Origin of the sequence: Mycolicibacterium elephantis DSM 44368, assembly GCF_004014805.1 — a bacterium.
GTDB lineage: Bacteria > Actinomycetota > Actinomycetes > Mycobacteriales > Mycobacteriaceae > Mycobacterium > Mycobacterium elephantis.
The window spans coordinates 1-55,991 of the sequence record NZ_ATDN01000024.1; the positions used below are offsets into that span (position 1 = coordinate 1).

General features: G+C 67.4%; 58 protein-coding genes (1 of these 58 running past the window's edge). 27 read left to right on the top strand and 31 right to left on the bottom strand.

Going from position 1 to position 55,991, the window contains the following annotated elements; genetic code table 11:
• Positions 1-58: 58 nt before the first annotated feature.
• The 4 genes from MELE44368_RS17165 to MELE44368_RS17180 form a co-directional block, all read right to left on the bottom strand.
• Positions 59-1,225, bottom strand: a complete 1,167-nt coding sequence (locus tag MELE44368_RS17165; protein ID WP_128109598.1) for a thiolase C-terminal domain-containing protein — start codon at positions 1,223-1,225, stop codon at positions 59-61.
• 67 nt (positions 1,226-1,292) lie between these two features.
• Positions 1,293-2,474 (bottom strand): OB-fold domain-containing protein, encoded by a 1,182-nt coding sequence (locus MELE44368_RS17170; RefSeq protein ID WP_128109599.1) that lies wholly within the window; start codon positions 2,472-2,474, stop codon positions 1,293-1,295.
• 26 nt (positions 2,475-2,500) lie between these two features.
• A complete protein-coding gene (locus tag MELE44368_RS17175; RefSeq protein WP_128109600.1) occupies positions 2,501-3,709 on the bottom strand; it encodes a CaiB/BaiF CoA transferase family protein in 1,209 nt (402 codons plus the stop codon).
• A 52-nt stretch (positions 3,710-3,761) separates the two neighbouring features.
• The gene (locus MELE44368_RS17180; RefSeq protein ID WP_128109601.1) at positions 3,762-5,261 is read right to left on the bottom strand and encodes an aldehyde dehydrogenase family protein; all 1,500 of its coding nucleotides are present in this window, start codon (positions 5,259-5,261) and stop codon (positions 3,762-3,764) included.
• Between the two features lie 264 nt (positions 5,262-5,525).
• On the opposite strand from MELE44368_RS17180, the gene MELE44368_RS17185 reads away from it, so the two are divergent.
• The 5 genes from MELE44368_RS17185 (at position 5,526) to MELE44368_RS17205 (ending at position 9,225) form a co-directional block, all read left to right on the top strand.
• Positions 5,526-6,224, top strand: coding sequence for an SDR family NAD(P)-dependent oxidoreductase (locus MELE44368_RS17185; protein ID WP_128109602.1), 699 nt, complete (start codon positions 5,526-5,528; stop codon positions 6,222-6,224).
• A gap of 27 nt (positions 6,225-6,251) precedes the next feature.
• Positions 6,252-7,112 carry a mycofactocin-coupled SDR family oxidoreductase gene (locus tag MELE44368_RS17190; protein ID WP_128109603.1) on the top strand — a complete coding sequence of 287 codons (861 nt, stop codon included), beginning with the start codon at positions 6,252-6,254 and terminating at the stop codon, positions 7,110-7,112.
• A gap of 17 nt (positions 7,113-7,129) precedes the next feature.
• Positions 7,130-7,324, top strand: coding sequence for a ferredoxin (locus MELE44368_RS17195; protein WP_128109604.1), 195 nt, complete (start codon positions 7,130-7,132; stop codon positions 7,322-7,324).
• Positions 7,325-7,349: 25 nt separating this feature from the next.
• Positions 7,350-8,714 carry a cytochrome P450 gene (locus MELE44368_RS17200; RefSeq protein ID WP_128109605.1) on the top strand — a complete coding sequence of 455 codons (1,365 nt, stop codon included), beginning with the start codon at positions 7,350-7,352 and terminating at the stop codon, positions 8,712-8,714.
• Between the two features lie 73 nt (positions 8,715-8,787).
• The gene (locus MELE44368_RS17205; protein WP_128109606.1) at positions 8,788-9,225 is read left to right on the top strand and encodes a hypothetical protein; all 438 of its coding nucleotides are present in this window, start codon (positions 8,788-8,790) and stop codon (positions 9,223-9,225) included.
• A 47-nt stretch (positions 9,226-9,272) separates the two neighbouring features.
• On the opposite strand, the gene MELE44368_RS17210 is transcribed toward MELE44368_RS17205, so the two are convergent.
• The 11 genes from MELE44368_RS17210 to MELE44368_RS17260 form a co-directional block, all read right to left on the bottom strand.
• Positions 9,273-10,637 (bottom strand): amidase family protein, encoded by a 1,365-nt coding sequence (locus MELE44368_RS17210; RefSeq protein WP_128109607.1) that lies wholly within the window; start codon positions 10,635-10,637, stop codon positions 9,273-9,275.
• Positions 10,634-11,848 (bottom strand): DUF1214 domain-containing protein, encoded by a 1,215-nt coding sequence (locus MELE44368_RS17215; protein WP_128109608.1) that lies wholly within the window; start codon positions 11,846-11,848, stop codon positions 10,634-10,636. Before MELE44368_RS17215 ends, MELE44368_RS17210 begins: the two co-directional genes overlap by 4 nt.
• Positions 11,849-11,856: 8 nt before the next feature.
• Positions 11,857-12,621 carry a sugar phosphate isomerase/epimerase family protein gene (locus MELE44368_RS17220; RefSeq protein WP_128109609.1) on the bottom strand — a complete coding sequence of 255 codons (765 nt, stop codon included), beginning with the start codon at positions 12,619-12,621 and terminating at the stop codon, positions 11,857-11,859.
• Positions 12,622-12,623: 2 nt separating this feature from the next.
• Complete coding sequence (locus MELE44368_RS17225; RefSeq protein WP_128109610.1) at positions 12,624-13,793, bottom strand: sulfotransferase family protein; 1,170 nt, start codon at positions 13,791-13,793, stop codon at positions 12,624-12,626.
• Positions 13,790-14,917 carry an LLM class flavin-dependent oxidoreductase gene (locus MELE44368_RS17230; protein ID WP_128109611.1) on the bottom strand — a complete coding sequence of 376 codons (1,128 nt, stop codon included), beginning with the start codon at positions 14,915-14,917 and terminating at the stop codon, positions 13,790-13,792. The genes MELE44368_RS17225 and MELE44368_RS17230 overlap by 4 nt, the downstream gene beginning before the upstream one ends.
• A gap of 82 nt (positions 14,918-14,999) precedes the next feature.
• On the bottom strand, positions 15,000-15,776 hold the full coding sequence (locus MELE44368_RS17235) for an SDR family NAD(P)-dependent oxidoreductase (protein ID WP_128109612.1): 777 nt from the start codon (positions 15,774-15,776) through the stop codon (positions 15,000-15,002).
• 15 nt (positions 15,777-15,791) lie between these two features.
• Positions 15,792-17,090, bottom strand: a complete 1,299-nt coding sequence (locus MELE44368_RS17240; protein ID WP_128109613.1) for an acyl-CoA dehydrogenase family protein — start codon at positions 17,088-17,090, stop codon at positions 15,792-15,794.
• A 22-nt stretch (positions 17,091-17,112) separates the two neighbouring features.
• A complete protein-coding gene (locus MELE44368_RS17245; RefSeq protein ID WP_128109614.1) occupies positions 17,113-17,892 on the bottom strand; it encodes an enoyl-CoA hydratase/isomerase family protein in 780 nt (259 codons plus the stop codon).
• A gap of 1 nt (position 17,893) precedes the next feature.
• A complete protein-coding gene (locus MELE44368_RS17250) occupies positions 17,894-19,120 on the bottom strand; it encodes an acetyl-CoA C-acetyltransferase (protein ID WP_128109615.1) in 1,227 nt (408 codons plus the stop codon).
• 1 nt (position 19,121) lies between these two features.
• Positions 19,122-20,297, bottom strand: coding sequence for an acyl-CoA dehydrogenase family protein (locus MELE44368_RS17255; RefSeq protein WP_046750091.1), 1,176 nt, complete (start codon positions 20,295-20,297; stop codon positions 19,122-19,124).
• Entirely contained in the window at positions 20,281-21,279 is a 999-nt protein-coding gene (locus tag MELE44368_RS17260; protein WP_128109616.1) for an acyl-CoA dehydrogenase family protein, read from the bottom strand. Before MELE44368_RS17260 ends, MELE44368_RS17255 begins: the two co-directional genes overlap by 17 nt.
• A gap of 274 nt (positions 21,280-21,553) precedes the next feature.
• On the opposite strand from MELE44368_RS17260, the gene MELE44368_RS17265 reads away from it, so the two are divergent.
• Genes MELE44368_RS17265 through MELE44368_RS17280 form a run of 4 tightly spaced genes read left to right on the top strand, consistent with a single transcriptional unit; the run spans position 21,554 to position 25,117 of the window.
• The gene (locus MELE44368_RS17265; RefSeq protein ID WP_128109617.1) at positions 21,554-22,645 is read left to right on the top strand and encodes an amidohydrolase family protein; all 1,092 of its coding nucleotides are present in this window, start codon (positions 21,554-21,556) and stop codon (positions 22,643-22,645) included.
• A gap of 27 nt (positions 22,646-22,672) precedes the next feature.
• Complete coding sequence (locus MELE44368_RS17270) at positions 22,673-23,815, top strand: amidohydrolase family protein (RefSeq protein ID WP_128109618.1); 1,143 nt, start codon at positions 22,673-22,675, stop codon at positions 23,813-23,815.
• Position 23,816: 1 nt separating this feature from the next.
• Positions 23,817-24,209, top strand: coding sequence for a Rieske (2Fe-2S) protein (locus tag MELE44368_RS17275; protein WP_046750095.1), 393 nt, complete (start codon positions 23,817-23,819; stop codon positions 24,207-24,209).
• Positions 24,206-25,117: an alpha/beta fold hydrolase gene (locus MELE44368_RS17280; protein WP_128109619.1), complete on the top strand. Its 912-nt coding sequence runs from the start codon at positions 24,206-24,208 to the stop codon at positions 25,115-25,117. The genes MELE44368_RS17275 and MELE44368_RS17280 overlap by 4 nt, the downstream gene beginning before the upstream one ends.
• Positions 25,118-25,216: 99 nt before the next feature.
• Here MELE44368_RS17280 and MELE44368_RS17285 read toward each other — a convergent pair whose 3' ends face one another.
• On the bottom strand, positions 25,217-25,690 hold the full coding sequence (locus MELE44368_RS17285; protein ID WP_128109620.1) for a hypothetical protein: 474 nt from the start codon (positions 25,688-25,690) through the stop codon (positions 25,217-25,219).
• 36 nt (positions 25,691-25,726) lie between these two features.
• Here MELE44368_RS17285 and MELE44368_RS17290 point away from each other — a divergent pair, with 36 nt between their 5' ends.
• From MELE44368_RS17290 to MELE44368_RS17330, 9 genes are all read left to right on the top strand, one after another.
• Positions 25,727-27,028: an NADH-ubiquinone oxidoreductase-F iron-sulfur binding region domain-containing protein gene (locus MELE44368_RS17290; RefSeq protein ID WP_128109621.1), complete on the top strand. Its 1,302-nt coding sequence runs from the start codon at positions 25,727-25,729 to the stop codon at positions 27,026-27,028.
• The gene (locus tag MELE44368_RS17295; RefSeq protein ID WP_128109622.1) at positions 27,025-27,336 is read left to right on the top strand and encodes a ferredoxin; all 312 of its coding nucleotides are present in this window, start codon (positions 27,025-27,027) and stop codon (positions 27,334-27,336) included. The genes MELE44368_RS17290 and MELE44368_RS17295 overlap by 4 nt, the downstream gene beginning before the upstream one ends.
• Positions 27,333-28,988 carry a thiolase C-terminal domain-containing protein gene (locus MELE44368_RS17300; RefSeq protein ID WP_128109623.1) on the top strand — a complete coding sequence of 552 codons (1,656 nt, stop codon included), beginning with the start codon at positions 27,333-27,335 and terminating at the stop codon, positions 28,986-28,988. The genes MELE44368_RS17295 and MELE44368_RS17300 overlap by 4 nt, the downstream gene beginning before the upstream one ends.
• A 41-nt stretch (positions 28,989-29,029) precedes the next feature.
• Positions 29,030-29,851, top strand: a complete 822-nt coding sequence (locus tag MELE44368_RS17305) for an alpha/beta hydrolase (RefSeq protein WP_128109660.1) — start codon at positions 29,030-29,032, stop codon at positions 29,849-29,851.
• Complete coding sequence (locus MELE44368_RS17310) at positions 29,851-30,669, top strand: NAD(P)-dependent oxidoreductase (RefSeq protein WP_128109624.1); 819 nt, start codon at positions 29,851-29,853, stop codon at positions 30,667-30,669. The genes MELE44368_RS17305 and MELE44368_RS17310 overlap by 1 nt, the downstream gene beginning before the upstream one ends.
• Before the next feature lie 36 nt (positions 30,670-30,705).
• The gene (locus MELE44368_RS17315; RefSeq protein WP_264032521.1) at positions 30,706-31,524 is read left to right on the top strand and encodes an NAD(P)-dependent oxidoreductase; all 819 of its coding nucleotides are present in this window, start codon (positions 30,706-30,708) and stop codon (positions 31,522-31,524) included.
• A gap of 113 nt (positions 31,525-31,637) precedes the next feature.
• Positions 31,638-32,840, top strand: coding sequence for a cytochrome P450 (locus MELE44368_RS17320; protein ID WP_128109626.1), 1,203 nt, complete (start codon positions 31,638-31,640; stop codon positions 32,838-32,840).
• Positions 32,837-33,037 (top strand): ferredoxin, encoded by a 201-nt coding sequence (locus MELE44368_RS17325; RefSeq protein WP_128109627.1) that lies wholly within the window; start codon positions 32,837-32,839, stop codon positions 33,035-33,037. The genes MELE44368_RS17320 and MELE44368_RS17325 overlap by 4 nt, the downstream gene beginning before the upstream one ends.
• Before the next feature lie 11 nt (positions 33,038-33,048).
• Positions 33,049-33,816 carry an alpha/beta fold hydrolase gene (locus MELE44368_RS17330; RefSeq protein ID WP_128109628.1) on the top strand — a complete coding sequence of 256 codons (768 nt, stop codon included), beginning with the start codon at positions 33,049-33,051 and terminating at the stop codon, positions 33,814-33,816.
• Between the two features lie 73 nt (positions 33,817-33,889).
• On the opposite strand, the gene MELE44368_RS17335 is transcribed toward MELE44368_RS17330, so the two are convergent.
• From MELE44368_RS17335 to MELE44368_RS17385, 10 genes are all read right to left on the bottom strand, one after another.
• Positions 33,890-34,177, bottom strand: coding sequence for a DUF1330 domain-containing protein (locus MELE44368_RS17335; protein WP_046750105.1), 288 nt, complete (start codon positions 34,175-34,177; stop codon positions 33,890-33,892).
• 16 nt (positions 34,178-34,193) lie between these two features.
• Entirely contained in the window at positions 34,194-34,385 is a 192-nt protein-coding gene (locus tag MELE44368_RS17340; protein ID WP_128109629.1) for a ferredoxin, read from the bottom strand.
• The gene (locus MELE44368_RS17345; RefSeq protein ID WP_128109630.1) at positions 34,382-35,680 is read right to left on the bottom strand and encodes a cytochrome P450; all 1,299 of its coding nucleotides are present in this window, start codon (positions 35,678-35,680) and stop codon (positions 34,382-34,384) included. The genes MELE44368_RS17340 and MELE44368_RS17345 overlap by 4 nt, the downstream gene beginning before the upstream one ends.
• Positions 35,681-35,809: 129 nt before the next feature.
• Entirely contained in the window at positions 35,810-36,655 is an 846-nt protein-coding gene (locus MELE44368_RS17350) for a TauD/TfdA dioxygenase family protein (RefSeq protein ID WP_128109631.1), read from the bottom strand.
• Between the two features lie 14 nt (positions 36,656-36,669).
• Positions 36,670-37,005: a hypothetical protein gene (locus MELE44368_RS17355; RefSeq protein WP_128109632.1), complete on the bottom strand. Its 336-nt coding sequence runs from the start codon at positions 37,003-37,005 to the stop codon at positions 36,670-36,672.
• A gap of 4 nt (positions 37,006-37,009) precedes the next feature.
• Positions 37,010-38,281 carry an aromatic ring-hydroxylating oxygenase subunit alpha gene (locus MELE44368_RS17360; protein ID WP_128109633.1) on the bottom strand — a complete coding sequence of 424 codons (1,272 nt, stop codon included), beginning with the start codon at positions 38,279-38,281 and terminating at the stop codon, positions 37,010-37,012.
• Between the two features lie 14 nt (positions 38,282-38,295).
• A complete protein-coding gene (locus MELE44368_RS17365; protein ID WP_128109634.1) occupies positions 38,296-39,039 on the bottom strand; it encodes an SDR family NAD(P)-dependent oxidoreductase in 744 nt (247 codons plus the stop codon).
• A gap of 189 nt (positions 39,040-39,228) precedes the next feature.
• Positions 39,229-39,648, bottom strand: coding sequence for a Zn-ribbon domain-containing OB-fold protein (locus tag MELE44368_RS17375; RefSeq protein ID WP_128109635.1), 420 nt, complete (start codon positions 39,646-39,648; stop codon positions 39,229-39,231).
• 5 nt (positions 39,649-39,653) lie between these two features.
• Positions 39,654-40,862 carry a thiolase family protein gene (locus MELE44368_RS17380; RefSeq protein WP_128109636.1) on the bottom strand — a complete coding sequence of 403 codons (1,209 nt, stop codon included), beginning with the start codon at positions 40,860-40,862 and terminating at the stop codon, positions 39,654-39,656.
• A 28-nt stretch (positions 40,863-40,890) separates the two neighbouring features.
• The gene (locus tag MELE44368_RS17385; protein WP_128109637.1) at positions 40,891-43,113 is read right to left on the bottom strand and encodes an acyl-CoA dehydrogenase family protein; all 2,223 of its coding nucleotides are present in this window, start codon (positions 43,111-43,113) and stop codon (positions 40,891-40,893) included.
• A 270-nt stretch (positions 43,114-43,383) separates the two neighbouring features.
• On the opposite strand from MELE44368_RS17385, the gene MELE44368_RS17390 reads away from it, so the two are divergent.
• Complete coding sequence (locus MELE44368_RS17390) at positions 43,384-43,956, top strand: TetR/AcrR family transcriptional regulator (RefSeq protein WP_128109638.1); 573 nt, start codon at positions 43,384-43,386, stop codon at positions 43,954-43,956.
• 7 nt (positions 43,957-43,963) lie between these two features.
• Here the strand turns inward: MELE44368_RS17390 and MELE44368_RS17395 are convergent, their stop codons facing one another.
• The 5 genes from MELE44368_RS17395 to MELE44368_RS17415 form a co-directional block, all read right to left on the bottom strand.
• Entirely contained in the window at positions 43,964-44,416 is a 453-nt protein-coding gene (locus tag MELE44368_RS17395; RefSeq protein ID WP_128109661.1) for a MarR family winged helix-turn-helix transcriptional regulator, read from the bottom strand.
• Between the two features lie 22 nt (positions 44,417-44,438).
• Positions 44,439-45,692 carry a metal-dependent hydrolase family protein gene (locus MELE44368_RS17400; RefSeq protein WP_128109639.1) on the bottom strand — a complete coding sequence of 418 codons (1,254 nt, stop codon included), beginning with the start codon at positions 45,690-45,692 and terminating at the stop codon, positions 44,439-44,441.
• On the bottom strand, positions 45,689-46,018 hold the full coding sequence (locus MELE44368_RS17405; protein ID WP_128109640.1) for a hypothetical protein: 330 nt from the start codon (positions 46,016-46,018) through the stop codon (positions 45,689-45,691). Before MELE44368_RS17405 ends, MELE44368_RS17400 begins: the two co-directional genes overlap by 4 nt.
• Before the next feature lie 5 nt (positions 46,019-46,023).
• Positions 46,024-47,289 carry an aromatic ring-hydroxylating oxygenase subunit alpha gene (locus MELE44368_RS17410; RefSeq protein WP_128109641.1) on the bottom strand — a complete coding sequence of 422 codons (1,266 nt, stop codon included), beginning with the start codon at positions 47,287-47,289 and terminating at the stop codon, positions 46,024-46,026.
• 178 nt (positions 47,290-47,467) lie between these two features.
• The gene (locus MELE44368_RS17415) at positions 47,468-48,070 is read right to left on the bottom strand and encodes a TetR/AcrR family transcriptional regulator (protein ID WP_128109642.1); all 603 of its coding nucleotides are present in this window, start codon (positions 48,068-48,070) and stop codon (positions 47,468-47,470) included.
• 103 nt (positions 48,071-48,173) lie between these two features.
• Between MELE44368_RS17415 and MELE44368_RS17420 the strand changes: the two genes are divergently transcribed.
• From MELE44368_RS17420 to MELE44368_RS17455, 8 genes are all read left to right on the top strand, one after another.
• Positions 48,174-49,340: a spirocyclase AveC family protein gene (locus MELE44368_RS17420; protein ID WP_128109643.1), complete on the top strand. Its 1,167-nt coding sequence runs from the start codon at positions 48,174-48,176 to the stop codon at positions 49,338-49,340.
• 76 nt (positions 49,341-49,416) lie between these two features.
• Positions 49,417-50,163, top strand: coding sequence for a CbbQ/NirQ/NorQ/GpvN family protein (locus MELE44368_RS17425; protein WP_128109662.1), 747 nt, complete (start codon positions 49,417-49,419; stop codon positions 50,161-50,163).
• A complete protein-coding gene (locus MELE44368_RS17430; protein WP_128109644.1) occupies positions 50,160-51,878 on the top strand; it encodes a nitric oxide reductase activation protein NorD in 1,719 nt (572 codons plus the stop codon). Before MELE44368_RS17425 ends, MELE44368_RS17430 begins: the two co-directional genes overlap by 4 nt.
• Positions 51,879-51,941: 63 nt before the next feature.
• Positions 51,942-52,874: an NAD-dependent epimerase/dehydratase family protein gene (locus MELE44368_RS17435; RefSeq protein ID WP_128109663.1), complete on the top strand. Its 933-nt coding sequence runs from the start codon at positions 51,942-51,944 to the stop codon at positions 52,872-52,874.
• A complete protein-coding gene (locus tag MELE44368_RS17440) occupies positions 52,871-53,617 on the top strand; it encodes a hypothetical protein (protein ID WP_128109645.1) in 747 nt (248 codons plus the stop codon). Before MELE44368_RS17435 ends, MELE44368_RS17440 begins: the two co-directional genes overlap by 4 nt.
• Positions 53,618-53,626: 9 nt before the next feature.
• Positions 53,627-54,589 carry a TIGR03564 family F420-dependent LLM class oxidoreductase gene (locus MELE44368_RS17445; protein WP_128109646.1) on the top strand — a complete coding sequence of 321 codons (963 nt, stop codon included), beginning with the start codon at positions 53,627-53,629 and terminating at the stop codon, positions 54,587-54,589.
• A 49-nt stretch (positions 54,590-54,638) separates the two neighbouring features.
• The gene (locus MELE44368_RS17450; RefSeq protein ID WP_206613794.1) at positions 54,639-55,295 is read left to right on the top strand and encodes a TetR/AcrR family transcriptional regulator; all 657 of its coding nucleotides are present in this window, start codon (positions 54,639-54,641) and stop codon (positions 55,293-55,295) included.
• Positions 55,296-55,322: 27 nt separating this feature from the next.
• Positions 55,323-55,991, top strand: partial view of an acyl-CoA dehydrogenase family protein gene (locus MELE44368_RS17455; RefSeq protein WP_128109647.1) — the 5' portion only. It continues 633 nt past the right edge of the window; only the first 669 of its 1,302 coding nucleotides appear in the window; its start codon is at positions 55,323-55,325; its stop codon lies off the right edge, out of view.

The following is a 55,991-nucleotide window of genomic DNA, read 5'->3' on the forward strand; positions in this document are numbered from 1 at the left end:
CATCGGCCCCGACAAATCCCGCACCCGCGGCAACCCCACCGCCCACCGCTCCGGGCCTCTAACGGCCATGGCCGGCTCCCTCCAGGATCGTGACGGCGGACACGGCCGTCGGGCCACCGATATTGTGCGCCAAGGCGATTCGCGCTCCGTCCACCTGGTTGACCGCCTCTCCACGGAGCTGTTGGAAAAGCTCCACGCATTGCGCGACGCCGGTGGCCCCCGGCGGGTGGCCCTTGGCCTTCAGTCCGCCGCTGGGGTTGACCGGCAGCGCGCCGCCAACACTGGTGACTTCGGTCTCGACGAGCTTGTAGCCGCCGAAGCGCTCCGCGAAGCCGAGATCTTCATAGCTGATCAACTCGATGCCTGTAAAGAAGTCGTGAACTTCGGCCACGTCGATGTCGGCTGGTGTCATGCCGGCCATGGCGAACGCCTGCTTGGCCGCCCGCACCGTGGCGGGAAACGTCGTCATATCCTGTTTGTGCTGGTGCATCACCGAATCCAGGCCCAGGCCCACTCCCCTGACCCACACCGGCCGGTCGGTGAAGCGGTCGACCACCTCTTCGGCGGCCAGGATCAGCGCCGCGGCGCCGTCACTCTGCGGGGCACAGTCGTACAACCCGAAAGGCGTGACGATCACCGGCGCCTCGAGTGCCTGTTCGATGGTGATCTCGAAGCGCAGTCGCGCCTTGGGGTTGTTGACGCCGTGGCGGTGGTTCTTCACCGCCACCATCGCGAGGTGTTCGCGTGTCGCGGGCGACTCGTGCAGATAGCGGCGGACGTGCAGGGCGAACCCCGCGGGCGAGACCAGCCCGAGGGCGTAGTCCCACGCCATGTCGCGCGCCATCGACTCCCACTCCCAGACCATCTCGGCCGAGGTGGTGTCGCGCAGCTTGTCGGCCCCCATGACCAGGGCGACGTCGTAGGCGCCCGAGGCGACCGCGAACAGCGCGTTGCGCACGGCGTCATTGCCTGTGGCGCACGAGTTTTCCACCCGGGTCACCGGCAGGTCCGGCAATCCCAGGGTGTCGGCGAGGATACCGGCGGGAAAACCGTCGGCGGTGCCCATCGCACCGAACCACGCCGCCTGCAGGTCCTGCTTGGCCACGCCCTTGTCGACACTGGCCGCGCACTCGGCGAACGCCATCGGTAGCAGGTCTTTGATGCCGAGCGCGAAATGCTCACCGAAGGCCGTCATTCCGGCGCCGACGATCGCGACGTTCCTCATGCCTCGGCTCCCGCTCGTTCCGGTCCTCGCTTCGCTGCGATCCTCGCTCGCGCTCGCCTTCGGGTCCTCATGCCGCTGCCGCCACCTGTTCGGGCTCGAACATGTAGCCGTAGTCGGGCACCCCGGAGCGCACGGCCACGCGGCGTAACGCCAACCGACCGCGGGTGCCGATGTCCACGGTGCCCGGCTCCGCTCCCGTCACCTTGACCAGCGCGCGCACCCCGACGCCGTCGAGCTCGACGATCACCAGCGAGTAGGGCGTGCGCAGCCCGGGCACCGGCATCTGCACCGTCGTCTCGGTGTACACCGTGCCCGTCCTGGGCAGGGGCACGAGCTCGTAGCCGGTGGACAGTGCGCCGTCGTCGGCCAGCCGGTACCGCGGCGGAAAGTCCAGCGTGTCGCTGTCGGCGAATTTGCCGGCTTCCCAACGGGTTTTGGCCTCGAAGGCCCGTTCGTATGCGGCCAGTGAGATCGGCAGATCCGCGTCGGCGACGTATTGGCCCTCGGGCATCGGCCGCGCCGTCGGCTCGCGGCGGTGCAGTTCGGCCATGCCGTCGGAGATGGTGATACCCGACAGCGTGGCTTGTTCGACCGCCACCAACGGGCCCGTCACGCCTCGTTCGGCCATCCCGGCAAGCGCGAACAGGCTCGAGCTCGCGCCGGTGGTCGGCAGCCGCGGGGGGTCGCCGATGGTCAGCTCCACCGCGCGGTCATGATCCACGCCGGCCACGGCGGCCGGGGTGTCCAACCAGGCGGCCTCCAACGAGGCCAGAAGGCCCCGCTTGTGCAGCAGGCGGGGATCGCCGTAGTCGTGCACGTCGCCTGTCGACTTGCGGGTGCGCACCGGAAGGCTGCGCGCGATGCGGGCCGCGGTGCGCACCTTCAGGCCGCGCTCGGAGGTCAGGACCGCGGCCGCGCCGGCCGGCTCGAGGTCGCTGCCGATGATCAGCGTGCGCGGACGCGCGGAGCTCAGCGCGTCGACGGTCGCGGGCGCCCCGCCGAGCCGTTCGTCGACCTCGAGCTCCGGGTCCAGACCCAGCCCGGCGAGCAGCACAGCGGCGCTGCTGCTGTCCAGCATCGGCATGTTCCGGCTGACCAGAACCACCCGTTCTACTGCGCCGCTTGCCAGCAACGCCGCCCGGCCGGCCTCGACCGCCAGCGTGATGGCGTCCTCGTCGTCGCCGGGCACCCGACCTGTGGGTGTTCCCCAGCACGGCAGATAGGTCCCGATCGAGGCGACGTGGGGCATGGGTGGATCCAGAACCTCTCAGCTACCTAGGTGACAGCGCCGGCCGTCTTGAGTTCGATGATGCGGTCCCAATCCAAGCCGAGTTCCAGCAAGATTTCGTCAGTTTGCTCTGCAAAACCCGGCGCGGGGCCGGTTTCGGGGGCCTTGACATCGAATTGCACCGGGTTCGCGACCAGTTCGAGCTCGCCCGCCTGCACCAGGTATTCGTTGGCGCGGATCTGGGCGTCCTCGGCGGCCTGCAGGGTGTCCTGCACCGGGGCCCACGGCCCGAGCAGCGTGGCGAACCGCTCGCTCCACTCGGCCAGCGGACGCTTGGCCATCGTCTCCTTCAGGATCTCCGCGGCGGTCTCGGTGTTCTCGGCGATCGATTCGGCGGTGGCGAACCGTGGGTCGTCGATGAGCTCCTCGAGGTCCATGTGCCTGCACACGTCGGCCCAGAACTTGGTGGGCTGCATCATCACAAAGGAGATGTAGCGGTCGTCGGCGGTCGGGTACAGCCCGACGAGCGGGTTGATCGGCGAACCGTGCACGCCGGGCGGAAAGGCCTCCATGCGCTGCCCGAGGTGCTTGGTCAGCGCGACGGTATGGCCCAGCGACCACAGCCCGCTGCCCAGCAGGGACACGTCGACCACCGACGCCTCACCGGTGCGTTCCCGCTTGAGCAGCGCCGCGGCGATCCCGCCCGCGAGGTTGGTGCCGGAGATGGTGTCGCCGTAAGCCGGTCCCGGCGGACCGACCATGCCGGGCGTGCCCGGCGGCGTGATCGTGGCGGCGGTGCCCGCACGGCACCAGAACGCGGTCATGTCGTAGCCGCCCTTCACCGACTCCTCACCGCGCGGGCCCAGCGCGCTGCCTCGCGCATAGATGATCGCGGGGTTCACCGCGCGGATGTCATCGACGTCGATGCCGAACTTCTGCCGGTGCGCGGGCAGGAAGCTGGTGAGGAACACGTCGGAGCGCCGTGCCAGGTCGAGAAGGACCTCCTTGCCCTCCGGCACCGACATGTCCAGCCCGATGCTGCGCTTGCCCCGGTTGGCGTGTTCGATGTTGGGGTTGGGGTCGCCTTCGACCCGCAGCAACCCGGTCTGGCGCAGCCCGCGCTGCGGATCTCCTGTCACGGCATGTTCGACCTTGATGACGTCGGCGCCCCACTCGCGCAGCACGGCGCCCGCCGAGGGCACGAAGCCGTACATCGCGACCTCGAGGACGCGGATTCCGTCCAGTGGCTTGCTCATCGCTGCCCCTCCCCGGCCTTCGGGCCGGGGGCCCACTTCGCGCGAGTGCTCATCAGCGGTCCACCACCGTCGCGAACGTCTTGGACTCCAAGAACTCCTCCAACCCCGCGGTGCCCATCTCGCGTCCTATCCCCGATTGCTTGTAGCCGCCGAACGGGCTGTCGGGGCTGAAGTAGTTGCCGCCGTTGATGGAGAACGTGCCCGTGCGGATGCGCCGGGCCACGCCCAGCGCCCGATCTCGGCTGCCGAACACCGCCCCGGACAACCCGTAGATGGAGTTGTTGGCGATGCGCACCGCGTCGTCGTCGTCCTCGTAGGCGATGACGGCCAGCACCGGGCCGAACACCTCTTCCTGCGCGATCTCGCTGTCCGGGTCGACATCGGTCAACAGGGTGGGGGTGTAGAAGAAGCCGGGGTCGACCTTCTGCCCGCCGGTCACCAGCGTGGCGCCGGCCTCAACGGCTCGCTTGACCATGCCGTCGACCTTGTCGCGCTGCTTCTCGCTGATGAGCGGACCCATGTAGGTGGCGGGGTCGGCCGGATCTCCGTAGCGCACCAGCCCGAAGTTGTTCTTGACGAGTTCGACGATCTCATCGTGATGCTTCCGGGGCACGAGCAGCCGCGACGTCAGCGCACAGCCCTGTCCGGCGTGGGTGACCATGCTGAACGCGGTGAACAACGCGGCGGTGTTGAAGTCGCCGTCGTCGAGCACGATCGCGGCGGACTTGCCGCCCAGTTCCAAGAAGACGCGCTTGAGGGTCTCGCTGGCCGCCGCCATGATGCGCCTGCCGGTCGGGGTGGAACCGGTGAACGTGACCATGTCGACGTCGGCGCTGGTGGTCAGCGCCGCGCCCACCTCGGGGTCAGCTCCGCTGAGCACATTGACGACGCCGGCGGGGATGTCGGTGTGATTGGCGATCAGCTCGCCGAGCGCCAGCGTGATCAGCGGGGTGTCGGGGGCGGCCTTGAGGACCACCGTGCAACCGGCGGCCAGCGCGGGCCCGAGCTTGGCCAGCGCCAGCTGGTTGGGGTAGTTGTAGGCGATGATCGCCGCCACCACCCCGGCGGCTTCCTTCTCCACCCAGCGGTGGTGTTGCATGCCGCGGCTCTCGATGTTGCCGAGGTCTTCGGTCATCGGATAGCTCTTCAGCAGGTCGGCGTAGTACCGCACGATCTCGATCGGCTGGTCGAGCTGCGCTCCGGTGCACAGCGCGGGCGTCGCGCCGACTTCGGCGATCGTGAGGTCGGCGAGTTCGTCGCGATGGTCCACGAGCGCCTGATGGAACTGTTCGAGGCACCTGATACGGAGCTGCGCATCCGTGGCCCAGGAGGTTTCGTCGAACGCTCGGCGAGCCGCCGCGACGGCCGCTTCGGCATCGGCGACGGTGGCGTCGGGCGCGTGACCGAGCACGGCGCCGGTGGCGGGATTGAGAGAAGGAAACGTCCGCGAGGTCTCTAGCAGCCGCCCGCCTACCAACATGCGTCGGTCGGCTTTCGTGGCGGCGGGCTGGGCCGCCGGGTCGGCCCCTGGGAACGTGGTCGCTTCCTGCATCGTCCTCCTCAACACACGTCCCATCTGGCGCAATGTGATGGAAACTTCATTCTCATCCCCGGCGAATCATACATTCGCGACAAGAGAACTCAAGGAAATGATCGGAATCCCCGCTGCCTGCGATTAATGGTGCGACAATCGGCTCCCAAACGTCTCACCAGTGCGAATCAAGAAGGGTTACTGTCTTGCGGGATCACAGATCCCGAGAGTACGGTTCTCATAATCGGAAGGACGATTCTTGATGGTTGATCCTCGGGCGGCGGCATGAAGAACGCCGTCGTAACCGGTGGCGGCTCGGGTATCGGGCTGGCCGTCGCGCAACGGTTGCGCGCCGACGGCTTACACGTCGCCACGATCGACATCGCTCCGTCGGACGCCGAGTTCGCGTTCACCGCCGACGTGACCGACCGCGCGCAGATCGACGACGCGCTCGCGGCGGTGCGCGCCCAGCTCGGACCCGTCACGGTGTTGGTCAACGCGGCCGGGCTCGAGCGGTTCAAACGCTTCACCGACATCACGTTCGAGGACTGGCAGCGCGTGATCGACGTCAACCTCAACGGCGTCTTCCACTGCGTGCAGGCCGTGCTGCCCGACATGATCGAGGCCGGATGGGGCCGCATCGTCAACATCTCCTCCTCCAGCACCCATTCGGGCCAGCCCTACATGTCGCCGTATGTGGCGGCCAAGTCCGCGGTGAACGGGCTGACCAAATCCCTGGCGCTGGAGTACGGGCCGAGCGGCATCACCGTAAACGCGGTGCCACCCGGCTTCATCGACACTCCGATGCTGCGCAAGTCCGAAGAGCGCGGCTATCTGAAGGTGCAGGAGAGCATCGAGACCACACCGGTACGCCGCATCGGCAGACCCGAGGACATCGCGGCCGCATGCGCATTTCTCGTCTCAGAGGAGGCCGGCTACATCACCGGACAGCTCTTGGGCGTCAACGGCGGCCGAAACACCTAACTGCCGAAAACGAAAGGACACAAAGTAGTGGGACGCGTACAAGGAAAGGTCGCATTCGTCACCGGCGCGGCGCGCGGACAGGGCCGCAGTCACGCGGTGCGGCTCGCCGAAGAGGGCGCCGACATCATCGCCGTCGACCTGTGCCAGGACATCCCGACCATCGGCTACCCGATGGCATCCCCGGAAGACCTCGAGGAGACCGGCAAGCTGGTCGAGAAGACGGGCCGCGGAGTGGTGACCGCACAGGCCGACGTCCGCGAAGCCGCCCAGCTGCGTGAGGCGCTGGAACGCGGCATCGCCGAGTTCGGCAAGGTCGACATCGTCGTCGCGCAGGCCGGCGTAGCGGGCATGAAAGGCCAACCGCCACTTCAGGCCTGGGTCGATGTCATCAACACCAACCTGGTCGGCACCATCAACGCGATCAACGTCGCGCTGCCGCACCTGACCGAGGGCGCCGCGATCGTGGCGACCGGATCCACCGCCGCGCTGATGGACACCCACCAGAAGAACGATCCGGGCAACGACCCGGGCGGCATGGCCTACGTGCACTCCAAGCGCGCGCTGTCGGCATACGTCCACGATCTGGCGACCGAGTTGGCGCCGCGCGGAATCCGCGCCAACGTCGTGCATCCGACCAACTGCAACACCGACATGCTGCGCAGCGAACCGATGTACCGGTCGTTCCGGCCGGACCTGGAGAAGCCGACGCTCGAGGACGCCGAACCGGTGTTCTATGTGCAACAGGCGATGAAGGTGCCGTGGATCGAGCCGGTCGACATCAGCAACGCGGTGTTGTGGCTGGCCTCCGACGAGGCCCGTTACGTCACCGGCATGCAGATCCGGGTGGACGCCGGCGGCTACCTCAAGTGGTACGACTACCACAACTAGGCGGGAGGTCAACGCAAGTGAAGGTTTTCGTCGACCAACAACGGTGCCAGGGCCACACGCTGTGCGCGATGATCGCCCCAGATTCCTTCCAGCTCAGCGATATCGACGGCACATCATCACCGGTGAACGAAGTGGTTCCGCCGGACCAGGAGGATGCGGTGCGCGAAGCCGCGCAGTCCTGCCCGGAGCAGGCCATCACGACCGAAGAGTGACTGAACAGAACACAGGAGACCAGACGTGACCGTCGACGACTTGAACGCCGCCGACAGCGAGCGCAAGAAGAATCGGTATCACTTCGATCGCCACACGCCGGAGTACCGGCTGCAGTTCGAGAAGATCACCGAGGAGATGCAGTCCCGCTGCCCGATCGCGTGGACCGACACCTACGGCGGGCACTGGGTGGCCGCGGGCAGTCGGTACGTGTTCGAACTGGCCCGCTGTCCGGTGGTGTCCAACCACCACGACATCAGCGGCGAGACACCGTTCCAGGGCATCACGATCCCGAAAGCCAGCCGTGCCACCGTCGTTCGCGGCGGCATCCTGGAGATGGACGAGCCCGAGCACAGCATCTATCGCGGGGCGCTGAACCCGTACCTTTCGCCGGCGGCGATCAAGCGCTGGGAGCCGTTCGTCGATGAGATCACCCGCGCCGCGCTCGACGAGCACATTGAAAGCGGCCGGATCGATTTCGTCGAGCATCTGGCCAACGTCGTGCCGGCGGTGTTCACGCTCGCGATGATGGGCATCGACCTCAAGAAGTGGAACGTCTACAGCGAGCCCACCCACGCCTCGGTGTACACCCCCGAGCACGCACCCGAGCGCGAGAAGATCAACGAGCAGCACCGCGAAATGGGCATCGACATCATCAACAACATGATGGAGATCCGGGAGAACCCGCGGCCCGGCCTGGTCAACGCGCTGCTGCAGTTGCGCATCGACGGCGAACCCGCCCCGGACATGGAGATCCTCGGCAACCTCGGGTTGATCATCGGCGGCGGCTTCGACACCACCACCGCGCTGACCGCGCATGCCCTGGAGTGGCTCGGCGAGCATCCCGACGAGCGCGAACGTCTCAGCCGCGAGCGCGACACGCTGCTGCATTCCGCAACCGAGGAGTTCCTGCGCTTCTTCACCCCCGCGCCCGGCGACGGCCGCACCTTCGCCGAGGACGTCGAGGTCGAGGGTCAACGGTTCAAGAAGTTTGAGCGGCTGTGGCTGTCATGGGCGATGGCCAACCGTGACCCAGCGGTGTTCGACAAGGCCAATGACATCGTGCTGGACCGAAAAGGCAATCGCCACTTCAGCTTCGGTATCGGCGTACACCGCTGTGCGGGGTCCAACGTCGCGCGCACCGTGTTCAAGTCGATGCTGACGGCGGTGCTCGACCGGATGCCCGACTACGTCTGTGATCCTGAGGGCACCGTGCACTACGACACGATCGGCGTCATCCAGGGCATGCGCAACCTGCCGGCCACGTTCACGCCTGGCAAGCCGCTCGGACCGGGGCTCGACGAGACTCTCGAGAAGCTGCAACGCATCTGCGACGAACAGGAGCTCGCCCGGCCCATCACCGAACGCAAGGAAGCCGCCGTTATCGACTGAACGACCGCCTGAGAGCATCGTCAGGTGGTTTGATATGCAGCCAGCGATCACAGATGAAAACGGAGGGACCTTCGTGAATCCCTTGAAGGCGCTGACCGCAGCCATCACGCTCGCGGCGGCTGCGACGCTGGTCGCTCCGCCGGCCTCGGCGATGATGACGTGGGGCAACTACGATGTGCTGACAAATCGGTACAACCGGGCGTCGTGGGTGTGGTTCATCACGCCGTGTAACCCGAACAAGGAACCGGACTGTGCGGATGTCAGCGCAATATCGCGGTTGAAGTTCTACTACGAGTACAGCGGCAAGGCGCATCTGCAAGGCGGGCACTACACCATGACCGTCGACGTGCCCGACGGCCTGCAATGCCCCGGCCACGTCATGCCCACCCGCGACACCTACACCTGGGACGAGGTCTCGCTCGCCGGCACCATCGACTCGGTGTACGACGTCGGCTGCTTCGGCGGTCCCCCGGGGACCCAGTTCTGGACGTTCGCCCTGCGCCGCCTGTAGCGATTTGTGTGCGTTCTGTTGGCTGAGCGCGCCTAAACGCACACAAATCACGCGTAGCCGGGCGGTGGGGTGAAGCCGCCGAGCACTCGCTCGATGTGTCGCGCGACCGTCAGCGTGGTGCGGTCCTCCAGGAAGGGCCCGACGACCTGCAGACCGACCGGCAGACCGTCGGCGGTGCGGCCGACGGGCACGGCGGTGGCGGGCAGATAGGCCACGGTGGCGAGCCCGACCCAACCGAAAAGGTCGAAATAGGACCGGTTTTCGTCGCCGAACGGGATGAGCCGCTCGATGAACGGCTCATGGTGGTCGTGCTTGACGGCGGGCACGACGGTGATCGGCATCAGCAGCGCGTCGACCTCACGGAAGAAGTCGGCCATCTTCGCGCGCAGCAGTTCGCGCCGTTCTTGGGCCGACATCCACTGGCGGTGCGAGAGCGTCGACGAGTTGTCCATCAGCGGATACAGCAACACCTGATGCAGGCCGACCAGCTCTGCCAGCGTCACCGGAGGTTTCGCGTCGACCAGCCGCGCGCCCGCGTCGGACAACGCCGCGACGGCCGCCTCGAGGGTCGCGCCGACGTCCGACTCCACCGGGTAGTCCGCGTCGTCGAGCCAGGTCGCCAACCGCAGCTCACCCAGCGACGACGCCCGCGGGGGCGGTAACTCCAGGCGCCAGCCGACCGCCGACAGTTCCGTCGGTCCGGCGAGGATATCGAGCGTGAGCTCGAGATCGGCGACGTCGCGCGCCATCGGGCCCATCACGCCGAGGTCGCTTTCGGCCAGCGCACCCGGCGGCGGGGGCAGATGACCGCGTTGCGGCACGATTCCCCAACTCGGCTTGTGACCGCACACCCCGCACCAATTGGCAGGCACCCGAATGGATCCCGCGATGTCGCTGCCGAGTTCGAGCGCGGTCATGCCCGTGGCGAGCGCGGCGGCCGCACCGCCCGACGAGCCGCCCGGGGTGCGGCTGACATCCCACGGGTTGTTGGTGGTGCCGAAGATCGGGTTGAACGTCTGCCAGTCGGCGGCGCGGGTCGGCGTGTTGGTCTTGCCGAAGATCACCGCGCCCGCCGCGCGCAGCCGCCGCACGGCCTCGGCGTCGCGTTCGGGCACGTGGTCCCACTCGGGATGCCCACTGGTCGTGCGCATACCCGCCGTTTGATAGGTGTCCTTGATCGTGATCGACACGCCGTGCAGCGGGCCGACCGGCGCGCCGCGGGCCAGCGCGGCGTCGGCGGCGTCGGCCGCGCGACGGGCACCGTCGGGATCCAGCGTCACGACGGCATTGAGCGACGGGTTGAACCGCTCGACTCGCGCCAGGTGGTGCTCGAGCAGTTCGCGGCTGGACAGCTCGCGCCGCCGGATGGCCTCGGCAAGACGGTGCCCGGGCCACAGCGCGATATCCGTCATGGCCCCCACCCGTAACGCCGCCGAATTCCGTTGAACCGCTCCCACATCTGCGCGATGCGCTCGTCCTTGCCGACGGTCCTGCTGTCTCGCGGCAGCGCGTCTGGCAGGTCAGCGAGCGGAACCAAGCGGGTGTGCAGTTCGGCCGGTGTGCCTTCGAGCATGTGCCGGTAGGTGAGGTTTCCGCGCTCGAAGCCCTGCGTGTCGATCCAGTTGTGGTAGCCGGGATCCTGATGCGCCAGCACCATACGGATCTTGCCGTCGCTGTCGACCGCGGTTCGGCTCGGCGTGTAACTCACCGGTCGGTACAGGTAGTCCATGCTGGTGAAGAACACGCCCATGTTCGTCAGCATCCACAGACCCTCATGGTCGTCGAACTCGACGACCAGCGCCTGGTCTGGCCGAAGCACCCAGTGCATGTTCGTCGCCGCGCGGCCACGCTTGGCATCGGCACCCGTTCGGTCCACGCCGGGGAACCGGTTGGGATGTTCGGCGTCCACCCCGCCGTAGCGGAACGGGTACTCCGGCCAGTCCTCCATCAGCCCGGTGATGAAATCGCCTGCCCAACCCAACGCTTCGATCATCGCGGCCGGGGTGGGTGGCGGTTTGGGCGATTCCATGCCGACCCGTTCGATTCGCATCCGCGCCGGCTGTTCCTGCCAGGAGTCAAAGCCCTGGCGGATGAACAGCTTTCGCGATCCTGATGTGGTGGGCAGCCAGTTCGGCCCGCGCCGGGGCCCGCCGATGTGGATCTCGAACGTGCCGTGGGGGCCCGTGCGAAGCTGATCGCCGGACAAGTTGGCCTCCGGTACGTCACCGAATGGTTCGTGCAGCACTCCCTCGGCGTCCGGCCTTGGGCCCTGCACGGTGATGTTGAAAAACCGTGCGGTGCCACGTTCCCCGACGATGCGGTACGTCGACTCGCCGTCGATCCAGGCCTGCTGGTAGAGAAAGTCCGCGCAGTCCCCGCCGAGCTTGCGGGTGGGATGGCAGAAGGTGTGGATGGTCGGGTAGCGGCTGTCCTTGGTTTCCAGCGCCAGGTCGAACGCCTGGCCGAGGTTCTGGGTGAGGAACCGGAAGCCGTCGGCGCGGTGCAGTCCCGCGGCGGGGTTGTGGTCCTTGAAGACCCGTTCGCCCGCCGCCTCGAGCCGGTCGCAGAACTGCGCCCACGCCGTGTTCAGCGCCGCGTCATCCGGGCCGTCTCCGAAGGCCATCGGCTCCCCTATGCGCCGAGTCTTTCCAGCATGTCCGATACCGTCTCACAGGCGCGACGCGCAGCCTCGAAGCGACCCTCGGCCTCGATGCGGGGCCCAAGCAGTTCCAGGTCGAAGCCGTGCGGATAGCCGGCCGCGAGGGCAAGCGCGACGAACCTCTCGATCGGGATGGCGCCGTCACCGGGCACGGCGCGCGCCGGCAGCGCGCGGTCGCCCAGCACGTAGTCACTCAGCTGGATCTGCCGGATTATCGGCGCCGCCCGCTGCACCAGCTCGGCAAGACCCGCCTCGGCCCAGCAGTGGAACAGGTCGACACAGACCCCGAGCCCCGCCATCTCAGCCAGCGTGATGGTGTCGCGGAGGGTGTGGGCGATGTGCATGTCGGCATACAGCGCCGAGGCGTTTTCGATCGCCAACCCCACCCCCGCGCGTTCGGCCTGGCCGACACACGGCGCGACCGCCGCGCAGAACCGGTCTGCGGCCTGTTCCCAACCGAGCTCGCCGCGGCCTCCGGTCAGCATGTAGACGACGCGAGCGTTGACGGCGGCGGCGGCGTCGATCACCCGGGACAGCTCGGCGGTCGAGGTGAACAGGTGATAGACCGAGTCCACCGAGTAGCCATGCCGTGCGACGAGCTGCGCCAGCTGCGGCTCGGCGAGCTGGCTGTCGATGAGGCTCAGCCGCCGCAGGCCCAGCGACTGCCAATGCCGTTGCATTTCGTCCAGCGGCGCGCCGAGGAAGGTCACGCAGTGCACCGAGAGCCGTTCGTGCACGGTCAGTTCCGCTTCTCGATCTCGACGCCGAAGCGATCTCGGAACGGACGGAACTCCTCGTGCAGTGCGTCGAGGTCCTCACCGATGTCGGTCAACAGCGACGTCGAATAGCGGAACTTGCCGTGTCGGTCGCCGGGGTTGTTCACCAGGTAGGCCCGCATCGCCGCCTCCGCGTCCGCGCTCAGCGACCGCCCGCAGAACTCGTAGAACCGGCGCACGGTCCCGACCTGATCGGCGATGAAATCGGTGTAGCGCACATGCAGGATTCGCGGATCGCCCACCAGCGGGTTGGTCATCGTGTTCGCGATGCTCTCGCGGGTCAGGCCCAAGTGCATCTTGGCCGCCGCCTCGAGGTCCACCGGCCCGACGATCCCGTCGGCGATGTCGGCCATCATCATCGTGCGTGACGCCGCCACCTGGACAGGGTCGCGGTGCAGCCACATCATCCTCGCGTCGGGATAAGCCGCGAACAGCTCACCGAGACGAAACCCGTGAAAGCCCTTGAGCACCCACTGTTTCCGGGGCCGCCGATACTGGCACTGCTGCAGCATCGCCTTGTGGATGCGGTACTGCGCTGCGGGATCGATCGGCAGGCCGCCGACGACGGTCGGCATCGGGACCCGCCACCACGCCGTGGGCGTCATCACCCGGAAGTCGAACGCCCAGGTGCGTTCGTCCTCGGGCAGTCCGTCGCCGAGCATGTCGTTGTACGGGTGGCTGTGCAGCCATTTCGGCAGTTTGGCGTTGATCTCTCGCCAGTCGTCGTCGGCGCGGGCGCGCCGGGGGTCGTCGTCTGCGGCCAAGCCCGGCGGCGGCGACGGGTACATCACCTCCCAGAAGCGAAGTGCGCGTGCGTCGGGATCCACGGACATCAGCGCGTGCATCAGCGTGGTACCCGAACGCGGTTCGCCCGTGACGAACATGGGTCGCTCGATCACCTCGTCGGCCACCGGATGGCGGCGTCGGTCCTCGAAGAACTGCAGCCGCGAGGTCAGCAGCCAGTGACACACCTCAGCGGCCCGGCGCACGCCGTCGGCGTCCATCCCGATGCCGTTGAGGTGCTCGACGACGAGGGCGAACCGCTGCGGCAGGCTGGGGTCGCCGAAGTCGGCCAGTCCCGTTTCGTCCTGCGCCCGCCCCAGCATGGTGGTCGCGTCCAACCGTGCGCTCACCGCACATCTCCACATAGACGCAGAAGTTCGTCCTCGGCCTCACGCACGTTCTGTGCCGACGCGGCCGCGTGCCGCAGTCCCGCCATCCCGCCGTAGTCGAGGATCTTGGGCACGCGCAGACCCGCGTCGACGTAGTCCTTGACGACGCGCGCCACCTGCTTCGGGGTGCCGTGCGGAATCACCGACAGGATCATCTCCGGTTGTACGCCTGCGAGGAAATCCAGGATGCGTTCGCGGGTGAGCGTCGCGGGGTCGATGTCCTGATACCCGCCCCAGTTCTCCCCCATCGGGTGCTCGTGACCGAAGCTGCGCAGCATCGGCGCGGACACCTGCAGCAGGAACGCTTTCACCAGCGGCACAGCCAGGATCTCCTCGAGCGTGGCGTCGTCGCGCGCGATCAGACACACTTGGATGTAGCACGGCGTGATCGCCATCGGGTCGCGTCCGGCCCGGTCCGCGGAGGCCCGTACCGCCGCGAGCTTTTCGGCATAGTCCTCGGGCGTCCACGCACCGGTGGGCCACCAGCCGTCGGCGTAGCGTCCCGCGATGTCCAGTGCGCGCCGCCCGCTCGCACCGATCCAGATCGGCGGGAAGCGCCCGTCGTACGGTTCGGTGTCCAACCGGGCGTGCCGCAACCGGTAGAACTGGCCGTCGAAGTCGACCGGCCCGTCGCTGTCCCACAGCAACCGGATCACGTGCAACGCCTCCTCCAGGCGGCTGACCGGCCTGGTGAAGTCGAACCCGTAGGGCACGGTGTTCTCGGTCTCACCGCTGCCGAGGCCGAGGATGAACCGGCCCTTGGCCAGATGATCGATGGTCAGCGCGCTCTGGGCGAGCAACGACGGATGCCGTCGCACGGTGTCGACCACGCTGGTCACCAGCGGGACGTTGCTGGTCAGCACCGCGGCGGCGGCCGCGACCGCCATCGCGTCCAGATGCCGGTGCGGCGACGGGGAAACCGTTGCCAGATCGGTGAATTCCGGTGTCCAGATGGAGTCCGGCCAGAAGCTGACCATGTGGTCGGGCAGCCAGATCGAGTGGTAGCGACCGCTGTCGAGCTCGGGCAGCTGCGACAAGTCCGGCGGGAGCGTGGTGCGCAGGTACGCGGCCGGCTGAACCTTCACTCGATCCCACTTTCCTGTGCCGAACGTGGGTTACCGTCACGTCGAATCGCCGAATGGCGTGACACAATCCCGCACTCGCGCGTCACGACCGGCCCGTCTCGGCGAGAAACGACTGGGTGTGGGCGATCCGCCCGGTCAGTATCTTCGGGTCGCCGGTGCACAACTGGAATGCCGTCTCGGTGATCAGCGCGATGTCCTCGGTGTCGGTCTTGGCCAGGTCCAGCGTGCCGGCGCCCGGGGTTGCCACCGGGTTCGACGGTGCTGCGGCGTTGACGGCGATGCCGTCGTCGTACAGTTCGGCCGCAAGACTTTTCGTCAGGCGGTTCAGCGCGGCCTTCGCCGTCCCGTACACCCCGAACCCGGCGCTGCGGTCGAATTCGGAGAACGGTGGCCCCTCGGGCAGGTCACCGCCGACCGAGGTCACGTTCAGCACCCAGCCGCGGCCGCGCTCCCGCATCGCGGGGATGGCCAGTTGGGTCAGGTGCAGCGGCGCCATCACGTGCATCTCCATCATCAGCCGCACCCGCCGTTCGGGAAACTCGTCGAGCGGGCGCAGAAAGGTGACTGCTGCGTTGTTGACCAGAATGTCGGGCGCACCGACCTGCCGCACCACCTCGGCGAACATCGCGCCGCGTTGCTCGACGTCGGACAGATCGGCGGGGACCGCCACCGCCGCTCCCCCGGCCTGTTCGATCTCGTCCAGCGTCAGGCGAAGGGAGCCTTGGTATTTGGGATCGGGGTCCATCGTTCGCGCGGTCAGCGCCACCGTCGCCCCTTCGCTTGCCAACCGCTGGGCGATCGCCTTGCCCAACCCGCGGCTGCTTCCGGTCACCAGCGCGACCTTCCCGTGACAGGACACTGTGGGACCTCCCCTTCAGCTTCGCGGAATTCCCGCGAGCTTGTCGGCGAACTTGGCTTCGGCGGCTTCCCGCAGCCGCAGCAGGTGCTCGGACGGAAACGCATCAGGCGCAGGCTTGACGTCTTTGAGAAGTAGCCGCGCCAGCGTCACCTTGTGCACCTCGGTCGGGCCGTCGGCCAGACCCAGCACGAACGACTCCGTCAGGTACTGGACGAACGGCATCTCGTGCGACGTGCCCAGCGAGCCGTGCAGCTGCAGGGCACGCGCCGACACGTCGTGCAGCACCTTCTGCATCATCGCCTTGACGGCCGAGATGTCCGCACGCACGGCCTTGTAGTCGTTGTACTGGTCGATCTTCCACGCGGTCTGCAGGGTCATCAGCCGGAACGCCTCGATCTCCATCCAGGAGTCGGCGATCATCTCCTGCACCATCTGCTTATCGGCCAGCATCGAGCCCTGGGTGTAGCGCGACACCGCCCGCTCGGTCAGCATGTCGAAGATCCGACGCACCAGCCCCACAGTGCGCATGGCGTGATGGATGCGCCCGCCGCCGAGTCGGGTCTGTGCCACCACGAACGCCCCGCCACGCGGCCCCAGCATGTGATCGTCTGGGACGCGGACGTTCTCGTAGCGGACATATCCTTCCCGCCCGCCGCCGCCGAGCGGTTGATAACCCAGGCCCACGTCACGCAGCACGTTTATGCCGGGGGTGTCGCCGGGCACCACGAACATCGAATAGCGTTGGTACGGCGGGGCGTCGGGGTCCGTCATCGCCATCACGATGATGAACGACGCCATCGATGCGAACGACGAATACCACTTCTCGCCGTTGATCACCCAGTGATCGCCGTCGCGGGTGGCGGTGGTGGTGAACACCTTCGGATCGGCGCCGCCGTGGGGTTCGGTCATCGAAAAACAGGACACGATCCGGTTGTCCAGCAGCGGTTCGAGATACCGCTTCTTGAGTTCGGGTGTCCCGTAGTGGGCGAGGATCTCGCTGTTACCGGAATCCGGTGCCTGCGAACCGAACACGATCGGCGCGCACTCGGACCGGCCGAGGATCTCGTTGAGCAGCGCCAGCTTGACCTGGCCGTAGCCCGGACCCCCGAGGTGTTCTCCGAGATGGGTGGCCCACAACCCTCGCTCCTTGACAATCTGCTGCAGCGGAGGAATCAGCGCCTGGCGCACCGGATCGTTGAGATCGTGTGACTCCTTGACGATCAGGTCGATCGGTTCGCATTCGTTGCGGACGAATTCCTCCACCCACGCCAGCTGCTCGGCCCACTCGGGGTCGGTCGAGAAGTCCCAGGCCATCGGCCGTCCTTTCCGTCCGCGCTCAGGCGCCGGACCACTTCTGGCGTCGTTGCGCGGCTTCGTCGGTGGCGTGGCTGATCACCTGGTTGCGGTTCTCCAACTCCATCGCGGCAGCGGGCCCGGCCGCGTCGGTGTTGGTCTGCAGCGCACGTTTGGTCAGCTGGACACCCAACGGTGACAGACCGGCGATCGTCGACGCGATCTCGAATGCGCGCTGCATCAGCCGGTCCGGCGAGACGATCTCGCTCACCAGACCACGGCGGTCGGCCTCCTCGGCGCTCACTGTTCGCCCCGTCAACATCCAATCCGCCGCCACGCTGGTTCCGACGATCCGCGGCAGGTGGTAGCTCATGCCCATCTCCGCGCCCGACAGTCCCAGCAGGATCGCCGCGTTACCGAACGTCGCTGCCGTGGAGCAGACGCGGATGTCGGCGGCCAGGCACAGTGACAGCCCAGCGCCGACGCACGGTCCGTTCACCGCGGCGATGACCGGTTGCGGCAGGGTACGGATCGCCTGCGGCAGTGCGGCCATCGCCTCCTGAAAGCGCATCCGCTCGATCGCCGGGGCCGACGCGTCCAGCAATCCCGGCCCGAAGTTGCGCACATCGATCCCGGAGCAGAACCCGCGCCCGGCGCCGGTCAGCACGACCACGTTGACCGATGAGTCGGTGGCGATCTGGGCCACGGTTTGCGCCAGTTCGTCGCGCATGATCTTGTTGATCGCGTTGAGCTGCTTGGGCCGGTTCAGTTGCAGGACAACGATGCCCGGGTGGTCTCGTTCGACGGCCAACGTTTCGGTCATGTCAGACCCGCTCGATGATCGTGGCCGTGCCCATACCGCCGCCGGTGCACATCGTGACCAGTCCGGTGCTCAGGTCGCGGCGCTCGAGCTCGTCGAGCACGGTTCCGATGAGCATGGCTCCCGTCGCCCCGATCGGATGGCCGAGGGCGATCGCCCCGCCGTTGACGTTGACCCGGTCGGGATCCAGTCCGAGGTCGCGAATGGTCTTCAGCGGTACCGCGGCAAACGCCTCGTTGATCTCCCACAGGTCGATGTCGGTGGCCCGCATACCGGCTTTGTCCAAACACCGCTGCGCCGCGGGACCCGGTGCGGTGAGCATGATGATCGGCTCACTGCCGATCGCCGCGGTACAGCGAATCCTGGCGCGCGCGGCAACACCGTTGGCGTCGAGCCACCGTCGGGACGCCACCGCAGCCACTGCCGCGCCGTCCACCACACCAGAGGAGTTGCCCGCATGGTGAACGTGGTCGATGGCGGTCAACTCCGGATACCGGCCGAGGCAGATCTCGTCGAAGGTGTCGGATTCGCCCTCCACCCGCGCAACGCCCATCTGGGCGAACGCCGGTGGTAGCTTGGCCAGCTTGTCCAGGGTGGTGCCCGGGCGAGGATGTTCGTCGCGGTCCAGCGCGACCTGGCCGGCGGCGTCGGTCACCGCGACGATCGAGCGGTCGAAGTGGCCGTTCGCGATCGCGTCGGCCGCACGCCGTTGGCTTTCGACGGCGTACGCGTCGACGTCCTCGCGGCTGAACTTCTCCAGCGAGGCGATCAGGTCGGCGGAGATACCCTGCGGCACCGTGGGATGGCGTTCGCGAAGCGCCGGGTTGTCGCCGTCGATCGTCGGAATCCCGACGCTCACGTCCCACCGCGACATGGACTCGACACCGCCCGCCACCACCAGATCCTGCACGCCGCTTGCCACCCCGGTCGCCGCGACGGTGATCGCCTGCTGACCCGACCCGCAGAACCGGTTGAGCGTCATCCCGGGCACGGTGTCGGGCCAGCCGGCGAGCAGCACCGAAAGCCGGGCGATGTCGTCGCCGTGCTCCCCGGCGAGGATTCCATTGCCCGCGATCACGTCGTCGACGTCGGCCGGATCGAAAGCCGTTCTGGCGCAAAGAGCCTGTAGGCATTGCGCGAACAACTCCTGCGGGTGGATCCCGTGCAGCGCGCCGTCCGCGCGGCCACGACCCCTGGGCGTGCGAACCGCGTCGACGAGCCAAGCGTCCATGTCAGCGCCGCGGCAGGCCGAGCACCTGGGTGGCGATGATGTTGCGCTGGATCTCGGAGGTGCCGCCCGCGATCGTTCCCGAGAAGCTGCGCGCATAACGCTCGAACCAACTGGCGAAGTAGTGGTCGAGGTTCATGTGCTCGTACCTGCCCGTCGTCGACGGATGGACCAGCCCGTCCGCGCCCGACGCGGTGAACGCGGTGTCCATCGCCCGCATCTCGGCCTCCGATCCGAACAGTTTGAGCACCGACACCGAGGCGGTGTCCATCTCGCCGCGGGCCGCGCGGGCCAGCGCGGCCGACCCCATCGCCCGCAACGCCTGGTAGTCCATGATCGTCGTGGCGTATTGGTCGCGCTGCAACGCATCCCGTGGCCGGAAGTCGGCGATCATGTTGTCGATGCGATCGGCGAAGCCGAGCCACATCATGGTGCGTTCATGGCCGAGTGAGCCGTTGGCGACGCCCCAGCCGCCGTTGAGCGGGCCGACGAGGTTCTCGGCTGGTACCCGCGCGTCGGTGAAGAACACCTCGTTGAAGTCTTTGTTCTCCTCACCGCACAGGTCGGCGAACGGACGGCACACCACGCCGGGCGTGTCGGTGGGGATGATCAGCACGCTGATGCCCTTGTGTTTGGGGGCATCCGGGTCGGTGCGCACGAACGTCAGCAGGAAGTCGGCGTCGTGCGCGCCCGACGTCCACACCTTCTGACCGTTGACGACGAAGTGGTCCCCGTCTAAGACCGCGCGGGTGCGCAGCGAGGCCAGATCGGAGCCGGCACTGGGCTCGCTCATGCCCAGCGACGCGGTGATCTCGGCCTTGAGCACCGGCACCGCCCAGCGGTGCTTCTGCTCGTCAGAACCGAACGAAAGCAGGGACGCCGCAACGATGTTCACACCCTGCGGGTTGAAGCTGTGATAGATGCGGCGGCGGCACAGCTCGTCGAGGTGGACGAACTGCTGCAGCACCGTGGCGTTGCGCCCGCCGAACTCCGGCGGCTGGGCGGGCAGCAGCCAGCCGTTGTCGAACAGCAGCCGCTGCCAGTCTCGGGCCCACTGCGGCATGTGCGACACCGACCGCGGGCGTTCAAGGGTCTGCGCCTCCGACGGCAGGTGCTCATCGAGGAACGCCGCGAACTCGGCGCGGAACTGCTCGACGTCGGAATCAAAAGTCAGCTGCATGAAACTCCTCGGCGATGATCGCGCGGTGTTCGGCCGCCCCGCCGAGCAGATGCTCGCCGGCCTTGGCCCGCTTCAGCGCGAACTGCAGGTCGTTCTCCCACGTGAAGCCCATGGCGCCAAACAGCTGCAGGCCGTGCCGGAACACCACCGACTGGGCCTCACCGGCCGACGCCTTGGCCATCGCCGCCGCCAGCCGCCTGCGCGGGTCGTCCTCGGCGATGGTCAGCGCCGCGAAGTAGGACAGCGCCCGCGCGCGTTCGGTGGCGACGTGCATGTCGACGGCCTTGTGCTGGACGGCCTGGAACGAACCGATCGCGACGCCGAACTGCTGGCGTTGTTTGACGTGCTCCAGCGCCAAATCGAGGATGCGCTGGCAGGCCCCGACCATGGTGATCGCCATGCCGGTCAGCGCGACGTGGCGGGCCTTCTCCGCGTCGGCGTGCAGCCGGGCGGTGTCGGGCACCCGCACGTCGGCGAACGAGACCTCGGCGATGTGCAGCACCGGGTCGAACACCGCGGTGCGCCGCGTGCTCACCTGGCCGGCGTCGATCAGGAAGACGCCGGCGTCGGTGACGACGGCGAGGCGCTCGGCACGGTCACCGTCGAGCACGTGGTGCGCGGTCCCGTTGAGCACCCAGCCGTCGGCCTCGCGGTGGGCGGCCACCCCGCCGTACACCGCCGTACCCGACCGTCGCGGGTCGAACCGGTCACCGACCAGGGGGGCGAATTGGGACAACGTCGCCAGGAACGGGGTGGGGTCGGTCGCTCGACCCAGTTCTTCGAGCACGATCGCCAGTTCGACGGCGTTCTCGGCGTCGCTGAGTTCGGTCCAGCCGGCGTCGACGTAGCTCTTCCACAACGGGGCCGGGTCGACCCCGTTCTCGACCACCCCCCGGACCAGGGACGCCGGGCACTGTTTGGTCACCGCGTCGCGCACGGTTTCCTGCCAGAGCCGCTGGTCGGCGTCGAACTCCAATAACACCAAGGCCTCCCGGGGTTCGTCGGACCGCACGAGAATAACATTCTCGCTAGATGCTGAAAGCGTTCTCGGCTGAGGACTACCACGTTTCGTTCGCCGGATACTAAGCGACTGACCAGCGCACACTCTGACCTGCACAGAAGTAAGCGAACCGCTGGAGAACACAATTCTTGCCTTTGAAGAACAAGGCTTTACTATGGCTGTATGCCCGGCTCTGTACGTGCGGTTGTTCAGCCCGGGCCGAAACCGGAGGCTTTGGTGATCAAATGGTGATCGAATGGTGATCGAACATCCCGACGGCGGAACAACACCCGTCATCGATGCCAGCGTGCACATCTTCTGCAAGTCGAACAAAGACCTGCGGAGCATCCTTCGCGAGCCATTCAAGAGCCGCGGCTTCCCCGACTACGAGATGGACTGGTACGGCGCCCCCGGCGGCGAATACGCCCCGGGGACCGAGGGTCCCGACCGCCAGTACCCCGGCTCCGATCCGGAGCTCGTCGGCAAGCATCTGTTCGACGACGGCGGCGTGGACGTCGCGGTGCTGCACCCGATGACCCGGGGCATCATGCCGGACCGGCACCTGGGCACGGCGTTGGCCGCCGCCCACAACGAGATGCTGGTGACGCGGTGGCTCGAGGACAATCCGTATGCCGAGCGCTACCGCGGCACGATCCGGATCAACCCCGACGACATCGCGGGCTCGTTGCGCGAGATCGCCAAGTACAAGGATCATCCGCGCGTCGTGCAGCTCGGGGTGCCGCTGCAGTCGCGCGAGCTGTACGGCAAGCCGCAGTTCTGGCCGCTGTGGGAGGCCGCCATCGAGGCGAACCTACCCGTGGCGGTGCACATCGAAGTCGGTGCGGGTGTCTCCGCGGCGCCGACGCCGTCCGGCAACACCCGCACCTACGAGCAGTACGTCGGGTTCATGGCGCTGAACTACCTGTACCACCTGATGAACATGATCGCGGAGGGGGTATTCGAAAGGATGCCCACGCTGAAGTTCGTCTGGGCAGACGGGGCCGCCGACCTGCTCACGCCGATCATCTGGCGGATGGACTGCTTCGGGCGGCCGCATCTCGAGCAGACCCCGTGGGCGCCGAAGATGCCGAGTGATTACCTGCCCGGCCACGTCTATTTCGTCCAAGGTGCACTCGACGGGCCCGGCGACACCGAATTCGCCGGTGAGTGGTTCGGCTTCACCGGCAAGGACAACATGGTGATGTTCGGCTCCAGCTATCCACATTGGCAGCTCAACAAGCTCACGGTGCCCAGCTCGTACACCGCCGAGCAGCGCGACAAGCTGTGCTGGCGAAACGCCGCGGAACTCTATGGCATAGACGTCGGGGCCGGTATCGGCGCAAAGTGATGGAAGACTTCTGAAGGGGAGGCCACGATGACGGTCACAGTGACAGAGCGCAAGCCGGCAGCCGAACACATCGCCGTTCGTTGTGTCGACTCCGATGTACATCCCACCCCGCGACGCGGTGAGTTGGTCCAGTACATCCCGGAGCCCTGGCGCAGCAAGTACTTCCTGACCCGCAAGGTCGGCGAGCAGATCTACTACGACGCCCCCGACTACGCGCACTCCTACGCCATGCGTGTCGACACGTTCCCGCCCGACGGCGAGTTCGCCTGCAGTGACCCCGATCTGGCGTTCAAGCAACTGATCATGGAGGCGGGCGCCGACATCGCGATCCTGGAGCCCGCCGCCTATCCGGCCCGCACCACCGAGACCCAGCACGCCATGTCCGTCGCGCTCAACGACTGGCAGGCCAACCACTGGCTCGACAGCCACAACAACTGGCACCAGCGGTGGCGCGGCTCGATCTGCCTGGCGATCGAAGACCCTGAATCCAGCGCACGCGAGATCGAGCGTTGGGCCGACCACCCGTACATGGCCCAGATCCTGATCAAAGCCGAACCGCGGCCGTCATGGGGCGACCCGAAGTACGACCCGATCTGGGCCGCGGCCACCAAGCACGACATCACGGTGAGCTGCCACCTGTCCCGCAGCCACCACGAAGAGCTGCCCATGCCGCCGGTGGGCTTGCCCAGCTACAACCACGACTTCATGGTCACCTACTCGCTGCTGGCGGCCAACCAGGTGATGAGCCTGATCTTCGACGGGGTCTTCGACCGGTTCCCGACGTTGCGCATCGTGTTCGTCGAGCACGCGTTCACCTGGATCCTGCCGTTGATGTGGCGGATGGACGCCATCTACGAGGCCCGCAAGTCGTGGCTGGACATCAAGCGCAAGCCTTCGGAGTACGTCAAGGACCACATCAAGTTCACCACCCAGCCGCTGGACTACCCCGAGGACAAGACGGAACTGACCCGCGCGCTGCAGTGGATGGAGTGCGAGAAGATTCTGCTGTTCTCCTCGGACTATCCGCACTGGACGTTCGATGATCCGCGGTGGCTGGTCAAGCACCTGCCCCCGCATGCCCGCGAGGCCGTGATGTTCCGCAACGGGATCGCGACCTACAAACTGCCAGAGACGGTTCCGGCCCTAGAGGGCCAGGTGCGGGTGTTCTGAGTTGACCGACCAGAAGAAGACGCCCCGGTTGGCACAGGGGCGTGAGCACGTCGTCGCCACGGTCGACGAGATCCCGCCTGGCACACACAAGCTGGTGCCCATCGGCCGGCACGGCGTCGGCGTCTACAACGTCAACGGCACGTTCTATGCGATCGCGAACTACTGTCCGCACGAGGGTGGTCCGCTGTGTTCGGGGCGTCCGCGCGGCCGCAACATCGTCGACGAGAGCGTGCCCGGCGACGCGGTGATGGTCCGCGACCTCGAGTTCATCTACTGCCCGTGGCACCAGTGGGGTTTCGAACTGGCCACCGGCACCACCGCAGTCAAACCCGAATGGAGCATCCGGACCTACCCGGTCCGGGTCGTCGGCAACGAGGTGCTCGTACAGGCATGACCACAACCGAAAAGCAGTCCGGACCCAAGCTCAAGCGCGGCGAGAAGACCTTCGAGGTCAACGGCGGCAACGTCGTCTACGAGATCCTCGGCAAGGAAGGCGATTTCATCGCGCTGACCCCCGGCGGTCGGTTCAGCAAGGACATCGAGGGCCTGCGACCGCTCGCCCAGCAGCTCGTCAAGGGCGGCTATCGCGTGCTGCTGTGGGACCGGCCGAACTGCGGCAAGTCCGACGTCCAGTTCTACGGCCAGAGCGAATCACACATGCGTGCCGAAACCCTGCATGCGCTGATCACCGGGCTCGACATCGGTCCGTGCATCATCGCGGGCGGCTCGGGCGGTGCCCGCGACTCGATGCTGACCACGATGCTTTATCCGGAGATCGTGCGAAAGCTGGTGGTGTGGAACATCGTCGGCGGTGTGTACGGGTCGTTCGTGTTGGGCTCGTATTACATCGTGCCGAACATCCTCGCGGTTCGCGGCGCCGGCATGAAGGGCGTGATCGCCGTCGACGAGTGGAAGCAGCGGATCGCGGAGAACCCCGCCAACCGCGATCGGTTCCTCGCGATGGACCCCGACGAGTTCCTCAAGCTGATGCTGCGGTGGCTGAACGCCTTCGTGCCGAAGCCGGGCCAGACCATCCCCGGTGTCGAAGACGAGATGTTCGACAACATCACGGTGCCGACGCTGATCATCCGCGGCGGGGAGAACGACCTGGACCACCCGAAGCGGACGTCGCTGGAGGTCAGCTGCCTGATCAAGGGATCCACGCTCATCGACCCTCCGTGGCCCGAGGATGCCTGGGAGCGGGCCGGCGAGGCGCGGGCCTCGGGAAAGGCGAAGCGTTTCAACATGTTCGACACGTGGGTGCAGGCCGCGCCCGCGATCCTGGATTTCCTGGACGGCTAGATGACGCACTGCAAGGTGCCCGGCGAGTGTGCGATCTCATCCGCACCCGGCGGCGTGTCGCGGATGAAACCGCACAGTCGCGACGGAGACGTTGCGGGGTCAGATCGTGTGGATGTGCACTTCGCAGTTCAGCGAGGCCTCCAGCGCGGTGTGGACGCGGCTTTCGGGCACCCGTTCCAGATCCGACTCGCGCAGCGTCACGTGCACCACGTCCCAGCCATCCTCCCCCGCCACCCGCTCGATCTCGCCGGTGAGCCCGAAACCCGCGAGCACGCCGAGGGCGTCGGCGTCGGTGCCGCGGCTGATGTAGGTGATCACCCCGGGCATGGGTTTGGTGCCGAACGCCTTGGCGCACAGGTCAACCGCGCGCTGTTGAAGTGCGTCGGGGTCGTCGCCGGCGATCAGAAGCTCCACCTCGCGGCGCTGCGGCGGCAGCATCGCCAGGTTGTTCTCCACCAGTTCGACACCCGCCGCCGCGGCCATGTCACGGAGGCGTGCCATGCCATCGGTTAGCTGTTCCGGCGTCAGCTCGCCGGCCTTGTCGACGCCGACACGCACCACCGCGGTCCTCATGTCCGTCAGCCTAGCCGTGGTCAGGAAGGACGTGTCATGACCTCCACGACAACCGATCTCACCGTCGCGGCGTGGCCGGATTGCGCACCTCGGCTGCTGCGGCCCGGAGCGGTCGGACCGGAGAGCTACGCCGAGTACACCCGGGCTGGGGGCTACCGGCAGCTGTCCGATGCGGGTGCGCTTCTGGAACAGGTCGATCTTTCGGGGCTGCTGGGTCGGGGCGGCGCGGCGTTTCCGCTCGGCACCAAACTGAGAACGGTGCGCGACGCCGGCCTGCGGGGCTCCGAAACCGTGGTGGTGGCCAACGGCGAAGAGGGCGAACCCGCTTCGGTCAAGGACCGCTGGCTGCTGCGGGTGCGCCCGCATCTGGTGCTCGACGGGCTGCGCCTGGCGGCGGCGGTGGTCGGCGCGGGCCGCGTATATGTGTACGTGTCCGACGACCGGGCGGCGACGGCGGTCACCGGCGCGCTGGCCGAGCTCGCGCCGGATGTGTTCGGCGACACCGAGGTCACCGTCGTCACCGTCGAGCCCGGTTACGTCGCCGGCGAGGAAACCGCCGCCGTGCGGCGCATCAACGGCGGCCCGGCCAAGCCGACCGACAAACCGCCCCGGCCATTCGAGGAAGGCGTGTTGGGCCTTCCGACGATGGTCAGCAACGTCGAGACGCTTGCGAACCTGCCGTTCATTCACGAGCACGGCGCGCAGCGGTACCGTGCCGTCGGCACACCGATGTCGCCCGGCACCTTCCTGGCGACGATCACCGGGGCCGGGCGTCCGCCCGCCCTGTACGAGATTCCCTACGGTGCGGCGTTTTCCACCCTGCTCGAGGTGCACGGCGTGGATGCCGAATCGGTGCGCGGGGCGTTGATGGGTGGCTATTTCGCGGGCCTGCTCAACTCCGACGTCCTCGACGCCACCCTCGACAACGAGTCGATTCGCCGCCTCGGCGCCGGCCTGGGATGCGGTGCGATCTCGATCCTCACCGAGGACTGCCCGGTCGCCGTCGCGGCATCGGTGATGTCCTACTTCGACCGGGAGAACGCCGGTCAGTGCGGGTCATGCTTCAACGGCACGGCGGCGATGGCCGCGGTGACCTGCGCACTGCGTGACGGGGTGGCCACCGACGAGGACGTGGCGCGTCTGGAACGGTGGTCGGTGGTGCTGCGCGGGCGGGGCGCGTGCGGCACGCTCGACGGGGCCACCAACATCGCCGCCAGCTTGTTACGGCAGTTCCCCCAGGTGGTCAGCCGCCATCTCGGAAACGACTGCCCGGCCTGCCGGACCACGGCGTTCACCGCCGTGCGGCCCTACGAAGTGGAGGCGGTGGCTCAGACATGAGTGACGGCTTGAGGATTCGGCTCGACCGGACGCTGTGTGACGGCTTCGGGATCTGCGCCAAGCGCGCACCGGACTACTTCTCGCTCGACGACTGGGGCTACGCATCGCTGGTCGGCGACGGCACGGTGCCCGAGAAGGACCGCGACGCGGTGATGCGGGCACTGCTGGACTGCCCGGTGCACGCGATCATCTACATGGGCGAGCACCGGCCCAACGACAACCAGCAGGACCGCCCCGACGTCACGGAGGCACCTGAGCCGGAGCCCAAAACCGATGATAACGAGGCGATTTCGGGGTTCGTTCGGTGACACGGCCGCTACCTGAGCTGACCGTTCAGAACGAGTTCTTCTGGACCGCCGGCGCGGACGGGGTGCTGCGCATCCAGGAGTGCCAGGACTGCCAGGCGTTGATCCATCCACCGCAACCGGTGTGCCGGTACTGCCGCAGCCGCAACATGGGGGTACGCGACGTATCGGGCACGGCGACGCTGAGCGCCTTCACGGTCAACCATCGGTTCGGTTTTCCCGACCTACCACCTCCGTACGTCGTGGCGCAGGTCGCCGTCGTCGAGGATCCGCGAGTTCGGTTGACCACCAACATCGTCGACTGCGACCCCGACGAGCTGACCCTCGGCCAGACGGTCGAGGTCGACTTCCAGAAGTTCGACGATCCGGCGGGGACCGTGTGGCTGCCCGTCTTCCGGCCCACGGCCGACGAGCACGACGGGCCCGCGGCCGTCGACGACGTCGCACCCGAGGACATCGGCCGGTACGTGCGCGCCCCGTTGACCACCGAGCGGTTCGAGGACAAGTCCGCGATCACCGGCATCGGCGCGTCCCGGCTCGGGCGACGGCTGATGGTGCCGCCGCTGTCGCTGACCATCGAGGCCTGCGAGGCGGCTGTCGCCGATGCCGGCCTGACATTCGCCGACATCGACGGCCTCTCCACCTATCCGGGGCTCGACGTCGCGGGCATGGGCGAGGGCGGGGTGACCGCGCTGGAGAACGCGCTGGGGCTGCGGCCGACCTGGATCAACGGCGGCATGGACACCTTCGGTCCCGGCGGGTCGGTCATCGCGGCCATGATGGCCGTCGCCACCGGCATGGCCCGCCATGTGCTGTGCTTCCGCACCCTGTGGGAGGCGACGTTCCAGCAACTTATGAAGGAAGGCAAGGCGTCCCCGCCGGGCGGCGCCCGCACCAACAGCTGGCAGATGCCGTTCGGGGCGATCTCCGCCGCGCACACGTTGGCGCTCAATGCGCAGCGCCACTTCGACCGCTACGGCACCACGAGGGAGACGCTGGGCTGGATCGCGTTGAACCAGCGCGCGAACGCCGCGCTGAACCCCACGGCCATCTATCGCGATCCGATGACGATGGACGACTACCTGAACGCCCGGATGATCACCACACCGTTCGGGCTGTACGACTGCGACGTGCCCTGCGACGGCGCGGTGGCGGTCATCGTGTCGGCCGTCGACGCCGCAAAGGACATGCCGCACAAGCCCGTGCTGTTCGAAGCCGTCGGCACACAGATCGTCGAACGCACCGACTGGGACCAGTCCACGCTGACCCACGAGCCACAGGTGCTCGGTCAGGCGGCGCATCTGTGGACGCGAACCTCGCTGCGGCCCAAGGATGTCGACGTCGCGCAGCTCTATGACGGCTTCTCGTTCAACTGCCTGTCGTGGTTGGAGGCGCTCGGCTTCTGCGGCATCGGCGAGGCCAAGGACTTCCTGGACGGCGGAAAAGCCATCGCCCGCGACGGCGTCATTCCGCTGAACACCCACGGCGGCCAGCTGTCCCACGGCCGCACCCACGGCATGGGCTTGATCCACGAGGCCGTGACCCAGCTGCGCGGCGATGCCGGTGAACGCCAGGTTCCCGGCGCCAAGGTGGCGGTGGCCAGCAGCGGTGGCCTGACCCCCAGCGGGGTCCTGCTGATGCGGACGGCCACGTGAGCGCCCCGCGCCCGCGCGTCGTGCTCGTCGACGGTGTGCCGATGTCGGGCCTGGTTGCAGCCGTCGAGGATCCGCGGGCGGTCATCGTGGCGTTCCACGGAGGAGCCAGCACCGCAGCGTATTTCGACTGTCCGGGCCATCCGCAGTTGTCGCTGCTGCGCGCGGGCGCTGCGGCCGGATACACCACGGTGGCGCTGGACCGGCCCGGCTACGGCAGTTCGGCGCCGTACCCGGAGGCGATGGAGCGGCCCGAGCAGCGCGTCGCGCTGGCCTTCGGGGCGCTCGACAAGGTGCTGGGCGCCCAGCCGCGGGGCGCCGGGGTGTTTCTGATGGGTCATTCGGCCGGATGCGAGCTGGCGGTGCGCATGGCTGTCGACGGCTCCGACGTCATCGGCTTGGAGCTGGCCGGCACCGGCCTGCAGTACAACGACGCGATGGCCGACATCATGAGGGCCACCACGGCCGAGCATCGGCCCGCCGGGCTGCGCGAAGTACTCTGGCAGCCCGCGGATCTCTACCCGCCAGATGTGCTGTCGGACATGACAAACTCCTCGGCCGGGGCGCGCTACGAGGTCGAGGTGACCAGACGTTGGCCTCGCCAGGACTTCCCCGCGCTCGCGCCGCGGGTGGACGTGCCGGTGCAGTTCAGCGTGGCGGAGCACGAGCGGGTGTGGCGGTCGGATCCAGAGATGCTCGCCCAGATCGGCGCGATGTTCACGTCGTCGCCCCGGTTCGTGATCAACGAACAGGCCGGGACGGGGCACAACCTCTCGCTGTCGGTCAACGCCGCGGCATATCACGCGAAGGTGCTGTCCTTCGCCGAGGAATGTGTTCTTGCACAACAAGGATTGGAGACGGGTTGATGCGGGTCGGATTCATCGGGCTCGGCAGCCAGGGCGGACCCATGGCGCGGCGGATCGTCGAAGGCGGTTTCGAGACGACGCTGTGGGCGCGCAGGCAGGCCAGCCTCGAACCGTATGCGGACACCGCCGCCAAGACCGCCACCTCGCCCGCCGAGCTGGCTGCGGCAAGTGATCTGGTGTGTCTGTGCGTGGTCGGAGACGACGACGTCAGGGAGGTGCTGTACGGCGAGAACGGCGTACTGGCCGGGTTGGCATCGGGCGGCGTGGTCGCCATCCACAGCACCGTTCATCCCGACACCTGCCGTGAGGTCGCTGAAAAGGCCGGCGCGCAGGGTGTTTCGGTGATCGATGCGCCGGTCAGCGGCGGCGGCCCGGCCGTCGAGGAGGGCAAGCTGCTGGTCATGGTCGGCGGCGAGGAAGACGTCGTCGAGCGGTGCAGGCCGGTGTTCGCGACGTACGCGGACCCGATCGTGCACCTCGGCCCGCTGGGCAGCGGACAGGTCACCAAGATCCTCAACAACCTGCTGTTCACCGCCAACCTCGGCAGCGCGCTGAGCACTCTCGATCTCGGTGTGGCCCTGGGCATTCCCCGCGACCGCCTCGCCGAGGTGCTCAACGGCGGCTCGGCCACCAGCAAGGCGCTGGGCAGCATCTCGATATTCGGCGGGACCGCGGAGGGACTGGCCCCCATCGCAGGGGCGCTGCTGCAGAAGGATGTTCGGCACGCGGCCAGCATCGCCGCGCACGCGTCGGCGCCCGAGGGGGCGGTGTTCACCGCCGCGGATGCGGCGTTGAAGTCCATGGAGTTTCCGCGATGAGCGCTTGCGCGAAGAGCAGAGGGTCCAGATGAGCGCTTGCGCGAAGAGCAGAAGGCCCCGATGACACGGGTCGGGTTCGTCGGGGCGGGCCGAATGGGTGCGCCCATGGTGCGGCGTCTCGTCGAAGCCGGCCATGAGGTCACCGCGCTCGGCAGGAACGCCGAGAAGTGTCAGGCGGTGCGCGATCTCGGTGCGCACGCCGTCACCGAATTGACCGCGGTCGCTGAGGGTGCCGACATCGTGATCGTGTGTGTGTTCACCGACGAACAGGTGCGGCAGGTCTGCATCGAAGGCGGCCTGGTGTCCGCCATGTCGCCGGGTGCGCTGCTGGTCACCCACACCACCGGCAGCCCACGCACCGCACAGACCGTCGCCGCCGACAACCCCGCCGCCGACGTCGTCGACGCACCCGTCAGCGGCGGCCCGCACAACGTCGCCACTGGCACGCTCACCCTGTTCCTCGGCGGATCCGACGACGCGGTGGCCCGCGCCCAGCCGGTGCTGGCCAGCTACGGGGACCCGATCCTGCACGTCGGGCCGCTGGGCGCCGGCCAGGGCGTCAAGCTGGTCAACAACGCCCTGTTCGCTGCCCAGATCGGCCTGCTGCGCGAGGCCGTCGCGCTCGGTGAGCGCTTCGGTGTGGATGAGAAGAACCTGCTGACCTCGATCACGCACGGCAGCGGGGCCAGCCGGGTCGGTGAGTACATCGCCATGCGCGGGTCGGTGGCGGCGTTCGTCGACGACACGGCCGAGTTCATCGGCAAGGACGTCGCCGTGGTGCGCGATATCGCCGCCGAACTGGACAGTCGGCTGGGCATTCTCGACGAGGTCATCAGTGCGGGAATTCGGCAATGACTACCGGCGATTTCGACTATGAAAGCCCTCCCGTGAGGCATACTATAGGCGTTACATGAATGCGCCCTCGCGTAACGGAAGCGGTCGTCAGCCCCGCCGCGAAAGAGGAGACCATGACCAAGCCCAAACTGGTGTTCAACCCGGTTTCGCAGGAGTACTTCGACAACCCGTATGAGATCTACAAGCGGATGCGCGACGAAGCGCCGATCTACTACGACGAGGATGAGGACTTCTACGCGCTGACCCGACACGCCGACGTGGCCGCGGCGCTCAAAGACCACGAGGCGTTCTCCTCGACACGCGGCTGCGATCTTGCGATGGTGCGCTCCGAGGAGGGCCCGCAGAAGTCGATCATCTTCATGGACCCGCCGGAGCACCGGCACATGCGCAGCCTGCTCAACAAGGCGTTCACCCCGCGGGCGATCCAGTCGCAGCGCGAGACGATCATCGAACAGGTCGAGCGTTATCTGTCCGAGGCCGATCCCGACAACTTCGATGTGGTGCAGGACTTCTCCGGCCCGTTCCCGGTCGAGGTGATCACCCGGATGGCCGGGGTACCCGAAGAGTTCCGCCAGCAGGTCCGGCGCTGGATCGACATCAGCCTCCAGCGCAAGCCCGGCCAGATCGAGTTGTCCGAAGAGAACATGCAGGCCAACATCGACTCGGGGATGTACTACTACGGCCTCGTTCAGGAACGGCGGGAGAACCCGCAGGACGACATGATCGGCCGCCTCATCCGCGCGGAGATCCCCGGGGAGAACGGCGAGATGCGCAAGCTCGACGACCTGGAGATCACCGGGTTCCTTGCGCTGCTGGGCGGCGCGGGCGCGGAGACCGTCACCAAGCTGGTCGGCAGCGCGATGGTCGAGTTCGCGCGTCATCCCGAGCAGTGGCAGATGCTGCTCGACGACCGCAGCCTGGTGCCCGCCGCCGTCGAGGAGTTGCTGCGCTACGTCGGACCGGTGCAGTACAACGTGCGTTACACGTTGACAGAGGCCGAGGTGCCCAGTGGCACCATCCCGGCGCATAAGCCGGTGTTCCTGATGAAGGCCGCGGCCAACCGCGATCCCCGCGCCTTCGACGACGCCGAGACATTCGACATCACCCGCGACCGCACCCAGTCGCCGCACCTCGGCCTCGGGTACGGCATCCACAGCTGCCTGGGCGCGGCGCTCGCCCGGCTGGAGACCACGATCGCGCTCGAGCACCTGCTCGACTTCATGCCGCGCTACGAGGTCGATTTCGACGGGTTGGAACGGGTGCACATGCAAAACGTCGCCGGATACCACCGCGTCCCTGTGAGGGTGCTGAAGTGAGCCAGAAAATCGTCGTCGACTTCGGCCTGTGTGAGGCAAACGGCGTCTGCATGGGCATCATCCCGGAGGTATTCGACCTCGACGAGCAGGACTATCTGCACGTGCTGCAGGACGAGGTGACCCCGGAGAACGAGCAGCAGGTCAAAGAAGCCGTCCGCCAGTGTCCACGGCAGGCCATCTCCATCGTCGACGAGTGACACGCGCCTAGATGCGGTTCGTCTTCGTGCACGGCGGTTTTCACGCCGCGTGGTGCTGGGAACGCACGATCACCGAACTGCAGTCGATGGGCCACGACGGCGTCGCCGTCGACCTGCCGGGCCATGGCGCTCGGGTCGACGAGGAGTCGACGTTGGCCAACCGCCGCGACGCGATCGTCGCGGCGCTACAACCCGGTGACGTCCTCGTCGGCCATTCCGGCGGCGGGTTCGACGCCACGCTGGCCGCCGACGCCGCGCCCGATCTGATCGGCCACATCACCTACCTCGCCGCCGCGCTGCCTCGCGAGGGCCGCACCTATCCCGAGGCGATGGTGATGCGCAGCGCCGACGACGTCCCGACCGGCGAGTTCGACGCTGACGCCGGAAAGATGTTGGGCTACTTGAAGTTCGACGACGACGGGGCGATGTGGTTCGCTGACTTCGAGGGTGCTTGGGAGTACTTCTACCACGACTGCGACGAGGCCACCGCCCGCTGGGCGTTCGAGCGCCTCGGCCCCGAGCGCTTCGGCGACACGACGGTGACGCCGGTCTCGGTGCCCGACTTCTGGGCCGCCGACCTCCCGCGCAGCTTCATCCGCTGCCTGCAGGATCGTTCGATGCCGCATGGGCTGGCCGATACGGTGACCCAGCGCTTGGGTGTCGAGCAGTTGACCATCGACACGTCGCACTCGCCGTTTCTGAGCCGCCCGCGCGAGCTGGCCGAGTTGCTGGTGTACGCGACCACGACGCAACCCGTCGCCCCGCTAGAGCCGCGCTGACATTCCCGCGAAATAGCATTCCAGGTCGCTGATCGGGCGAATTTACTGCCCGGAATGCTATTTCGCCGCAAACTCAGCCGATTCCGTGCAGGATGACGCCGTTGCAGTCGGCCGCGGCCTGACGCAGCTTCACGGCCGCCTGGTAGGCATCGGAGTTGTACCAGTCCTTGGCCGCCTGCTCGGACTCGAACTCGAGCAGCACGGTCTGCGTGCCGTGCCAGGTGCCCTCGATCACCTCGGCCTTCTGGTCGAACGCCAACAGCGTGGCGCCGGCCATCGCCTGGCTGGCCACCTTGCCGTACTCCGCCATCCCGGCCGGATCCTTGACGTCCTCGGTGATGAGGATGTACGCCTTGGGCATCGATTCTCCTTGGGTTTCAGTCGATTTCGCTGATGGCTTGTTCGGGGCAGTTGGCGATCGCGTCCCTGGCCGACTCATCGAGCCCCTCGGGCACCTCGGACGGGTCCGCGACGGCGTAGCCGTCGTCGTGCATCTGGAACACCTCGGGACACAACGTCAGGCACATCCCGTGGCCGCGGCAGCGGTCCTCGTCGACGGTGACCTTCATCGGGCACCGCCTTGCACCCCGTCGAACTCCAGGTGCAACTCGGTGAGCCCGCGCAGGATGTAGGTCGGAATGTATTGGTAGCGACGGTCTCCGGGCTGGCCGTGGTGTGCCTCGCTGATCCGGATGTCAGAGGTGCGGTCCAGCAGGCGCTCGAGCCCGACGCGGGTCTCCGCGCGGGCCAGCGGCGCACCCGGGCAGCTGTGGATGCCGCGACCGAACGCCAGGTGTTGACGGGCGTTCTTGCGCTCCGGGTCGAAGCGGTCGGGATCGTCGAAGCGGCGCGGGTCGCGGTTGGCCGCGCCGTTGATCACCATCACCGTGCACCCGGCGCCGAGCTGGTGGTCACCGATCGTGGTCGGCACCCGCGACAGCCGGAAGTCGCCCTTGACCGGGCTTTCGATGCGCAGGCACTCCTCGATGAAGTTCGGCAGCAGGCTGCGGTCGTCGCGCAACCTGCGCTGGATGTCGGGGTTGTCCCCGATCACCTTCAGCGCGGTGCTCAGCAACCGCACGGTGGTCTCCTGGCCGGCCGAGAACACGTTGGTGGCCACCCGCACGACGTCGCCGACCTCGGGCACCGTGCCGTCCGGGAAGGTCGCCGTCGCCAGCCCCGTCAGCACGTCGTCGCGGGGCTCGCGGCGACGGTCCTCGACGTATTCGGCGAACACGTCGTAGAGATACTCCAGCGGCGTCTTGGCCAGGGTCTTGTCTGCGTTGCCCAACCCGCTGCCGTGGGTACCGCGCGCGAGCCGCTCGAGAAGCTCCGGGCGGTCCTCCTCGGGCACGCCGAGCAGGTCGGCGATGACGCGGAGGGTGAACGGGCCGGCGAACCCCTTGATGAACTCGCCCTCCCCCGGCGCCAGGAAGTCGTCGAGGATGTCGTCGGCGAGCTGCCACATCGCGTCCTCGTTCTCCTTGAGGCGCTTGGGCGTGATCAGCCGCATCAGCAGCGCGCGGTGGTTGGTGTGCGTCGGCGGGTCCAGCGTCGGCAGCTGGTCGCTGAACGGGATGTCGTCGCGGTGCTCCTCGATGAGCGCGGTGATGTCCCCGTCCTCGTGCCCCTGCAGCGACACCGGAAACCCGGGGAACGGACCGGTCACCGAGATGCAGGAGGAGAACGACTCCGCATCGTTGTAGACGTCGACGGCTTCCTGCCATCCGGTCACCATCGTGACGCCGTAGTGGTCCTCGCGGCTGACCGGGCACTTGTCGCGAAGTGCCGCGTAGAACGGGTACGGGTCGTCTGTCAGGCGACCGTCCCGGAAGAAGTCGACCGCGGTGAGGTCCTCCGCCATGCGCTACTCCGTTTCGACTATTTCTGCCTTTGAGAACGCGATTCTCATCAGGTAAGTATTAGATTTCCATAGCGGGACGTCGCCGTCAACGAGGGGGCTGTGCACCCGCCCAGCGCCGCCGCGCAGCCGTCATTGGATGGGCTCGTCGCCGAGGATCGTGGTGCGCAGCATTTCGCGCGGCGAGTTCGCGTCGTACGGGGTGGCCCGGTGCAACACGCCGCGGTTGTCCCAGATGACGGTGTCGCCGACGGACCAGTTGTGGCTGTAGACCTTGTCGGCTTCGGTGGCGCGGCTCAACAGGTCGGCCAGCAGCGCGCGTCCCTCCTCGACGTCCATCCCCACGACGTAATCGGCCGAGGCGCCCAGCACCAGCGACTTGCGTCCGTTGCGGTGGGTCCACACCAGTGGATGTTCGTGGGTGGGCCGCGCGCGCCACCGCGTCAGTTCTTGGGGGCTCGGGTCGGGGGTGACCCGGCGCTGCGACGCCTCCAGCGAGTGCACCACCCGCAACGACGCCAGCCGCTGCTTCTCGTCGTCGCTCAGCGCGTCGTAGGCCCCGTAGGTGCTGGCGAACTCGGTCTGTCCGCCGCGCTCGGCCACCTGCTTCGCGGACAGCACAGTGGCCTTCTGGGGGTACTCGTCGCAGGTCGGGGTGCAGCCGTCGATGTGCCAGTCGAAGGTGGCGCGCAGATAAGCCGCCGACGAGTTCTTCGACGTGTCGAGGGTGACGGGATAGATCCCCGGAACCGGGTGGTGCCCGTCGGAGGAGTGATCGATCTCGCCCAGCCGCCGGCAGAACGCCACCTGCGCCTGCGGGTCGAGGTGGAGCCCCGGAAACACCAGCACCCCGTTGTCTTCCAACGCCTCCAGCACGGCCGCACCCAGTGTGTCGTCGCGGCCAAACGCCGCCGGGTCCAGCCCGGTGACCTCGGCGCCGACCGATGAGGTGAGCGTGGTGATGGTCAGCAGGCCCATGGCGGAACTTCCTGTCATGGCACCGGCGCGCTGACGCGGTTGAGCACGGCGTCGGCGGAGTCGGTGGGTTTGGGCTGGCCGAAGACCTCGACGGCCATCGACACCATGATCATCGAGTAGATGAGGTGCAGCAGGTTCAAGGCGTCCTCGGCCATGTCGTCGAGCGGAAACTTGTCGCAGTAGTCGATCGCTTCCTCGAAACGCGGGGAGAACGCGTCGTAGAACTCGCGGAGCTCGGTCATCGGGGTGTCAAGCCGCGCCTGCCAGCGTTCGGGTTCTGTTGCCAGGCACCACTTCTCGGCGAACCGCTCGAACTCGGCGAAGGCGCTCGGTAGGCGTGGTTCCGTCATGGTGTCACACCCCCACCGGCGCGTGTTCGGCCTTGTAGGCCTCGACCCAGTCGACGGCCACCTTGTGCAGATGGCGCACCAGGATCTCCTGATCACTGAGCGGGAATTCGTCGACTATCGGCTCGTCCAGACCGTATTCCAGTGCGGCCTGCGTACCGCCGAGCATCCCGGCGTCCTGCAGCGCGAACTCCTTGAGCACCACCGCCGCAACCTCGTGCTCGATGCGCTCCCGCACGGTGCGGGCCGGATGAAACGCCGTGTAGGCCTCGAACTTGTGGGTGTTGTGCGACGTCGGCCAGTAGCGGTACAGCAGGTACCAGCCGTGGTAGATGAGGATTTCCAGATTGGGGAAGATCTGGAAGTTCGTGATGCCCCACGGCTCGATCCCACCCGGGTTCAGGCCGGCCGAGAAGTGCGTCTCCGGCGTGCGCCACGGGCCGACAAGACCACTGCGGGTGACCCTTTCGACGGGATACATATACTCCGGCGCCAACTTCCACCGCCGGGTGCCCGCGGTGGACACCAGCCGGTGCGGCCCGTCGATCTGGAAGTGGCCGCACTCGAAGGTGGCGTTGGGTTGACGCACCGCGCTGGGCACCTGCTGGCTGTGCAGCGAGGGTACGTGGTAGTACTCCTGAAACGCGTCGGCGAAGATCTTCCAGTTGCTGTTGTTGTGCGCCTCGAATTCGTAACGCTCGGTCATCAACTCGAACGGGTAGTCGTCCAGCGCGGTGATCATCGGGCCGAGGTACTCGCGCAGGCTCCACTTCGGCTCGGGATCGAAGTTGATGAAGATGAAGCCGTTCCACACCTCGCAGTTGATGGGCTTGAGCCCGAACTGCGACGTGTCGAGGTCGAAGAACTCGCCGGGCTGCTGCACGAACTTCAGCGCCCCGTCAAGGTCGTAGCGCCAGCCGTGGTACTTGCAGGTGAACTGGCGACAGGTGCCCTTCACCTCTTCATTGGGAAAATCGTTCCACACCAGCTTGTTCCCGCGATGGCGGCAGATGTTGTAGAACGCCCGGATCTGCTTGTCCTTGCCCTTCACCACGATCACCGACGACTTGGCGGCGTCGATCTCCCTGGTGAGGTAACTGCCGACGCGGGGTAGTTCCTCGACGCGGGCGATGTTGAGCCACGCCCGCTTGAACACCGCCTCGCGTTCGAGTTCGTAGAACTCCGGTGACGTCGAGTCGCGGAATGACACCGGGCCGGTGCCCAGCTCCGGATAGTGCTCTGTCCAGCTGCCTTCTGGTGGTTTAGGCCAGCGCCCCATGTGACCTCCTCATGTCACATCACCGAACCGCCGTTGACCCCGAGGGTCTGTCCGGTGATGAAGCCTGCTTGTTCCGAACACAGAAATCCGACCGCGGCGGCGATATCGTCGCCGGTGCCGAGATGCCCCAGCGGGATGCTGGCAGCCATCTGTTCGTTCGCCGGCAGGTGGCCGGCCGCCTGACTTTGATGCTGCATCGGCGTTTCGATGCCCGACGGCGGGATGTTGTTCACGGTGATCCCGACCGGTCCGTATTCGCGGGCAAGCGATTTCGTCAGCGACAGCAACGCGCCCTTGGATGCGGCGTAGTGCGCCATACCCGGTGAGCCGCGCTGAGCGCTCGAGGACGAGATCATCACGATGCGGCCCCAGCCCGCCTCGATCATGTCGGGCAGCGCCACCTGGCAGCAGTGAAACGTTCCGGTGAGGTTGACCGCGATCAGACGGTTCCAGGCCGACTCGGTGATGTCGGTGAACGGACTGAAATCCACGACGCCGGCGCTGGTCACCAAGATGTGCACCGGACCGAGCTCGGCCCGGGCCGCGGCGAAGGCGTCCTCCACCGCGGCGCGATCGCTGACGTCGGCGCCCAGCCCGAGCGCCCGCACGCCTTTCTGCCGCAGGTCTGTGGTTACCCGTTGTGCGGCTTGGTCGTTCACGTCGAGCACGGCAACGCTGTGCCCACGCGCACCGAGCTCGTGGCAGATCGCCTCGCCCATGCCGGACGCCCCACCGGTCACCACTGCCACGCGGCTCATCGCTGTCCTTCGCTCTTACCCGTAGACCACTCGAACAGTTCTGCTGGTCGGCAACGCCTGACACGTCAGGATGTAGCCCTCGGCGACCCCGTCCTCGCTCAACGCCATCTCGCCGGACATCGCCGCTACAGTATCAAGTACTTGTTACTGACTCAAGGCCGGCGCGGGACTTCTGCCCGGGCGTCGGTGTCAGGTGGCCGGCGCCGGTTCGTAGCGCAGCATCGTGACGTCGTGTTCGGGGTAGTCGCAGAACACCGGCCGCACCCGCATTCCCACCCGCAGGTCGGCGGGATCGACGTTGACCAACTCCGTGGAGAACCGCGGACCCTCGTCCCATTCGACGATGGCCAGCAACTGAGGCACGGCGTCGGCGAAGTGCGGGCCGACGGGCCTGCGCGCCACCGTATACGAGTACAGCGTGCCCATGCCCGAGATCTCCCGCCACTCCAGGTCGTCGGCGAGCGTGCGCGGCGCACGCACCCGCGGATAGAACACGTAGGAGTCCGAGGACGGCGAGTACTGGATGACGATGCGGTGCTGAGCCAGCGCGTCCCAAAACGGTGCTGTGGTGGGCGTCTTGACCGGCATCGGCCGCTCAAACGTGGTCATGGCTGTCAGTCTCCTTCGAGGATCAGCGCGGTCTGTTCGGACAGAATGCCGCCGTTACCGGACACGAACGCGCGGTTGCAGTCGGCGACCTGCGCGGCCCGCGCGCGGCCCATGATCTGGCGGGTGGCGTCGCAGACGTGGTGCATGCCGCCCGCCAGGCCCGCCTGGCCGAACCCGAGCTGGCCGCCGGCGGTGTTGAGCGGAAAGTCGCCGCGGAACGTCAAATCGTGGTCGGCGACGAACTGCATGCCCTTGCCTTTGTCGCAGAAGCCGGCGTCCTCCAGACTCAGCAGCACGGTGATCGTGTAGCAGTCGTAGATCGACACCATGTCCACGTCCTGGCGGGCGAGACCGGTCATCGCGAACGCGGTTTCGGCGGCTTGAGCCATCGGGGTGTGCAACAGATCGGCGGCATAGGTCGGCGTCTTGAACGGCACGTGTTCACCGAATCCCTTGATCCACACCGGCCGGTTGCGCGCCCGCCTGGCGATGTCGGCGTTCGCGACCACGACGGCCGCGCCGCCGACACACGGCATGACGATCTCGAGCATGTGCAGCGGGTCGGCGATGACGGGGCTGGCCAGGACGTCGTCGATGGTGAGCGGCGTGTCCTTCCAGATGGCGCCCTCGGTGTGGTTGGCGTTGACCCGCTGGTCGACGACGATCTTGGCCATCGCGCGTTCGTCGTAGCCGTAGACGGCCCCGTAGCGCGTTGCGACCTGACCGTACGGGCCGTTCTGGCCGAGATTGCCGTAGGGGATCTCGAATTCCGCCTGCGGAGAACCGTATTGGTTGCTCGAGGATCCGAAGAACACGGCGTCGACGAGCGGCTTGGGCTTTTTCTCCGACATGTGGGTGATGTAGCGCGCGGGTAGTGCGCACAGCACGACGTCGCAGAGGCCGAGTTCGACGGCGGCGGCGGCCCGCCACACCATGGCGGCCGCGCTGGCCCCGCCGAGGTCCACCAGCTCGGCGAAATTGGCGCCGACGCCGAGGTATTCGGCGATGGTGGAGGGCACGAAGATCTCCGACTCCCCCAGGTGCGAGGTGACGATGCCGTTGACGAGTTCGGCCGACAAACCAGCGTCGGCGAGCGCGGCGGCGGAGAGTTCGGCCCACTGTTCGAGGGTGAACGGCGCCGGCCCCGCCTTGTTCATCCGTTCCGGCGGCAACTCGATGTAGCCGACGATGGCTGCTTCTCCGCGTAACCCCATGTCTTGTCCTCTGTTTCGAACGTGATGCTTACTTGCGTGGCAGGCCGAGGATCATCTGCGCGATGATGTTCAGCTGAATCTCTTTGGTGCCGCCGCCGATGAGCTCGGCGGGCACCCGCAGATAGGGCTCGACGACCGAGGGGTCGGAGGTGGCGACCATCGCCAGCCGGTCGGTCGAACCCAGGGTGGCGGTGAAGGTGCGGCGCAGGAGCACGTTCATCGCGACCTTGGCGATGCTCGACGTCGCCGGCGAGTTCTCGCCGTCGAGCAGTCGAAGCGTCTCGCGCACGCCCAGCGCCTTGATGGCGTGCGCGTAGGCGTCGAGTTCCCCGAGTTCGCGCAGCATGTCGTCGTCGCGTCGCTCGCCGGGCGCCGCGGCCAGTCGCCGCAGGGCCGCGGCCCTGTCGTACTGGACGTATCCGCTGATCGCCGAGCGCTCTTCGGCCATCGTGGCGATGGCCAGCCCCCATCCTCCGGTCGGCTCACCCAGCAGCATCTCGTCGGGCACGAACACGTCGGTGAGGAACACCTCGTTGAACTCGGTGTCGCCGCTGGCCTGTTTGATCGGGGCGACCTCGATCCCCTCTGATCGCATGTCGACGATGAAGTAGCCGATCCCGCGGTGTTTGCGCGCGGTCGGATCGGTGCGGGCGAGCAGCGCGCCGTAGTCGGCGCGTTGCGCCGACGAGGTCCAGATCTTGTGCCCGTTGATCCGCCATCCGCCGTCCACCTTGGTGGCGCGGGTGGCCAGCGCGGCGAGGTCGGATCCCGCCCCGGGCTCGCTGAACAGCTGGCACCAGGCGAGTTCGCCGCGCAGCGTGGCGGGTATCAACTTCTCCTGCAGCTCTTGGGAACCGGCCCGGATCACCGACGGCAGAATCCATTCGGCGATGCCCAGCGAAGGCCGGACCAGCGCGGAGCGCTTGCCGAACTCTTCGTCGATGATCAGTTGTTGCAGCGGCGTGGCGTCAAGTCCCCACGGCGCGGGCCATTGCGGGGCGATCAGGCCGGCCTCGGCGATGGTCGTGCGCTGCGGTCCGGTGGCGAAGTGCTCGTAGTCGCCTTGCCGTCCCGGCCCTTCGTTGCGCTGGGCGGCGGCCGAATCCAGGGTCGCTGCCACCCGGGTCCGGAAGCCGGCCTCGGCATCGCCCAGGTCGACGGCGAAGCCGCGCGCCTGGGTCGTCGTGGCCTCCCCCAGCCGCCGGGCCCAACTGCTCCTGGTGCCGATCGACCCGGCCAGGCTGGTGGCGCGCCGCCAGTACAGGTGCAGATCGTGCTCCCAGGTGAAGCCGATGGCGCCGAACATCATCAAGGTGTCCAGGACCAGGTCCGGGCAACCGATCACTGCCATCAGGGCGGCCCCGGATGCCGCCATGGCGTGCTGTTCGACGGGCTCCGCCGCCGCGCGCACCGCGTCCCACGCCGCCGCGCTTGCCAGTTCGGTGTCGACCAGCAGCATCGCCGCGTTGTGTTGCAGCGCTTGGAAGGTGCCGATCGGCGCGCCGAACTGTTCCCTGGTGCGCAGGTGTTCGGTCGCGGCCTCGACGCACCACTGGGCGATCCCCGCGGCCACGCACGCCGTCAGCGCGACAGCGGTGAACAGCGCGCGTTCATCGTCGACGCCGGGCAGCGCGTCGGCCACCCGGTGCTCGGCCAGCCGCAGCACTCCGAGGTCGGTGAGCAGGTCGGTGCCCGCAACGGGCTCGACGGTGACCGAGGGTTCGGTGGTGTCGACGGCCAGCCACACCGTGTCGCCGTCGTCGGTGCGGGCGCCGACCAAAGCGACTCCAGCCGAACAGATTCCCGCGCTCACCTCTGATGCACCGCTGACCAGCCAGCCGTCGCCGTCGGCACGGGCGCTGAAGTTTCCGTCCTGCGGCAGGACCAGAGCGCCCGGCACGCCGGTGGCAAGCCCGGTGAGCAAGGCGTCGGTCGCCGGCGAGGGGTCGGCCAGCAGCGCGACCGCGCCTGAGGTGACAGTGGGCAGCAGCGGTCCGGCCAGCGCCGCCTTGCCGGCAGCCTCCAGCACGCAGGCGACGTCGAGCAGCTCTCCACCCTGGCCGCCGTAGCGTTCGGGTAGGTGAACGGCGTGAAAGCCGTTGGTGGTGAACTCATTCCACCACGTGGGCAGCCGCCCCTGCGCCAGCGCGTCGAACGCCGCGCGCGTCGACGCTATCGGGGCGCGCCGCGCCGCGAACTGGGCGACGGCGCCGGCGAGTTCGCGCTGCTCCGGGGTGAGCGCCACTGTCACAGGGCCTCCTTGGCGGTGCGGGGGGCGGTGTCTGAAGAAGTATGCGGCCGCCACGACCGCCTCCGGCGTTGGCGCGGGGTTCCTGCCGAGTTCGCGGACGGCCTTGGAGTGGGCGAGCGGCGGCATGGAGTCGGCTTCATTCACCCGTTGCCACGATGCTCGATTCACCTCGGTCACACGAGACGAACCGTCTCGTCTTGCCAAAGGGTAATCGGCGCTGGCACCATCTGTAAAGACCGGACAGTTCCGGACAGATGTGGGAGAAGGCCATTGACCAGCCCCGCGGGCGCTCCGCGCCGTCGCAGCGAGAAATCGCGCGTGGCGATCGTCAAGGCCACCAAGGAGTTGTTGTTGGAGCGTGGCTTCGACGGCCTGAGCATCGAAGCCGTGGCCGCCCGCGCCGGGGTCGGAAAGCAGACCATCTACCGCTGGTGGCCGAGCAGGCCGGCGCTCGTCGCCGATGTTCTGCTCGAGGACGCCGACAGAATTCTGCGCCCCGTCGACCGCACGGAGGACCTCCTCGCCGATCTGATCCAGTGGTCGGTGAGGCTCGCCGCAGCGCTGACCACCGCCCGCGGCAACGCCATGCTGCGGATCCTCACCGTGGCCGGACTGGAGCACGAAGACACCAGGGCGCGGATGTACGCCGCCTTCAGCGTGCCGTTGCACGACAGCGTGCGGTCGCGGTTGACCGCAGACGGTGTCGACGAACCGACCGCTCAGGCCGCCGCCGACGCCATCGTGGGCGGCATCGTCTATTCGATCCTCAACGAGGGCAGGGCGTTTCGACGCACCCGCGCCGAGGCCATCACCCGCACCGTGCTCAGCGGCGTCGTGGGCTGAGCGCGTCTCATTCGCCGATGTGGTCGTGGATCAGCGTGTGCCCGGTGCCCTTCTCCACCACGCGCGCCAGCAGATCCCGCAGCGTTTCCTGCTCTTGCGGGGTCAGTACGTCGAACACCGCGTCGTGCGCGGCGATCGCGTCCCTGACCGCCGCGGTCGCCACGTGGATGCCCTCGTCGGTCAGGTAGGCCCGCAGGATCTTCGCGTGGTGAGGGTCGGGCTTTCGCTCCACCAGGCCACGTTGCTCGAGCGCCTTGAGCGCCAACTGCACCCCCTGGGGGCTGATCAGCAGCCGCCTGGCGATCTCGGCGCCGGACAGTCCCGGCTCGTTGGCGAGCTGGCGAAGCACACCGATCTGTGCGGTGCTGACGCCGTGGCTGCTGATCGCGTCGTTGACCGCCGTCAGCGCGAAGTACCACGCCTGCTTGAGATGCCACAGCGTGTTGTCGACCAGTTCCATGCTCGTCTGTCGTGCCACTGCGCTAGCTCCCGTCGTGCTTGTAGACGCGTCCGCCCTTCATCACGAACCGCACATCAAGTGTGGCCGCGATGTCGACCGACGGATCACCCGGGACGGCGACGATGTCGGCGAGGTATCCCGGGGCCAGACGACCCAGTTCGTCGTCGGCCTCGATGAGCTCCGCGCTGGTGACCGTCGCGGCCCGAAGCGCCTGCATCGGCGTCATACCGCGGTCGACCAGCGCACAGAGCTCTTTGGCGTTCTGCCCGTGCGGGATCGCCGGGGCATCGGTTCCGCACGCGATGCGCACCCCGGCCGCGATCGCCTTGGGCAGCATGGCCTGCGCGCGGGGAAAGACCTCGTTGGCCTTCTTGCGCAGCTCCGGCGCGATCCGGTCGACGGCCATGGCCTCGGTGAGATACGTCGTCGAGACCAGGAACGTGCCGGTGTCGGCCATGAGCTTGATGGTGTCGTCGCTGGCGAGGAAGCCGTGCTCGATGCAGTCGATCCCCGCCCGGATGCAGGCGCGAATGGCGCTGTCCCCCACCGCGTGTGCGGCGACCCGCACGCCGGCTCGATGCGCCTCGTCGGCGATCGCGGCGAACTCCTCGTCCGAGTACTGCTGCGCGCCCGGCGCGGTGCTGTGCGACATCACGCCGCCCGACGCCGACACCTTGATCAGCTTGGCGCCGTGGCGAACCTGATACCGCACGCATGCCCGGACGTCGTCGACGCCGTTGGCAATGCCCTCCGCGACCGACAGCGGCATGATGCCGGGGGCCAATCGCTGAAACACCGTGGGGTCCAGGTGCCCGCCGTAGGGAGTGACCGCGTGGCCGGCGGGATAGATCCGGGGGCCGTCGTGCCAGCCGGCGTCGACGGCGCGTTGCAGTGCGACGTCGAGCAGATAGCCGCCCGTCTTGACCATCAGGCCGAGGTTGCGCACCGTGGTGAACCCCGCGTCCAGCGTGCTGCGGGCGTTGACCGCGCCACGCAGGGTCCGAAACACCGGATCGTCCTGCACACCGTGCATCGGGCTCGGCAGCCCCTCGGGCCCGCCCGGCCCGCCGATGAGCAGGTTCAGCTCCATGTCCATCAGTCCGGGAAGCAGGGTGACATCGCCGAGGTCGAGCTGGGTGGCCGAATCAGGTGGCGGCTCAGCCGGATTGACCGAGACGATCCGGTCGTCCTCGATGACCAGCACGGCGGGCGAGCGCACCTCGCCCGCCACCACGTCGGCCCAGCGCTTTGCGCGCAGGACGGTCAGCCCCGTCATGGAACGGGTTCAGACACACAGTCCAGCCTCGTGGCTCCGGAGTCAGGCACGCGGGGCTGCTTCCAGCACTCGACGGGGAATGACACCATGATCATCGAGTACAGCAGGCGTATCAGGTTGAGCACGTCCTCGGGCATGTCGTCCAACGAGAACTTGTCGCAGTAGGCGATCGCCTCCTCGGCGCGGGGGGTGATCGCGTCGTAGAACGCCTGCATCTCGGGCATGGTGCTGGCCATCCGCTTCTGGTAACGCTCGGGTTCGGTGGCCAGACACCAGTCCGAGAAGCGTTCCAGGTCGGCGAATTCGGGCGGCAGCATCGCAGCCATCGGTATCACACCCCCGCCGTCTTGCGCTGGTAGTCCTCCACCCATGCGGCGGTCTCCTTGTGCAGGTGGCGGATCAGCACCTCCTGGTCGCACAGCAGGAACCTGTCGACCGCCCGGCTCTCCACCATTGTCTGCGTCGCTTCGAGGGTGTTGGCGTCCTGCAGCCCGTACTCCTTGAACGAGACCGCGGCCAGTTCCTGGGCGACGCGCTCGCGCGGGGTGCGCGGCTGCGGGAAGTACAGCGTGCCCTCGAAGATGTGCGTGTTGTGCGACGTCGGCCAGTAGTGGTAGGTCAGATACCAACCCTGGCCCCAGATCAGGATGGTGAAGTTGGGGAACAGCTGGAAGGAGTCCAGGCCCCACGGATCGCACTTGGCGGGGTTGACGCCGTCGGGCATCGGCCCGAGATCCGGTTTGTCCCACGGGCCGAAAAGACCGCTCTGGCAGATGTCTTCGATCGGCTTGCGCATGGTGGGGTCCAACTCCCACGCGCGGATTCCCGACGTGCTGACCAGTCGGTGCGGTCCGTCGATCCGGTAGTGCGGCGCCTCGAAGCCCGCCTCGGCGGCCGCCTTGGAGAACGTCGACGGCGACTGGTTCGCGTGCAGAATCGGCGCGTGGTAGAACTCCTGGAATGCGTCCATGTACAGCTTCCAGTTGGCCTTGACCTCCGAGCGGTACTGCCACCGCGAGGTCATCCGATCGAACGGGTAGCCCTCCAGGCCGGTGACCATCGGACCGAGGAATTCGCGCAGCGACTGCTCGGGTTCGGGCGCGAAGTTGACGAAGATGAACCCTTCCCAGACGTCGCAGTGCACCGGCACCAGCCCGAACCGGCTCTTGTCGAGGTCGAAGAACTCCTCTTCCTGCTGGACGAAGGTCAGGTTGCCGTCGAGGTCGTAGCGCCAGGCGTGGTACTTGCAGGTGAACTGCTTGCAGAACCCGCTGGTCTCCTCCAGCGGCATGTCGTTCCACACCAGCTTGTTGCCGCGGTGCCGGCAGACGTTGTGAAAGGCCTTGACCTCGCCGGCGGAGTTGCGCACCACGATGATCGAGGTGTTGGCGACCTTCAGCTCTTTGGTGAAGTAGCTGCCCTTGCGCGGAAGCTGTTCTGTCCGGCCGACATTCAGCCACGCCCGCTTGAACACCGCCTGGCGTTCGGCCTCGTAGAACTCGGGGCTGATGGAGTCCTCGTAGGACACCGGCTCGGTGCCCAGCTGCGGGTAGTGCTGTGTCCAGCTGCCTTCGGGAGGTTTGGGAAATCGAGCCATTGCATGTTCCTGTCGACACGGGATCGCGGTACACAAAGCCTGCAGCGCTGACCGTATCTGCTCGGGTGGTCAATCGCAAGTAGTTGATACACCGGCGGGCGCGCTCCTCGCCCAAAGGGACATTTGGGCGGGAAAGTGCGAGTAGATCCCGCCAGAACGTCGATCTCGGCGGAGTGTGTCACGGCAGTTTGATCGCCGAGACGTACATATCGACGATCGGCCGGTAGAGGTCGACGTCGTCGAGCTCACTGCCGAGCACGATCGCGTCGCTGGTCGCGATCAGCACCTGGGCGAACGTCAACCGGGGAATCATCAACGTTCCCCCGAGCGAGTTGACCCCGTCGATGATGAACTTGGCCAGCGCCTCGACCACTTCGGATCGTTTGGCGGCCACCCGCTCCCGCGCGTCCGGGTTGCGCAGCAGGTAGAGCGTGAACTCGTGCCCGAGCGCGGCGTGCTCGGCGCCGCGGTCGCGGCTCAGTTCACGCCATCGCTTGGCGATCTCGTCGCGCTCGCGCGCCCCCACCTGGTTCGCCGCCGACATCACCTCGGCGAAGTTGTCAAAGTAGCGCCGCCAGTACCGGTCGCTGACGGCCAGGAACAATTCCTCTTTGGTGGCGAAGTGCTTGTAGATGGCGCCCTTGGTGTAGCCGGCCGCATACGCGATGTCGTCGAGAGTCGCTGCCGTAAAACCTTTTTCGCCGAACACATTCTCCGCGGCGTCCAACAGCAGGGAACGGGTGTGCTCCAGGCGCCGTTCCCGCGTCCAACGCTCGACCATGCGAAAAGTCTGCCACAGGTTTCTGAGAAACCATTGAGTTCGCCAGATACTCATCGGTATATTCACACGGGTCGCGCCACCGATGCGTGACCGAGGAGGCGTGGTGAGCGAACTGTCGAACAAGAAGGCCCCGGCCACCGAGTCGCTGAGCACGGTCGGCCGTCTCGACGAGCCGACGGTACGGCCCTCGAGACGGGTCAAGATCTGGGCCACGGTCGGCGGGCTGATCCTGGTCTTCCAGCTCTACGTCTGGATCCGGTGGATCACCGGGCCGTACTTCACCCCGGTCGACCCGGGCCCGACCGATCCGCCGACGTTCATGAAGGTCGCGCTGATGATGTGGCAGATCGGCTCGCCGGCGCTGTTCCCCGTCGCGATCTGGTGGTTCATCGTGCGGCCGTGGCGACGCGAACGCCGAATCACGTTGGACGGCATGATCATGGTGTCCACCGGGCTGTTCTTCTTCCAGGATCCGCTGCTCAACTACATCAACACCTGGTGCACCTACAACGCGTGGGCGTTCAACAGGGGTTCGTGGGCACCGCACGTTCCCGGCTGGCTCTCGCCCGAACGACCGGGCGCCCAGGTCGCCGAACCGTTGGGCATCAACGTCTCCGGCTACGCGTTCGGCGTGCTGCTGTGCACGATCGTGGGTTGCTGGGTCATGCGCAAGGCCAAGGAGCGGTGGCCGAACCTCGGCACCAAGGGACTGATCGCCGTCGCGGCGGTGTGGGCGTTCTTCTTCGACTTCGTGATGGAAGGCCTCGTCCTGATGCCACTGGGGATGTACACCTTCCCCGGCGCCATCCAGTCGCTGTCGATCAACGCGGGCACCTACTACCAGTGGCCGATCTATGAGGGCTTCATGTGGGGCGGCGTGCAGGCCGCGCTGTGCTGCCTTCGGTTCTTCACCGACGACCGCGGCCGCACCGTCGTCGAGAAGGGACTCGACGACATCCGAGGCGGTTTCGCCAAGCAGCAGTTCGTCCGCTTCCTGGCGATCTTCGCCGCCATCAGCGCGTCGTTCTTCGTCTTCTACATCATCCCCGCGCAGTTCATGGCGACCCACGCCGACCCGTGGCCCGAGGATGTGCAGAAGCGCTCGTACTTCACCTCGGGCCTGTGCGGCGACGGCACCGACCGGCCGTGCCCCGATCCGTCGCTGCCCATCCCGACCAGGCACTCGGGTTACATCAACACCGACGGCGAACTCGTGCTGCCGGAGGGCGTGGAGATGCCCGCGGTCGTACCGCACGAACGGAGCGAATGAGTTGACGACCAACAACAAAGTCGCGGCGATCGAAAACCGTTCGGCCACCCCGTTTTATCGCCCGGTCGCCGACGAGATGGAGGTGTTCCGCGCGGCCGCGCGCCGTGGGCTGCCGGTGCTGCTGAAGGGACCGACCGGGTGCGGCAAAACCCGCTTCGTCGAGGCGATGGCGCATGAACTCGGCCGCGACCTGATCACCGTCGCCGGCCATGAGGACATGACCTCGGCGGACCTGGTGGGCCGGTTTCTGCTCAAGGGCGGTGAAACGGTCTGGGTGGACGGGCCGTTGACCCGGGCGGTGCGCACCGGCGCGATCTGCTACCTCGACGAGATCGTCGAGGCGCGCCAGGACACCACCGTGGTCATCCATCCGCTCGCCGACCACCGCCGCGAGCTACCGGTCGACCGGCTCGCCACGACGCTTTCAGCCGCACCCGGTTTCCAGCTGGTCATCTCCTACAACCCCGGCTACCAGAGCGTGCTGAAGAACATCAAGGAGTCGACGCGGCAGCGGTTCGTCGCGATCGAACTGGACTTCCCGCCGCCGGAGGCCGAGGCCGAGATCGTCGCGCACGAAGCCGGTGTCGACGTCGACACCGCCCGAGCATTGGTCGCCGTCGGCAGCGCCATCCGCAGCATCGACGGCTCACCGCTTCGCGAAGCGTCCTCGACACGGATGCTCATCCTGGCCGGTGGGCTTGCCGCCGAGGGACTCGGACTGCGCAGGGCGGTGCAGGCCGCGGTCGTCGAAGCACTGTCCGACGACCCCGACGTCGTCCGCGCGCTCGGCGAACTCGTCGACGCCGTGCTCCCGGGGACGTGACACGCTCTGATCCGCAAGGGCCCGAACGTTTTCGGCTTCTTGCCTGCTACGTCGTCGGTCGGGCGGTCGATGTGGCGCAGGCCTCCGACGGATGGGCCCACACCGACGGTCAGGTGATCTTCACCTCCGCGGGCGCCTGTACCGACCGGCAACGACGCGAGGTGGTGCTGCAGAGCGCGCTGCTGGCCGCGGGCAGCCTGAAACCCGAGCTCGTCAAAGGGTTACGGGCCCGACCGGGCCTGGCCCGTCGATACCTCGCGCTGGAAGGTCGCCGGACCCTTGCCGAGCTGGCCCGCCGCCTGCCGCTCGCCGCCGCCGTGCACGCCGGTGACGCGCCCACCACGACGTCGGCCGCCGAGTCGCTCGAAACCGCAAGGGGGCGAGGCAAAGTAGCTGACGCCCCGGACTGGTTCGGGGTGATCAAACCTGCCCGACTGCTCCGCGCCGAGGCGATGACCGGCGGCCGGGCGGCCGACGAGGACGTACGCCTGCAGTTCAGCCCCGGCGCTGCTCCAGGCGACGACGACCCGGACGAGGACGACGACGGATCGAACGAGCAGAGCAAGATTCTCAAGCTCTTCGACAATCCGCTCTTCAACTCCGAGGCGGTCGGCGACTTCCTGCGCAAACTGCTCGGTGCCGCCAAGTCGTCCGGCGACGGCCCCGGAGGCACCGACCTGCGTATCGGCGCCGTACGGCGGGCGCGCAGCCCGGATCCGCAGGCCCGTCCGCTGCCCACGCCGATCCGCTTCTTCGACGACGCCGGGCCCGGCGCCACGGTCGGCGTCGGCGGGGCGCTGTATCCCGAGTGGGACACCCACAAGAACCGGTACCGGCCCGACTGGTGCCGCGTCATCGACTATCCGTTGACGACGCACGCCGACGTCTCGGCCGCCGGGGTGATGCGCGACGATGTGTTGCGCCGGCGGTTGTCGCGGATCGGCCTGGGGCCCAAGGTGTTGCGCCGCCGCACCGACGGTGAGGAATTCGACACCGAGGCACTCGTCGATCTGGCCGTCGATCTGCGCTGCGGCTATTCGCCGCCCGAACACATCTACCGCGAGCACCGCAAGATCGCCAGGAACCTGGGGGTGTTGATCCTTCTCGACGCCTCCGGATCCGCCACCGACGCCGATCCGGCCGGCCAGGCGGTGCACGACCATCAGCGGCGCGCGGCGGCCACCCTCGCCGCCACGTTGGAAGACCTCGGTGACCGCGTCGCGGTGTACGCCTTCCGGTCCCAGGGCCGGCAGGCCGTCCACCTGCCGGCGATCAAGACGTTCGATCAGCGCTTCAACGCGCTCAGCCGGGCCCGGCTGAACCGGCTGCAACCCGCCAACTACACCCGGCTCGGAGCGGCGATCCGCGGCGCCGGGGAGATCCTCAAGACCGAAGCAGGCACCCCCAACCGGTTACTGCTCGTGCTGTCCGACGGACATCCCTACGACGACGGCTACGAGGGCCGCTATGCGGAGGCCGACGCCTACCGGGCGCTCGATGAGCTGCGCGCGGACGGCGTTGCGTGCCTGTGCCTTTCGGTCGGCGCCAGCACCACAACCGACGCGCTGGCGCGGGTCTTCGGCTCTGCCAGCCATGCCAGCGCGCCCACCCTGGCCGAACTGAGCCCGCGAATGGATGCGCTGTTCCTGTCGTCCCTCGCCGAACTCGCTGCCCCACTTCCCCGCCGCTCCAGCGCCTCGCCGAGCACCCGGTGAGCACACCCACCGACCAATATCAAGTACTTAACATCTTGGTCGCCGTGCGCTATGACTAGTGGGATGCTCGACGCGGAGAAGATCCTGATCACCGGCGTGACCGGCAAGATCGCGTTTCCCATCGCGCGTGCGCTGGCGCGGCGCAACGAAGTGTGGGGCGCCGCTCGGCTGCGTGATCCGGCCGATCGCGGGCGACTGACCGAAGCGGGCATCATCCCGGTCGCGCTGGACATGAGCACGGGCGACTTCTCGTCGCTGCCCGACGATTTCACCTACGTGTTCCACGCCGCCGTGGACGCCGGTACCGACGACTGGGCCGCCTGCGTGAAGACCAACGCCACACACTCCGGGGATCTGCTGTATCGACAGCGCGCGGCGAAGGGTTTTGTGTTCTGCTCGACGGGCTCGATCTACGCCTACCAGGGGCAGCGTCCGCTGACCGAATCGGATCCCCCGGGCGTGCCGGCCCGGCCCAACTACAGCTTCTCCAAGGTCGCCGCCGAAGCCGTGTGCACGTGGATCGCCACCCGGTACCGGATCCCGCTGACGATCATCAGGATCTGCTCGACGTACGGGCCCGAAGGTGGTGCACCTGCCGACCGGCTCGAAAACATCCTGGCGAGCACGCCGATTCGGCTTCACCCCGACCGGCCGAACAACTTCAACCCGATCTACGAGGACGACTACGTCGAGCTCGGGATCCGGGCCATGGAGGTCGCCGACATCCCGCCGGTGGTGGTGAACTGGGCCGGCAGCGAGACGGTCAGCGCCGAAGAGTACTGCACCTACATGGGCAGGCTGGTCGGTGTCGACCCGATCTTCACCTACACCCCCGAAGCCCACACACCGCTGTGGCCCGACGTCACCCGCATGCATCAGATCCTGGGTCGAACGAAGGTTCCGTGGCGCGACGGGTTTCGCCGGATGATCCAGGCGCGCCACCCCGAAATTCCGCTGGCCCCAGACGAATCCGCGACCGCGGAAGGACCCCTGTGAAACCGCTGCCCGGCACTCCATCGGACCAGGTCGACGGTGTGCTCGCCGCCGGACACGGCGACGTCACCACCTTGTTCGTCTCGATGGCACGGCGTCATCCCGACGGGGCAGACGCCGAATACCTGCGCTGGCACACCCTCGATCACCGGCCCGAACAACACCGGCTCTCGGCCGTGCGCGCCTCGCTGCGGTTGGTGTCGACACCGGAGTGCCGGGCCGCGCGCGCCTCGACACATGACGAGTTCGACGCGATCGATCACGTGATGACCTACTTCTTCACCGACCGAAGCGGGTTGACGGGCTTCAACGAGCTGTCCACGGCCCTGGGTGACGCCGATCGCAAGCTGCCGCTACTACCCCCGGTGCAGCGCGGCGTCTACACGGTGCACACCAAGGTCGCGGTGCCGCGTGTGAGGGTCGGCGCCGACGTGCTGCCGTGGTGGCCGACCCGCGGCGTGTACGTGCTGTTGGAAACCGACGCGCAGGCACCGACACAACTGCTCGACATCGACGGCGTGGCCGGTATCTGGTCGGCGGGGTCCCACTCGGTGCACGCGAACCTGGCCAGCGCCCCTGCGGGCCAGACGATTTCCTACTTCTTTCTCGATGAGGACCCCGTGCGCGTCGCCGAGCGGCTGCGGCCCGCACTGGCAAGGCGCTGGCGCGACGGGGAGGTCGAACCGCTACTCGCCGCGCCGTTCTACCCGGTCGTCCCGTACGAGTGGGACCGCTATCTGCCCTAGGGAGCGCGCATGAGAATCGGCTTGATGATCGGCTCGGACAAGGAGCGGTCCCGCGCCGACCGGCTGACCGGCCTGCTCGAGGACGGTAAAGCCGCGGAGAGCGAGGGCTTCGCCTCGTTCTGGATTCCGCAGGTGCCCGGCTACCTCGATGCGATGACGGTCGTCGCGCTGCTCGGCGGCGTCACCGACAGGATCGAGATCGGCACCGCGGTCGTGCCGATCCAGACCCGTCACCCGCTGATCATGGCGCAACAGGCGCTGACCACCCAGGTCGCGTGCGCGGGGCGGTTCACCCTCGGCATCGGCCCGTCACATCACTGGATCATCGCCGACCAGCTCGGGCTGAGCTATGGCCGGCCCGCACGGCTGGTGCGGGACTACCTCGACGTGTTGGAGGCGGCCTTCGCCGGGCCAGGGCAGGTCACCGTCGCCAACGACAGCTACCGGGTGAGCAGTCCCGTGGACGTCACCGACGCGTTCGACGTGCCTGTGCTGTTGGCGGCGCTCGGGCCGACGATGCTGCGCACCGCCGGAGAGCGCACCGGCGGCACCCTCCTGTGGATGGCCGACGAGCGGGCGATCGGCGATTACGTCGTCCCGCGAATCACCACAGCGGCGGAATCGTCCGGGCGCAGCGGAATTCGCGTGGTCGCCGGAGTGCCAGTCACGCTGTGCGCCGAGCGCGACATCGACCGCGCGCGGACCTACGCCAGCGAGGTGCTCGGCCATGCCGACTTCTCTCCCAACTACGTCCGGCTGCTCGAGCACGGCGACGCCGAGGACGTCGGAGACACCATGGCGGTCGGTGACGAGGCCGCGATCCTGGCGCGGCTGCGCCGTTACCGCGACGCCGGGGTCACCGACCTGGCCGCCAGGGTCGTACCGCTCGGCGAGAACGCGGCTGAGCGCCTGGCCTCTCGGCGGCGCACCCAGGAGTACGTGGCGTCGCTGGTCTCGGAGTTCGATAGTTAGACGAGCGTCAACTATTTCCATCGGTCAAACCGGTGGCTACACTGCATTCGTGCCGAAGCGGGTGTCGACTGCGGTTGCTGACGGTGGTCAACGGCGAGCGTCGTTTCAGCGGGCGCGTTCACACGAGACCAAACGGTCGTTGGTGCAGGCGGCGATGGCGCTGTGGCGCACCAACGGCTACGCGAAGACCACGGTGGCCGATATCTGCCGGGCCGCCGGGGTGTCCAGGGCGTTGTTCTACTTCTACTTTCCGGCCAAGGAGGACATCCTCTTCGAGGTCGGCCTGCTGTCCACCCGCGCCGCACAGCAGAAGGTGCGCTCACTGTTGCGCAACGACTACGACGTGGAATCGGTGATCCGTGACGCGCTGCGCAGCCTGGAACGGTCGATGGCCCGCAACCCGCGCGAACTCGTCATCGAGACGATCCTGGAGGGCTACCGTCAGCACCACCGCATCCTCGCCGGGGAGCGGACGGACGGCAGCGACGCCGACATGTTCGGCGAGCTGTTCACCAAGGCACAACAAGACGGAAAGCTGGCTGCGGACATCGACGTCGACCACCTGTCCCACCTCGCGGGCATGCATGTCAGCGAGGGTGTCCGGCACTGGGCCGCAGGAACTTTCGGCGACCGGTCGTTCGCCGAGGTCGTCACCGCCGACATCGTCGCGCTGATCACCGGATTCAGCACCAGGGCCGGCCGATAACGGCCCGGACACCGAAGGGAGACCGCCATGGCATGGGATTTCGAGACCGATCCCGAGTACCAGAAGGTGCTGGATTGGGCCGACGAGTTCGTCCGCGAGGAGGTCGAACCGCTGGACCTGGTCTTCCCGGACCAGCAGTACGTACCGCTGGATGCCAACCGCCGCAAGGTGATCGACCCGCTCAAGGACGAAGTGCGCCGGCGCGGACTGTGGGCGACGCACCTGGGACCCGAGCTCGGCGGCCAGGGGTACGGGCAGCTGAAGCTCGCCCTGCTCAACGAGATCCTGGGCCGCTCGCAATGGGCGCCGATCATCTTCGGCTGCCAGGCCCCCGACACCGGCAACGCCGAGATCCTCGCGCACTACGGCACCGAGGAACAGAAGCAGCGGTACCTGCGCCCGCTGCTGGACGGTGAGCTGTTCTCGTGTTACTCGATGACCGAGCCGCACGCCGGTGCCGATCCCACCCTGTTCAAGACCACCGCGGTCCGCGACGGCGACGACTGGGTCATCAACGGTCAGAAGTTCTTCTCCTCCAACGCCAGGACGGCCTCGTTTCTGATCGTCATGGTGGTGACCAACCCGGATGTCAGCCCGTACCAGGGGATGTCGATGTTCCTGGTGCCGACCGACACCCCGGGCGTCAACATCGTGCGCAACATAGGGCTCTACGGCGAACCCGAGGGCGAGGGCTCG

What these genes read in the sequence shown, in the direction of transcription:
- MELE44368_RS17290 (WP_128109621.1), top strand. Translation starts at nt 25,727, where the DNA reads ATGACCTCCACGACAACCGATCTCACCGTCGCGGCGTGGCCGGATTGC.
- MELE44368_RS17250 (WP_128109615.1), bottom strand. Translation starts at nt 19,120, where the DNA reads ATGGACGCTTGGCTCGTCGACGCGGTTCGCACGCCCAGGGGTCGTGGC.
- MELE44368_RS17415 (WP_128109642.1), bottom strand. Translation starts at nt 48,070, where the DNA reads ATGGTCGAGCGTTGGACGCGGGAACGGCGCCTGGAGCACACCCGTTCC.
- MELE44368_RS17410 (WP_128109641.1), bottom strand. Translation starts at nt 47,289, where the DNA reads ATGGCTCGATTTCCCAAACCTCCCGAAGGCAGCTGGACACAGCACTAC.
- MELE44368_RS17170 (WP_128109599.1), bottom strand. Translation starts at nt 2,474, where the DNA reads ATGCCCCACGTCGCCTCGATCGGGACCTATCTGCCGTGCTGGGGAACA.
- MELE44368_RS17445 (WP_128109646.1), top strand. Translation starts at nt 53,627, where the DNA reads ATGAGAATCGGCTTGATGATCGGCTCGGACAAGGAGCGGTCCCGCGCC.
- MELE44368_RS17395 (WP_128109661.1), bottom strand. Translation starts at nt 44,416, where the DNA reads ATGGAACTGGTCGACAACACGCTGTGGCATCTCAAGCAGGCGTGGTAC.
- MELE44368_RS17210 (WP_128109607.1), bottom strand. Translation starts at nt 10,637, where the DNA reads ATGACGGATATCGCGCTGTGGCCCGGGCACCGTCTTGCCGAGGCCATC.
- MELE44368_RS17355 (WP_128109632.1), bottom strand. Translation starts at nt 37,005, where the DNA reads ATGACGGAACCACGCCTACCGAGCGCCTTCGCCGAGTTCGAGCGGTTC.
- MELE44368_RS17165 (WP_128109598.1), bottom strand. Translation starts at nt 1,225, where the DNA reads ATGAGGAACGTCGCGATCGTCGGCGCCGGAATGACGGCCTTCGGTGAG.
- MELE44368_RS17185 (WP_128109602.1), top strand. Translation starts at nt 5,526, where the DNA reads ATGAAGAACGCCGTCGTAACCGGTGGCGGCTCGGGTATCGGGCTGGCC.
- MELE44368_RS17240 (WP_128109613.1), bottom strand. Translation starts at nt 17,090, where the DNA reads ATGGCCTGGGACTTCTCGACCGACCCCGAGTGGGCCGAGCAGCTGGCG.
- MELE44368_RS17175 (WP_128109600.1), bottom strand. Translation starts at nt 3,709, where the DNA reads ATGAGCAAGCCACTGGACGGAATCCGCGTCCTCGAGGTCGCGATGTAC.
- MELE44368_RS17330 (WP_128109628.1), top strand. Translation starts at nt 33,049, where the DNA reads ATGCGGTTCGTCTTCGTGCACGGCGGTTTTCACGCCGCGTGGTGCTGG.
- MELE44368_RS17400 (WP_128109639.1), bottom strand. Translation starts at nt 45,692, where the DNA reads ATGACGGGGCTGACCGTCCTGCGCGCAAAGCGCTGGGCCGACGTGGTG.
- MELE44368_RS17360 (WP_128109633.1), bottom strand. Translation starts at nt 38,281, where the DNA reads ATGGGGCGCTGGCCTAAACCACCAGAAGGCAGCTGGACAGAGCACTAT.
- MELE44368_RS17350 (WP_128109631.1), bottom strand. Translation starts at nt 36,655, where the DNA reads ATGGGCCTGCTGACCATCACCACGCTCACCTCATCGGTCGGCGCCGAG.
- MELE44368_RS17345 (WP_128109630.1), bottom strand. Translation starts at nt 35,680, where the DNA reads ATGGCGGAGGACCTCACCGCGGTCGACTTCTTCCGGGACGGTCGCCTG.
- MELE44368_RS17375 (WP_128109635.1), bottom strand. Translation starts at nt 39,648, where the DNA reads ATGACCACGTTTGAGCGGCCGATGCCGGTCAAGACGCCCACCACAGCA.
- MELE44368_RS17305 (WP_128109660.1), top strand. Translation starts at nt 29,030, where the DNA reads ATGTCGGGCCTGGTTGCAGCCGTCGAGGATCCGCGGGCGGTCATCGTG.
- MELE44368_RS17280 (WP_128109619.1), top strand. Translation starts at nt 24,206, where the DNA reads ATGACCACAACCGAAAAGCAGTCCGGACCCAAGCTCAAGCGCGGCGAG.
- MELE44368_RS17265 (WP_128109617.1), top strand. Translation starts at nt 21,554, where the DNA reads ATGGTGATCGAACATCCCGACGGCGGAACAACACCCGTCATCGATGCC.
- MELE44368_RS17335 (WP_046750105.1), bottom strand. Translation starts at nt 34,177, where the DNA reads ATGCCCAAGGCGTACATCCTCATCACCGAGGACGTCAAGGATCCGGCC.
- MELE44368_RS17295 (WP_128109622.1), top strand. Translation starts at nt 27,025, where the DNA reads ATGAGTGACGGCTTGAGGATTCGGCTCGACCGGACGCTGTGTGACGGC.
- MELE44368_RS17435 (WP_128109663.1), top strand. Translation starts at nt 51,942, where the DNA reads ATGCTCGACGCGGAGAAGATCCTGATCACCGGCGTGACCGGCAAGATC.
- MELE44368_RS17255 (WP_046750091.1), bottom strand. Translation starts at nt 20,297, where the DNA reads ATGCAGCTGACTTTTGATTCCGACGTCGAGCAGTTCCGCGCCGAGTTC.
- MELE44368_RS17310 (WP_128109624.1), top strand. Translation starts at nt 29,851, where the DNA reads ATGCGGGTCGGATTCATCGGGCTCGGCAGCCAGGGCGGACCCATGGCG.
- MELE44368_RS17425 (WP_128109662.1), top strand. Translation starts at nt 49,417, where the DNA reads ATGGAGGTGTTCCGCGCGGCCGCGCGCCGTGGGCTGCCGGTGCTGCTG.
- MELE44368_RS17270 (WP_128109618.1), top strand. Translation starts at nt 22,673, where the DNA reads ATGACGGTCACAGTGACAGAGCGCAAGCCGGCAGCCGAACACATCGCC.
- MELE44368_RS17245 (WP_128109614.1), bottom strand. Translation starts at nt 17,892, where the DNA reads ATGACCGAAACGTTGGCCGTCGAACGAGACCACCCGGGCATCGTTGTC.
- MELE44368_RS17340 (WP_128109629.1), bottom strand. Translation starts at nt 34,385, where the DNA reads ATGAAGGTCACCGTCGACGAGGACCGCTGCCGCGGCCACGGGATGTGC.
- MELE44368_RS17365 (WP_128109634.1), bottom strand. Translation starts at nt 39,039, where the DNA reads ATGAGCCGCGTGGCAGTGGTGACCGGTGGGGCGTCCGGCATGGGCGAG.
- MELE44368_RS17405 (WP_128109640.1), bottom strand. Translation starts at nt 46,018, where the DNA reads ATGGCTGCGATGCTGCCGCCCGAATTCGCCGACCTGGAACGCTTCTCG.
- MELE44368_RS17180 (WP_128109601.1), bottom strand. Translation starts at nt 5,261, where the DNA reads ATGCAGGAAGCGACCACGTTCCCAGGGGCCGACCCGGCGGCCCAGCCC.
- MELE44368_RS17320 (WP_128109626.1), top strand. Translation starts at nt 31,638, where the DNA reads ATGACCAAGCCCAAACTGGTGTTCAACCCGGTTTCGCAGGAGTACTTC.
- MELE44368_RS17285 (WP_128109620.1), bottom strand. Translation starts at nt 25,690, where the DNA reads ATGAGGACCGCGGTGGTGCGTGTCGGCGTCGACAAGGCCGGCGAGCTG.
- MELE44368_RS17215 (WP_128109608.1), bottom strand. Translation starts at nt 11,848, where the DNA reads ATGGCCTTCGGAGACGGCCCGGATGACGCGGCGCTGAACACGGCGTGG.
- MELE44368_RS17380 (WP_128109636.1), bottom strand. Translation starts at nt 40,862, where the DNA reads ATGGGGTTACGCGGAGAAGCAGCCATCGTCGGCTACATCGAGTTGCCG.